Source organism: Methanocorpusculum vombati, assembly GCF_026891935.1.
Classification (GTDB): Archaea; Halobacteriota; Methanomicrobia; order Methanomicrobiales; family Methanocorpusculaceae; genus Methanocorpusculum; species Methanocorpusculum vombati.
Genome location: NZ_JAPTGC010000001.1, coordinates 113,105 through 170,775, shown reverse-complemented (window position 1 = coordinate 170,775; position 57,671 = coordinate 113,105). Strand labels below are relative to the sequence as shown.

Genomic DNA, 57,671 nt, shown 5'->3' with positions numbered 1-57,671 from the left:
CCGTATCCGCGGAACAAAAAATTAGTTCCGGGGCCGGACGCTGACCTCACCGGAGGTCAGCGTCCGGCGTCCGGTCGCAGTTTCTATTACAAGACCGCCGGAGTTGTCCACATCAACCGCAACGGCATCGCACCAGACATTGTTCTCCAGAAACCGGATCGGTTTTCCCAGAAGAACGGATCGCTTCCGGTACTCATCAAGGAAGGAACGATCGGGAAGTGCTGCGGAAAGTTCGAGCAGGTGATTTGCAACGAGTGCGGCAAGACGGTTGCGGGAAAAGTCACAATGCTGTCCGGAGAGCGAACCTGCAACCTGTTTGAGCTCATCGGGAAATCCCGGATCAATCACATTGATACCGATACCGACAACCACGCACTCAACCACGCCGGACTCAAAGCCGCTGACTGCCTCGGTGAGAATACCGCAGATCTTTTTTTCGTTCACAAATACATCGTTGACCCATTTGATCCCGGGCGTCTGATTCGACACCTCTTCAACGGCCCGAGAGACCGCAACGGAGGCTGCGGTCGTAATCAGCACGGCGTCCGTCATCGCAAGATTCGGCCGGAGTACGATACTCATATAGACGCCGGAACTTTTCGGCGAGTAAAAGGAACGGCCAAGGCGTCCGCGACCGCGGGTCTGCTCCTCGGCAAGAACCATTGTCCCGTGTACTGCGCCCGCAACCGCAAGAGCCTTTGCGTCCTCATTCGTGGAACCGGTTACTTTGTGAATCGTGATCGGAATGTCGCGATACTCCAATGAAAGATACAGCCGGATTCCTTCCGGTGACAGAATGTCTGTATCGGCGGCAAGGCAGTAACCCTTATTGGTCACCGCGGATACCGCATAGCCTTCCGCCTCAAGTGATTTCACTGCCTTCCATACCGCAGACCGGGAAACACCGAGCAGAGATGCAATCTCCTCACCGGAAAAAAACCTGCCGCGGTGTTCCTCTAAGATACGGAGTACGGACGCTTTGGTTGTCATAAAAAAAGAGGGTTATGCTGCCTGGGCAATAACATTCTTCGGCAGCATGAAGTTGACGACAAACTCCGGAATGGATTTGTCGCTCTGAATAAGCATCTTGAAGTATGCCTGGTTCTCTGCGGTGTTGCCCTGATACTCAAGAATAACTTTGTAGTTGATCGTCATGACCGGGACTTTGCCGAACAGGGTGGTCAGCGTCGCGGCCTGCTCACCGATCACAATCGGGTCGCTACGAACAAGTTTGGTCACACTGCCGTCTGCGGAGAACATCATCTCGTTTCCGTCAGAGAGTGCGATCAGCTTGTGACCGCTAATGTCAACCGGCTCGCCAATCGGGAACCAGACGCTGTAGGTGGTGATATAGGGATAGTTCGTAGTGGTGCCGGACTGAACCGTGACACTGGACGAGGCAACCAGCACAACCAGTACAAGAACGATCAGCAGAACAATGCCGCCGATAATTTTTCTTCTGCGGCTCTTGCTCTTTTCCTGTTTCTCCTTTCTCTTGCGCTCCGCATCCTCTGCTGCAAGCCGCTGGGCCTCAAGCTCCGCCTGCATCTTTGCATCAGCAGCCGCTTTCTGGGACTCCAGCTCCATCTTCATCTTTGACTCGGCGGCTGCCTTCTCTTCGGCAGCTGCGGCGGCAGCATGTGCTTTGGCCGCGGCCTGCGCTTCTGCTTCTGCCTTTTCGCGGTTGAGGCGCTCCACCTCCTTTTGCAGTTCCTCGATCTTTTTCGGGTCTGCACCCGGACTCGGGTCTTCACTCATAATAACAGTTCATTGGTGAAATAGAGATAAATAATTTTGCCGGTTGGAAATTCGGCAGGTAACCATACTCAAGAAAAAGCCTCATTATTAATCATGACAAATAAGTACCCATTTCATGACGGAAATTCCAAAAGAGGAAATGCTGTTAAAATGTCCGTCCACCTGTGCCGGGTGCGGATCTTTACTGGCACTCCGCTATATTCTGAAAGCGGCGGGAAAAGACACAGTTCTCGTGATCCCTGCCTGCTGCAACAGTGTAATTCAGGGCGTGTACCCGTACATGCTGCACACTGTCCCTGTGTACAACATTGCATTTGCGGCAGCTGCCGCATGCGCTTCGGGAATGAGTGAGGCATTCAGAGCAGTCGGGAAGAAAACGAACGTCATCGTCTATGCCGGTGACGGCGGAACCGCCGATATCGGTATTCAGGCACTGTCCGGCGCTCTGGAGCGGGGAGAGGACTTCCTCTACATCTGCTACGACAACGAGGCATACGGCAACACCGGCATGCAGCGATCAGGGGCCACACCTCTCGGTGCAATCACGACGACGACGCCGAACGGAAAGACCGTCAACAAAAAAGATCTCGACAGAATTATCGAGGCACACAACCTGCCGTATCAGGCAACCGCCTGCGCGTCATACCCTGCCGACATCTACAATAAAGTGAAGAAGGCACTCTCAATTCCTGGGCCGAAGTTCATGCACATCCTGGCTCCCTGTCCGCCGGGATGGAGAACGCCGTCGGAGAAGACGGTGGAGATAGGCAAGATGGCGGTGAAGTCCGGCATCTGGGTACTCTGGGAAAAAGAGTATGACAAATTCACGATCAGTGCCCCCTCGCGTGCGGCGATGAAGAAGCCCGCACCGGTTATCGATTACCTGAAAGCCCAGGGAAGATTCCGCAAGGTGGACGAGGCAACCGCTGCACGGATTCAGGCGCAGGTTGACAAGAACCTGAAGAAGGTTGCAGCTGAGGCTGCTTACTCGGAGGAGAACGCATGAGCGAAAAACTGGTGATGTCAACCGGCAACAAGGCGATGGCATCTGCGGTGAAGATGGCAAAGCCGACGGTGGTTGCGGCATATCCGATCACCCCGCAGACTGAGGTCATTGAGTCGATTGCAGATTATGTGGAGAGCGGCGCAATGGATGCCCGCTACATTCCGGTCGAGTCGGAACACTCGGCAATGACCGCCTGTATCGGCGCGTCGATTACCGGTGTCCGTGTGTTTACGGCAACGAGTTCCCACGGACTTCTCTATATGCATGAGATGCTTCACTGGGCGGCAGGCGCACGGCTTCCAATTGTGATGGGACAGGTCAACCGGACGCTCGCACCCGGATGGAACATCTGGGCGGAGCACTCGGACGCGCTGTCACAGCGCGATACCGGATGGTTACAGGTGTATGTCTCAACCGTACAGGAGGCGTACGATGCAACGCTGATGGCGTTCAGAATCGCCGAGGACAACCGGGTGCTTCTGCCAGTGATGATCAACATGGACGGGTTCCTGCTGTCCCACATTATGCAGCCGTTCGAGATGACGGAGCCGGGAGATTTCATTCCGCCGCTTAATCTGCCGCAAAAGATCGATGTGAATGATCCGAAGGGTTACGGTGCGATGTCGCCGTCTGATATTCACTTCACGTTCCGGTACGATATGGAGAAGGCAATGAAGAACTCCCGCACGGTGATTGCCGAGACGGAGGCAGAGTTTGCAAAACGGTTCGGCAGAAGCTATGCGCCGGTCGAGGAGTACCTCTGGGATGATGCGGATGTGGTGATCGTTGCAATGGGAACACTCGGCAAAGAGGCCGAGGTTGCCGCAGATCTCCTGCGCAAGGAAGGCATCAAGGCAGGAGTGATGCGTGTCCGCTGGCTTCGGCCGTTCCCGCTTGACATGAAGATCGCGGGTAAGGAACTGGTTGTGATCGACCGTGACTATTCGTTCGGGTTCGGCGGTGTTCTCGCCGGAGAGATTCAGGCAAGATACCCCGAAGCAAAGATTGCACGGGTCATTGCCGGTCTCGGCGGTCAGGAAGTGACGTATGAGGACATGGCAGAACTTGTTCGCACGAGAAAGATCGGTACGGAGTTCTGGTTCGGTATTCCTTCGGAGGAGCAGTAAATGTACGAGATTCGGATTCATTCACGCGGTGGTCAGGGCGGAGTAACCGCAGCCCGTATGATGGCCGCAGCAGCCGTCAAGGACGGGAAGTTTGCAACGGCATGTCCGTTCTATGGTGCAGAGCGCCGTGGCGCACCGATCGTTTCGTTCGTGCGCATTGATGATCACCCCGTGCGGATCTATTCGCAGATCAAAAAGCCGGATATGATCATTGTGCTTGACCCGACCGTGATGGACACGGTAAATGTGCTGGACGGTCTCAAAGAGGGCGGTGCTATCTTCATCAATACACATGAGGATGTGCAGTTCCCGAAACAGTTCACGGTACACAAGGCGGATCTGACGGGCATTGCGCTTTCGGAGAATCTGGTTGTTGCGGGAAGTCCGATCCTGAACACGCCGGTTATCGGGGCGCTTGCAAAGCTGGGTCTCTTTACGCCGGAGTCGGGCACGAAGGCAATTACGGAGACGTTTGCGGATCCGCGGAATGTGACGGTTGCAAAGAAAGCATACGACGAGGTGAACTAAATGGCTATGCCGAAGATGACAATCAGTGTCCCAAAAGAAGGGGCAATGGGACAGACCGGTTCCTGGCGGACGTTTCGTCCGGTGGTGAACCGAGAGATCTGTAACCACTGCGGCATCTGTGCGATGTACTGTCCTGATGCGGTGATCGATCCCGACAATGAGGAGATCGATCTGGTGTACTGCAAGGGCTGCGGGATTTGTGCAAACGAGTGCCCGAAGAAGTGCATCGAGATGGTGAGAGAGGAGCATTAAGGCTTCTCTCCGGTTCTCTTTTTCAGATAGTATTATTATCGTGCAGAACCCACTTTGTGGAAAAATGTGATCACACGCCATTTATTTCATGGAAAAATGTGATCAGGATCACAAAATGGAACGCACCACAATGCATGAGCTGGAAAAATGGAAAGCATCCCGGTACCGGAAACCGTTAATCGTGAACGGAATCCGGCAGGTAGGAAAAACCTGGCTACTGAAGGAATTCGGGAGACGCCACTATACCAGTACGGCGTACTTCAACTTTGAGGAGCAGCCGGAGTTCCGGGAGTTTTTTGCAACAACAAAAGACCCGTCCCGCATTTTGCAGAATCTGATGATGGCAAGCGGCCAGACGATTACGCCGGAAACAACACTGATTATTTTTGATGAGATTCAGGAGTGCCCGGATGCCCTGACCGCACTGAAGTACTTCGCAGAACAGGCGCCGGAGTATCACATCGCCTGTGCCGGTTCGCTTCTGGGTGTTGCCCTGGCAAAACCGTCTTCCTTTCCGGTAGGGAAAGTGGATTTTCTGGAGATGTATCCAATGAGTTTTTCAGAGTTTCTTCTTGCCTGCGGGGATGAGAATCTCGCCGCCTATCTGGAGAGTCTGGATGCTGTGGAACCTTTGCCGGCTGCATTTTTCAATCCGCTGTATGAGAAGCTGAAGATGTATTTCATCTGCGGCGGCCTGCCGGAGATCGTGTTGGCATGGGCGGAGGATCAGAATGTGGATGAGGTACAGAAGCGGCTTGCCAATATCATCACGGCATATGAACGGGACTTTGCAAAACATATGAGTCCGAAGGATTACCCGAAGGCAACGCTTATCTGGAACTCGGTTCCGTCCCAGCTCGCAAAGGAGAATAAAAAATTCATCTACCGCGTGGTAAAGGAAGGAGCACGGGCGCGGGAGTATGAGGATGCGTTACAGTGGCTGTGCGATGCGAAACTTCTCGTGAGGGTGTACCGCAACAGTACACCAAGACTGCCGACGGCAGCCTATGATGATATTTCCGCTTTCAAACTCTATCTCGCGGATGTGGGACTGTTGAGAAGACTGGCACAACTGGACCCTTCCGTATTCCGTGAGGGAAACAGACTTTTTTCGGAGTTCAAGGGATCACTCAGTGAAAATTATGTTCTCGAAGCCCTGACCCCGCAGTTTGACGCGGGCCTGCGGTACTGGGCAATGGATCATCCAGATTATGAGGTTGATTTTCTGCTTCAGCGGAAAAATGATGTTATTCCGATTGAGGTGAAGTCGGAGGGAAACGTTGAGGGACGCAGCCTGAAAAAATTTAAAGAAAAATATGGGGATGCGGTGAAGATACGGGTCAGGTTCTCTCTGGCGAATCTGAAGCTGGACGGGGATGTACTGAACATTCCGCTGTTCCTCGCGGATTCTACGGATAAACTGATTGGGATTGCATTGCAGGAACTGTATGGAGATGAACACTGAGGTTTGAAGTGCGGGTGTGCCTCGGCGGATTTTTTTCGTTTCCGGTGGAGACGAGGAGAAGTTCCCGGGAGAGATAACAACAAAAAAGAAGTGGTGATGGAGCGTTTCTACCGGATGAAAAAAATTTCCGCAGGTCCTGAAAAAATTATTTTTTCTCAGAGTGTTTTTCCGCCGTCGGATCGTTTTGCGGCAGGGTTGCAAGCAGACGCTTGATGGTGTGCTCGTTACCTTCGATGATTTTGAGGAGAAGCGTTCGCTCCTGTTCCATCTGCTGCATCATGGCGGCGACCTGATCTTTGAGATTCGTTATCTCCTCGGACAGTTCGGCTATGACTTTCTGCGTCGAAACATCTGTTCCAACAACACCGCCTATCTCCACCCAGTGGCGGCACGCCCCGTTGATCTCCGCGGTTCTGTCATGCGTATTCTGTTCAGCAAGCCGATCAATTTCTTTGAGGATGGGATTTGGCATGCGGAATGTGACAGAGGAAGAGGGATTGAGTTTGGATCGTGCCATTGGTAGTTATTCTATTTTTCAGAAGAGGTGTATTACAGTAATCAAGCTAACAAAAGCATTAATGTAAGTTAATAGCTTACAATATTGTAAGCTAACATGAGACATAACAGACAGAACAAGGCAGAGCCCAACGCTGAGAAGTACCGGATAGATTCACTAACCGATATAACGTGGAATAATCTGAAAAACGTGATCCGATACAATCACTATGCCCAGATGTTGCTCATTCTGCTGATCATGGGAGGAATCCTCCGGTTTTACAACTTGGGATATAATTCACTATGGCTTGATGAAGCATGCACCTACGACTTTGCCCAACTATCACTCGGCGGGATACTGGAACTAACAACAAAAACCGGAGATGTCAATCCACCTCTATTCTACGCAATAGAACATTTCATGCTCGGACTTGGGAACAATGAAATAATTCTCCGACTCATACCTGCACTGCTCGGTATGTTTTCCATTCCGGTGATGTATTTTCTGGGAAGAGAAATCTGCGGACGACTTGCCGGCATAATCGCTGCGGCACTTCTGACCTTCTCCACATTTCATGTATATTATTCTCAGGATGCAAGAGCTTACACTACAGTCCTGTTCTTCTTTTCCGTGGCAGTTCTTTTCTACCTTCTTGCACTGAAACGAAACTCAATACCGTACTGGTGCCTCTTCGGCATATTCTGTGCTCTGGCATTCTGGTCTCATTTTTACGTATTCATAGGAATTGGAATTATCTTCCTTCACGCCTTCATCATAAAAAGAAACGAGATTCTCAAAAACATTGCCTCAATAAAACCAATCATACTAGGACTTCTCTCATTTGTTCTCCTCACATCCCCTCTCCTGTATGGGACGATACAACTCTACTTCATGCGAACCGCATCAGCCCCCACATGGGGAATCTCCGGATTTGATGTGTTCACCCAAACAATCGTACTGTTCTCCGGAAGTGAACTCTATCTGACCATTCTGTTTCTGTTCACCGCAGCAGTTGGAATCCTGTACCTCACATTCAACAAAGATAAACAAGGTTTCGCACTTTTGCTTGCCATGTTGATCATTCTGCCGTTTATTGCCAGCGTGTTCTTCTCATCAGTCATGCCGATGAGCCCACGCTATCTCATCTTCGTCCTGCCGTTTTACTTCGTTGCAATCGGGGCTGCATTTAATCTGATACCAAAAGAGGTTGACGCCAAAAAAGTGGCTGTGATTGCAATTATTCTGATATGTTTGGTAAGCATCCCCTATTTCACCTCATACTATACCACATACTCCAAAAATGACTGGAGAGGATTTTCAGAGTATCTCACTGCTGAAACACAGAATGGGGACTATGTAGTAGTACTGCCCGGATACATGACGTTGCCGCTTGATTACTATTATGACAGTACAAAGGATGACACGCATGAAGTCCAGGCTAATTCTGCGAAAGAACTTGAAGAAATAGAACAAACACGAGGGGACACAACTGCATACTACGTAGTCACAGCAGATATTTATGCAGCAAACCCGGAGGGTGATGCCCTCAACTGGCTGAATGCCAACACCAAATATATTGGAAGAAATATGGGAATCAATCTGTTCCTCTCGCAATAACCCGGAACAAACAGAACGGATATTTCAACATGAAAAAACTCAGCATAATCATCCCGGTCTATAATGATCACACCGCACTTACCAAGGCACTACCGGCATCAATTATGGTATTGGATACGTTATCCCATCCATTTGAGATCATTATTGCTGAAGATGCAAGTTGTGACGGAAGTTATGAAATCTCCAAAAAATTTGCAGAAGCTGACAAACGTATCAGACTAAATTACAGCGAGACACGCAGAGGAAAAGGCGGAGCTATCAGCGATGCCGCAAAGATCGCTTCAGGAGACATCATCTGTTTCTACGATGTTGATCTTTCCACTGAGTTGTCCGCACTACGACCCCTGATCAATGCCATACATCGCGGGAATGATATTGCAATCGGGTCGCGGTATCTCCCGCAAAGTAGTATCACGAGAGCTCGCAATCGAAAATATGCAGGAAAATTATTTGTTCATCTCGCCCGCGTACTTCTTGGAGGAGGAGTTACGGATTATCAATGCGGATGCAAAGCATTCACACGTGAATCTCTTAATACTCTCATGTCATATGCTCATACACGCGGATGGACGTGGGATACAGAAATTCTTGCGCTTGCACAGAGGGCAGGTTACAAAATTGCAGAGGTCCCCGTCATCTGGAAAGAAAATGATCGGACCACCCTAGAATGGATGGACACGTTCAGAATGGGATGGGAAGTACTTACATTCGCATGGAAAATTCGAATTTGTGGGTGCCACCCTCAAAAGAACACTCATACCAAAAAATAGAGGAAACCACATCTGCCCGCCCCGCGGCAAACACTAATCTATCCAGACCGCAAATAATATAGAGATTTTATGCGCATCCCAATACAAAACGTCACCCCCGAATGCGAGCGTGCCGAAATTGCCGGATGGGTTCACGAAGAACGTGACCTCGGCGGCCTCACGTTCCTGCTGGTCCGTGACAGAACCGGAATCTTACAGGTAACCATCCCCAAGAAAAAGGTCAGCCCCGAAGTGCTCGCCGCAGTCAAGGAAGCAAGCCGCGAGTCCGTCATCTCCTGCGAAGGAGTGGTCAAGGCAACCGAAAAAGCTCCCGGAGGACGCGAACTGGTCCCGGACACCCTGAAAGTCATCTCCCGCGCCGCAACACCGCTGCCGCTGGATGTCTCCGAAAAAGTCCCGGCAGACCTGGATACCCGCCTTGACAACCGCTACCTTGACCTGCGCAAGCCGCGTGTCAACGCAATCTTCCTGATCCGCAACGCCGCACTTCGCGCCGTCAGCGAGTACCTCTGGGATCACCATTTCACTCAGGTGCAGACCCCGAAGATCGTCGCAGCCGCAACCGAAGGCGGAACCGAACTCTTCCCCCTCGCCTACTTCGACAAGGAAGCATTCCTCAACCAGAGCCCGCAGCTCTACAAGCAGATGCTCATGAGCGCAGGGTTTGATCGCGTCTTTGAGATAGGCCCCATCTTCCGTGCAGAAGAGCACAACACCGTCCGCCACTTAAACGAAGCAACCTCGATTGACATCGAAATGTCGTTTGCCGATGAACAGGACGCCATGAAAGTGCTTGAAGAGACCGTCTCCTACGCCTACGGCAAGGTCGCCGACACGTGCAGCAACGAACTTGCCGTCCTCGGCTTAAACGACTTCGAGGTCCCGAAGACCCCCTTCCCCAGGATCACCTATCAGGAAGCAGTCGACATCGCAACCGCCAAGGGCGAGGCGCTCGTCTTCGGTGACGACCTCTCCACCGCCGCAGAAAAGATCGTCGGCGACGAGATGGGCACGATGTACTTCATCACCGAGTGGCCGTCATCCACGAGACCGTTCTACACCATGCCGTTTGAGGACAGACCCGAAGTCTGCAGAGCGTTCGACATGATGCACCCGAGAATGGAACTCTCCTCCGGTGCCCAGCGCTGTCACATCTATGATCTGCTGGTAAGCCAGATCAAAGCAAAAGGCCTCAACCCCGATGCATTCGAGTTCTACCTCAACCCGTTCCGCTACGGCATGCCGCCGCACGCTGGGTGGGGACTGGGCGCAGAGCGGCTGGTCATGACCATGCTCGACCTCCAGAACATCCGCGAAGGCGTACTCTTCCCCCGCGACCGGCACAGAGTCAGCCCGTAAAAATATTTTTTTCTTTTTTGGATGTGGCTCAAAGAATATTGTAGCCCACGGAATACACTAAATACACGAAAACATCACGGAACAAACGTGAACATCACGGAAATGTTCCAGATATCATGAGTAAGAGTAGGGTACTTCCTCTTCTCCAACTGAAGATGCCACTCCATTACGGATACATCTCCTGATATCAACACCGGGGTAGTGGTTGAAGTTTATCAAAAAGCCCAAGTCAAAATTTGTTATTTTCAAATAATTTCTGATTTGTGCAAGATGTTCATTAGTAATATCCTCAACTGATTTGAGTTCAAGGATTATTTTCCCATAGCACACGATGTCTGCCCGAAACCTACCAACGGGAATATTTTTGTACTGGATCGGCAATTCTTTCTGCGACTCAAACGGAATTTCGCGGAGGTTCAACTCATGTTCGAGAGCGTTTTGATAGACTGACTCCAAAAATCCCGGCCCAAGAGATTTGTACACTTCGAATATTGCCCCACGAATACGATAGGTTTCATTTTCAAAAAGTATACTCATGTACTTATAAGAATAGAGGGGGTGAACAAAAATACTATTGGTGATGATTTCCGTGATGTTCACGTTTGCTCCGTGATGTTTTCGTGTATTCAGCGTTTTCTGTGGGATCCAACTGAGAGGCAGCTTCAAAAGAAATCCGAAAGATCCATCTGCTGCTTCTCTTCCTGCCCAAACGTTGACCAGATATTCATCTCCGTCACCGCAATACGCTGGTTCGTGTACTCCGACAGCTTATAATGCTCGGCCATGTACTTGGAAATCTCCAGATACTTCGTCACGTTTCCCTTGTGCATCGTCGCCTTCAGAACCGCACCGCACTTCGTACACTTCCCCGAGATCGGAATCCTGCGGAAACTCGTCTTGCACCGCGGACAGCGGAACGACTGCTTCGAAAACGAACGAAGATTACCGATCATATCCGGCATTAAATGACTATTGATGATCCTTTCCGCAAGATCATCCGTCTCCACTGCACGGATGCGGTCCGCAAGCGCAAGCTCCGCCTTGATCTTATCTGTCGTTCCTTTCAGAATCGGATTCGTGTACATCGTATCCAGCGGACCCTCCGAAATATCGCGGGTATCATGCGTAAAGGAAAAACCCTCGAACTGCCCCGGCGTCCCGACCCGGCTCTCCACATGATCCACCACCTTCTCCAGATTCTTCGGCGGCGTATACGTAAGACACGCCTCATACACCTCAAGCGGATAGTGATCCATCACATCCACGTTCAGCGTCTCCTTATCCACCTCCTTCGGGTTCAGCGTCGTCGTCAGAACAAGCGGCGCATCCATCGTACCGCCGCGGGTACTCGGCAGGAAGGAACGCGAAAAGTTCACCAGACCATCCATTAAAAGCATCACGCAGTCCTCATCCCCATCGCAGTTCCGCCGCTTCGCCGCATGATAGAACGGGTGGGCATATCCTGCCTTCGCCTTCGTAAACCCGATCAGCCGGGCAAGAACGCCCGCACTCGTATGCGGGGCAAGACCAAGAATCAGCTGGCCCACCAGATCCTCCGGCACCTCCGCATGATAAAACGCCGGAAGACCATACAGCCTCTCAAGAAGCTGATCCAGGTACTTTGCCACCCGCACCAGATACTCCCCGCAGTCCTCGGACACCAGAATATCCTGCGGATTCAGCTCCACCACCTGATCCGGAGACACAAGCTCCTCGCCGTGCATATCCTGCGTGTATCCGATCTCCCGGAGCTTCTCCACGGAAACCGCAATCTCCGCTGGTCGGAAATGCGTCAGCGGCAGATCGATCATATCATAGCGCACCGTTCCGTCACGAAACACATACACCTCGTTTGCCGCACGAAGAATTCCTTTCTCCAGCGGCTCGACCACCCGTTCCCGGGAGATAAGACCGCGGACGCCTTTCAGTTCGGGAATGGCGCTCGCCGGAATACCGGTAACCGCAAGCGCCGCATCATACTCCTGCCGGAGACTCAGCACACTATCCTTCTGGCAGACAACCGGAGCGCCGCACCGCGGACACAACTCCTCTCCCGGCTGGGCAAGAGTATTACACCGCGGACAGCGGTACACCGCCTCGGTATGGGCACCGCACTCCGGGCACCGGCTCTTGTAGGTCACCGCACCGCAGGACGGACATTTCCGCTCACCGGTCTCCACATGAATCATACCCTCCACCTGACCGGTTGTCACCGCAGTCCCCGAAAACACATCCCCCGACAGATTCGCATTGCAGACCTTCGCCGCATTGTCAATCGAACGCTTCATACCCCCGGACTCCCCGATGGGGAAGAGAACATGTACCGGCGGCTTCATTTTGCGGGGAGCCGATTTGCCGGGACGTCCCATCCTGCCGCCGACCCGGGTACCCGCCTTCGACCGCATCCGAATACCCGAAAGATGTTCGGCCATCACCAGACCGTTCGTGAATGGAGGCAGGGTATTCCAGGTTGCATTCTTCTGAAGATCATACGAAAGGCCGAGACCCGCAATCAGTGCGAGCGGTGTTTTGATCACATAGTTCCCGTCCTCTACCGTGTGCGGGACGAGCAGCTCCTCAAGAACCGCCTTCACCTCAGGATCAACCGGAATGTACAAAACACCGTCCCGGACGGAACCGGTCTCTGCAACTTTGTCGGAGAGAAGACGGATCTGATCCTCCGTGCAGTCATCCCAGAACCACGTGTAGTCGGGATGCAGATACGCACCCTCCGCCACAAAGGAGATGGCTTCCGCTTCACTCTCCGGATGACGGGGGCCGCCTTCCAGCCTCCACCATTCCTCGCAGTAGCTCGGCGGAGCAAGCACGTGATTATTTTCTAGGAACTCGCCGTATGAGATCAGAATCTCGCCGACATCAAGGATGTACTCGATCTCCTTTGCATCAACATACCTGTTCGCCTCCGCAAGCGTATCGATGCGCCTGACCTCGCCTGAGGTCAGGCGGACCGTCGGTCCCTCAATCGTATCACAGGGCACAACACCGCACGCTTTACCGGGGCGTTCCACCTTCATCTGCGTACCGACCGCGAGATAATCATCCAGCACGTGAAGCGTTGCCGGATTGAACCCGCAGGTCGCAAGACCCGTATTCCGCCCGCGGCCCAGCCGCAGGCGGAAACCCCCCTTTCGCATCGGATACGAAAACGGCGGGCGGCCTGCAAGCATATCCCGCATGTACTTGTCTTTCGGATGAATGCCCGGTTCTTCCTCTTCCGACGACGTCGATGCCGCTCCCGAGATCAGCGTCTCCAGCCACTCCCATCCATCGAGATGCATCTTCGCCACATTCTTCTGAATCTTCGGCGCCTTGAGGCCGATGCCTTCCGCAATCACAAGACACATACCGCCCCGGACAACATTTGTCTCCACCCGCTCAAGATTCCGGTATCCGGAGATCTCCTCCTTCTCCGTCGGCTCGCCGTCGATGCAGACCGGACAGTTGCGGATAATGAGCCGGATATCATCATCTTTGGGGAGATACTGCATACTCTGAATGCCGTTGTACTGCTTCAGCTCCTCCACATACCGCTCGATCTCCTCCTCGCGGGGTTTGTAGCGGTCAAGATTTAAGAGACGGCGGACATAATCGCCGACAAGAACAGACAGTGCCTGAGCCGTTCCGCCCGCGGAACGGATAGGCCCTGCATAGTAGATCACCAGATACTCTGATCCGTCATCATTTTTCTTGATGCCGACCTTGCCGATTCCCTCCGTCGGTGCGGCGACCACACCTTCGGTCAGAAGTGCCATCGACGCACGAATCGCGTGATCCAGAATCTCCTCGCGGGTTGTCTCTCCGAACTCGCGGGACACAAACGCGTCACCAATCTTAAGCGACGCCTCCTCACGGCTCATCCGCTCCTCAAGCTCACGGATACGATCGGCAACTCCTTTGTAGTTCAGCAGTGCCTCAACCCTTCCTGCAAGATCACTTGCAATCGGGATCTCCACTTCAGTTCGCGGATCAAAACCCTTTGCCTTTGCAGCCTGTGCAATCCCCATCGCCCGATCAAGCTCACTGATCAGATGATCCAGATACGCACGATACCGGGGAGAGGTTGCAAGTTCAGCCATTATTGGTAGTCAAAGATATTGAGCTTCGTCAGCGTCAGTTCAGCACAAAGCTTCACCTGCGGATCATCGCCCAGAGCCGCCTCAATCAGCGCCGGAACCGCCTTGGCCTCAAGCCGCTCCAGAGCGGCTGAGGCCATACCGCGGGCTGTCGGATTGGATGACGAAAAAAGCGAGATAAGCGGAGGAACCGAGATCTCGCCAAATGACGCAAGAACCGCACCGAAGTACTTCTGTACATCCATATTCTTTTCCATCTCCGCATACTCAAGGAGAAGCGGAGTGATCTCCGGACCCATCTTCACCAGCGACCTTCCAAGGTACCAGCGGGTATCAAGAGTCCCGGACCGGAGTTCCGCGATCACAACCGGCACAATCTGTCCGGGATTGGTCCGTCCTGCTGCGGCGATTTTTTCAACTGCGGCGTGACGAACGTCAAGATCTGCATCTGAAAGAGCAGTCAGCGCATCGGTAATATCTGTCATTTTCTTATCCTCTGTCCACCTGTTTTGCGGCATCATCACGGTTCATCTTCGGAGGGGTTGCAGTCTCAGGGTAGGCAAACTCATCCTCAGGCCCCTGATCCGCCGCACTGATCGTGTCCTTTCCCTCCCAGATAACCAGCTGGTCAAACGGAATATCAATATCCGCCGCACGAAGAGCTTTGAAAATCTTCCAGAGAAGATCTTTTCTGGCATCCCACCAGTACCCGGAAGGCGACCAGATACGGACAACCAGATTCACCCCGTGCGCACCAAGCTCGTCCACATACACATCAGGAGACGGTGACTTCAGTGCATACGGATGCTTATCAATAACTCCCCTGATGACCTCAATGGCTTTTGCTGCATCATCCGAGTACCGGATGGAGACCAGATACTCAAATCTCCGGGCAACATGAGCAACATAGTTGGTGATGTCGGAGGTGAACATAGTTTCGTTCGGCACACGGACATAGATTCCCTCATAGGTCCGAAGAGTAGTGGACATCAGACCGATGTCTTCCACATACCCCTGGGTTCCGTTGATTTTGATGTTGTCACTGATGCTCACCGGCCGCTCAAACATAATGAGAAGACCTGCCACAAAGTTTGAGAGCGTGTTCTGACTCGCAAAACCAACGGCAACCGCAACAATTCCTCCGGCAACCATAAGACCGCTGAAGTCGATGTGCAGCAGCGGACTCATCACCAAAAATCCGATGAAGTAGATCACCCAGCGAACGAGTTTCTGCATGAAGATGATGTTGTTCTTCTCGATCTTGCCGGTGAACATCCGGTTTATGATCCCGCTGAAGATTTTTGCAACGATCAGCGTACCGATCAGAATGATGACGGCACCAATAATGTCGCCATACGTGATACCATTGATGAGGACAGTATCGAAAAATCCGCTGCCGCCGTCATCGGAACCGCTCAGACTGCCGAAGATGCTGTCAGAGATCGCAGAAAGATTCACGTCCGCCATGTTCAGGTCAACCCCGCGTCCATGATAAAGGTGCTGTCAATAAGGGATCCCGAGGCATTGGAGAATGAGGTGGAACGCCGCGGCTCGTACATCCGCAGGGACCGGGTCATGCCTTCGTGAAGAGGGCGGGCAACGCCGGTAACCGCAGCAGTACCTCCGGAGGTGATCACCATCTCGGCCGCCATGGAAACAAAATGATCGTCAAAGTACACCTGCATTCCTTTTTCGTGAATAACCGTACGCGATACGTTTACCCAGTCATCGGTGGTGTTTTCGATCTGCAGACGGAGCACGCCTTCCAGATAGTTTCTGACACGCGGAGGGTACGAGGAGACACCGGATTTGTGCCACCGGGTAATAACCCCGCGGTTCGCACTGCCGTACAGGGAGTACTTCGGGGTTTTGAACGAGACAACGTCAAGAATACTGGTGACCCCGGAGGCCTGGATAAAGACGCCGATCTCGATTGGGAAGGTAAGGAAGAGGATGCTCGTGCCACGCGGTTCGATCATGACCTCGTCAAACCGGATCTCAAGATAATCGGTGACAGCTTCGGGAAGATACAGGGGTTCGACGGGATGCAGGAGCATACGTCCTTCCCTGACACTGACGTTGGCATCCCGTTTCCATTTGCCGAGTTCCCGGTGATAGTGGTACATGTCCAGCTTCTGTTCAATGGAGATGCTGAGACGGGAAAAATTGACCGCATAATCAAAGGAGAACGTCCCGTAGTTGAAAAACGGTATATCCTCCTCTGTTTCACCAGTGTTCTCGGGAACTGGAAGGGAAACAGGAATTTTGTCCCGGACGGTACGGGAACGGGGTATTCGTATGCGTGCTATGATTTGCCCTCCGGTTATTGGTGATCAGGTAGGCGGGAAAACTATAATGCAGTTTCGTATTGGACAAGAAAGAAAAAAGTGGGGAGATGATCAGGTTGATCCGCCGAGCGGAACATCATCAGCCGCAGAGGGATCGGCATCGGATGTCTCCGGCGGTTTGACGGACTCAACGGCTTTGGCAATCTCTGTGGGGTCGGGAAGATCACCTAAGATGCTTTCATCGAGATCGATCTGCGGGGTATCGTCGGTGTCAACCAGATCCTCGGCACCGAGGAATTTCGCACCCTGTTTGATGAGACTGGAGACCTCAAACGGAAAGATGATCTTGGTTGCCTGGCCGTCGGCCATCTTCTGCAGGGCGTTCAGCGACAGGACGGTGATTGCCCGTTTATCCAGCGGACGGGATCCGAGCGCCACAATCCGCAGGCCCTGGGCTTCTCCCTGTGCCTGAAGGATTTTGCTCTGACGTTCTCCTTCGGCACGGAGAATCTTACTCTGACGCTCACCTTCAGACTCAAGGATCATACTCTGACGCAGACCTTCGGCCTTGAGAATCGCGGCACGTTTTTCTCCGTCCGCACGAAGAATTGCCGCACGCCGTTCACGTTCGGCTGCGGTCTGTTCGGTCATGGCCTGCTTGACGGCGCCTATCGGATTGACCTCTTTGATCTCGACACGTTCAATTTTGACACCCCACTGATCGGTTTCCTTGTCGAGAATGTCACGCAGACGGCGGTTGATCATGTCGCGGTTGTAGAGAACTTCATCCAGTTCCATGTCGCCGATAATACCGCGAAGACTGGTCTGTGCGAGGGCCACGGTTGCCTGACGGTAGTTGGAAACTTCGAAGTAGGCGCGTTCGGGGTCCATGACCCGGACGTAGATGATGGCGTCCACATCGGTCGGCGAGTTGTCTTTGGTGATGACCTCCTGCGAAGGAACATCGATGACCTGGGTTCTGAGATCAAGTTTAATAACGGTTGTGATGAACGGTACGACCCATTTGAAACCGGGGTTCATCTGGCCGACGTAGGTTCCAAGGCGTATGGCGAGACCTTTCTGATACGGCTGGATGATCACCACGCCTTTTGCAAAGATGTAGAGAATGATAATTATCAGTACGATGGATATGAGAGTGAATGCGTCCATTTAGCGGACCTCCTCAACGGTCAGGTGAACGCCGGATGTGGCGGTCACCTGTATTTTTGTTCCGGGCACAAGTACTGTGCCCGTGCTTTTTGCGCTCCAGATAACACCGGAGATGTCAACCTTGCCGGAGATGGTATCGGGGACTACCGCAACCGTCACGACACCGGTTTTTCCGACAATGGTGTCCTGACCGGTGGTCACCGGCGTCTGGTCGGGAGATATTCTCCGGTAGATGAGAACGCTCACCACAGCCGCAGCGATTGCGGCGAGGACAGCGATACCAACGCCGACGGGAGAGGCAAAAATGTCAACACCGGCAAGAACCATGAGTCCGAGAACGATCATGGCAGTTCCGGGAACGGCCATGAAAAATCCCGGTGTTGTTGCTTCGATAACAAGGAAAGCCGCTCCGGCGACGATGAGAATCCACGGGAACACCGCAGGATCCAAGAGTGTTTCAAGCATGATATAATGTAGTAATAGCGGGGGATAGGCAATAAAGAATAGGTTCGGGAGATGTGATTAACCTGAAAGAAGGTACAACAACCACTCGGCAGAGAAAGATGATTATTTCCAGCATCCAATATCTTTCACCCAATACATCTCTCAGGAACCCCTTATGAATCACGGACACGTTCTACAGTACTTTGCAGAGATCACCACAATTCCCCATCCCTCCGGGCACGAGGAAAAGATGCGGGAATATCTTCTTTCCTTTGCAGAGAGTCACGGCCTTTTCGCAAAAGAGGATGCCGCGGGAAACGTCTGCATCCGAAAGCCGGCCGCAGCAGGCTTTGAACGTTCAGCCGCAGTTGTCCTGCAGGCACACATGGACATGGTCTGCGAAAAGGATCCAGCCAAGGCGATCAACTTTCAGACCGATCCGATCGAGACCGTAACCGAAGGGGACTGGATGCATGCATGCGGAACAACGCTTGGTGCAGACAACGGCATCGGCATCGCCCTTGCACTTGATGTGCTTGCCGCAGATATTCCTGCAGGACCAATCGAGTGCGTGTTCACCGTGGAAGAGGAGACCGGACTTACCGGTGCAGAAGCCATTGCCTCTGATTTCTTCACGGGAACGATGCTGATCAATCTTGACAGTGAAGAAGAGGGAAGCATCTGTACCGGATGCGCGGGGGGCGTGGAAACGTTTGCCGCGATCGTTCGGGAACCTCGTGCAGCACCGATGAACAATGTGTACTACCGGTTCGACGTCGACGGACTGACCGGCGGACACTCCGGGACAGACATTCACCGGGGACGGGCAAACGCGATAAAAATTCTTGCTTCGTTTCTGCACCGGCTGCCGGACGCCGCCGTTTGTGAACTCTCCGGCGGCAATCTGATAAATGCGATCCCCCGCCATGCAGCCGCGGTGTTTGGTGTGCCTCCGGAACGGACCGCAGAGGTTGAGAGAATGTTTGCACAGTTTGAGGAGGAGATGACGGATGCATGGAACAGTACCGATCCGGGCATCTCGCTTGCCCTCCTGCCGGAGTCGCCGCGGGAAGAGATGATCCCTTCCGCCGCAGAGATCATCGGTGCTCTTGAGGCATGTCCGAACGGTGTTCTTGCCATAAGCAGAACCATTCCGGGTCTGGTACAGACCTCAACAAATCTCTCCTCGATCAGAATGCAGGGCCGTTCCCTGATCATCGCAACCTTTCAGCGGAGTGTGGTGGAGGCAGAGAAACACGAGGCATCAAAGATGGTTGCAGAGGTGTTTCAGAAATGCGGTGCGGAAATTACCACCAAAAGCGAGTACCCCGGCTGGACACCCAACCCTTCGTCCCCGCTGCTGCAAACTGCCGTCGCCGTCTATGAAAATCTCTTCGGCAAAGAGCCTGCGATCACGGCAACACACGGGGGACTGGAGTGCGGACTGTTCCGCAGGAATTACCCCGCGCTTGACATCATCTCTATCGGGCCGAACATTCTCGGCGCCCACTCACCCAGAGAACGGCTGCAGATCTCCTCGGTTGAGAACGTCCGGCTGTTCCTCGCAGAGCTGCTCAGAGAGATAGGGACGGCGGCATGAAGGATACTGCCGCCTCCCCACTCGATATTTTTCAGCTGCATCTGGGAGATTTGGATCATGCATTTCTTCTCTCCGTTTCAGTGAAGCTGTCCGGAATCATTGATGAGAAACGCCTCCGGCAGGCGGCAGACCGGGCGGCTGCCGAGATGCCTATCCTTGTCAGCCGTTACGCAGGAGCTCTGCGAAACGGACGATTCGTACACGGGGAAGAATCAATTCCGATCACGATCACCACGGAACATCCCGACCGCGTAATGACTGCGCTCTCGTCGTATGCCGGGCCGCTGTTCCGGATAACGATCTGCCGGAACACGACTGACACGATTGTGTTTTCTGCGGCGCATCTCTTAACCGATGCACGCGGGGTTCTGTCGGTTGCCGCACGCATCGCAGAACTGTTCCGGGACCCGGCACCGAAAATGTTCAAGGAACATGACCGGACGCTGTCGCCGGCGTTCAGAAATTTTTCCGCGGAAAAACTTCAGGAACTTTTTTCACGGGAACACGATCGGTTTCCGGCAGCACTTGCCGACAAAAAATATTTTACAACGGGATCGGATCCAGAGGCGGAGCTGACGATCGTACGGGAACAGCTTTCCCCGGAAACACTTGCAGAGATGAAAACATTTGCAAAATCCCATGGGGCAACGATTCATGATCTCCTGACCGCCGCATACGGAACAGCCCTCCGGGACTGGCTGGCGGCACAGGGAGTTTTGCTTGACGTTGTTCCGCTCTGTTCGACCGCCGATCTCCGCCGGTACTTTCCAGAGGAAGAGCGAGGTTCTCCGATGAACTATACCGTCGCCTACTGGTCGCCTGTCCACTGCGGCAGAACGACTGCGGAGACACTGACAGCCGCGGCAAAAATGTCGCAGGATATCAAGCAGCATGCAATAGGGATCGGTGCAGCCCGGCCGTTTGCCGAATCGGCTCTGCGTGATGACGATATCGGAACGTTTGCCGGAGTACCGTTCCTCACAAATCCGGGGGTCATTCCTTCGGATACGATACAGTTCGGTGACGACATCTCTGTTGAGGAGTTGGAGTTTCAGGGCGTGATCGCCGGAGGCAGTGCTTTCACCGCGGGCGCGTGGACGTACAACAACGTGCTGCATCTGAGTAGTTGTGCGGGAGCTGATGCGGATACCGCAGCGTATATTCTCAGACGTACCGCAGAAATTCTTTTCAGGCTGTAAAAAAGAAAAAATATTGCCGGTGGATTACTCCACCAGTTTTTCCTCGTCAGGCTTCCAGGTCGGAACTCTTTTTCCGAGAACGAACAGAACGCCGACAAGAATTGCCATCGTAATCAGGAGCGTGAGCCACACATTCATGCCGAAACCGACAATGATGTAGCCGATGACAACAACCGCTGCAATCGTTAAGGCATACCACAACTGCGTGTCCACGTGGTCTATCAGACTGCACCCTGCTCCCATAGATGAGAGAATGGTGGTATCCGAGATAGGGGAACAGTGGTCTCCGAAGATTGCACCGGTTAACACACCGGACGAGCAGACGACAATGTAGGAGTAGATGGAGGCATCCGGCGTACCGGTCGAGAAACCTGCAATTGCTGCGGCGAGCGGAATAACGAGCGGCAGAAGAATTGCCATTGTTCCGTATGCGGTTCCCGTTGCAAACGAGATGATACCGGCAATGATAAAGATGAGAGCCGGAACAATCCACATCGGCAGGGACTCGGACAGGGCACCGACGAGGTAGTGTGCAGTTCCCAGATCGCCGATGATCGAACCAATCGACCAGGCAAGAATCAGAATGATACACACATACAGCATCGATTTCATACCGTGCGCCCAGGTCTCAATACCGGTCTTTAAGGTAAAGATCTTCTGGGCAAAGCCCATCACGATGGAAACAATACAGGCGAGAAGTGCTGCCTGGAACAGTACAATACTTGCATCCGAGGAGCTGTAAGCCTCACGCACCGAGTCAAAGAATCCGAGCTGGGTGAACTCCTCCGCAGAAATTAAACCGTTGCCGGCCATGATTGCTTCTGCACCGTTGGTGAAGAACAAAATCAGTGCAGAGACGATCAGAACACCAACCGGAATGATAGCATTCCAGATGTTTGCCGGAGCTTTTTTGGAAGTTGCGACAACTGCGTGATCCTCTTTGCAGATGTCCTGATCCTCGGCAGGAACTGCATCGTCGTCCTTTTCCACCTCGGAACCCGGACGGACTGTCGCGCCCGTTCTGCGTGCACGCAGTTCCGCGGTAAGCATCGGGCCGTACTCGCGGAGGAGCATTGCAGAAGCAAACACGAAGAAGAGCGCAAGGATGTTGTAGAAACGGTAAGGAATCGTGTCGATGAAGATACTGTATGCGGAAACGCCGGTGATGCCGGCAATTGCAAGACCTTCATTGATGTTCACCAGTTCGGTTCCAATCCAGGTCGAGATAACAAAAATACCTGCGATCGGTGCTGCAGTTGAGTCTACAATGTAGGCGAGACGCTCGCGGGAAATGCGGAACTTGTCACAGACAGGCCGCATAATGGGACCGACGATCAGTGCGTTTGCATAGTCATCGAAGAAGATGACAAAACCCATGATCCATGTTGCAAGCTGTGCGGTACGCGGACCTTTTGCATGCCGTGCCACCGTTTCCGCGACGGCACGCATGCCTCCCATGCGGGTGATGAGCGCAATCAGTGCACCAATCACGAGCACCTGCATAATGATACCTGCGTTCCAGCGGTCCGCAAGGGTGCCGATGAAGTACTCGGTGGAGCCGAAGAATGCTCCGCCAATGGCACCCAGAATGTCGCCGCCAAGAAGGGCAAGCATCCATGCACCGGAGAGTACGCCAAGGAACAGCGAGAGAATGACATTTCTTGTGAGGAATGCCAGAAGCAGTGCGAGAATCGGAGGTATCAGCGTCCAGATTCCAAGAATCTGAGCATACTCTGCTGCAGACCCTCCCTCGGGAGCGGCGCCGATAAGACCGGTTGCAAGCGGTATTGCAAAGGCGACGATCACCACAATCAGGGCGATGATATCAACCATCTTTGATTTTTCCATAAGAACACACCTCAGGGTAAAAGTACCTGAATGAGAAAGATATTAAACGGCACTATATTTATGGGCTTTGACTCAGTGATATCCACCGGACAAAGTTCCGGTACTATTCCAACGGAGGAAAAACAGATAAAAATTAGCAATTCTACGGTTTTTGCCAATAACACAAAGCCATGGGCGGTTCGCTTTCCGGTGTTCCGTTACTTCAGCAAATCCGGCAGAATGCTGAAACGGCAGCATGACCCCCTGTTCATGATACGAACCATAACTTTTCCGCAAAAACCATCCGGTTTGCGGGTATTTTGGGAAAATATTTGAGACTGCACAGTAAATCCGAATCTGTTCAATGCAGTCTCTAATGACAGAAATTCTCTGGTGGTATGTCTCTCCTGCTGCCGAAAAGAAACAACGCACGTAACAGTAGCTTCATGCAATACGACAATACAGCACCCGTGCTGATGAAGTCCGCAGTTTGCTGATGCTATGTTTGTGGAAACAGCAGTGTTTTCTTTGGGGGGCAAACATCGTACTGTTCCAATATATCATTTGGATGTTAGGTAGTGAAAAACACCGGCCGAAGATCGGTCGGAAACTGAACAAAAACCAAAAAAATGACCGGGCGGATATTTGAGATGGGACAGAAGAGGAACACGCCTGTTTTGGAGGAGTCGAACGCAGATCTTCTCTGACCCTTTGTGTTTGAATGGTTGTTCCGCCTGGTGAGAGAGAATGTTGTGGACACGCGGCAGGCGGGTGGCACCGCCTTATTACCGGACAAGATGGTTCATTCCATGAAATTGTATGTCTGCGGGGTTGGGTTACCTCATTTTTGTATCAGACCTCCTTTCTGCATTACCTGCGGATGTGTTCACAGATCATACATGGGGACGGAACACCCGGGTGTTCCTACACTATTCATAAGATGTTAGGCGGATAAATGCCCTGTCCGAAAAATGTTTGGGAAAACTGCACAATACCCGGGTTTGGAGATGCAAAACATATTCGGAACGGCCGCAGTTCCGAAGATTGTTCGGAGACACTATTTGTTCACCTAACAGGAAAGATAGTAGGTATGGTGCAGATTCAAGACATCATGAAAGATCAGAGAACTTGGCTTTTTCTTGGCGGCGTGGCCGTCGGAGCAGCAGCAGTAACCATTCTCGGCAGTAAAGCTGCACGTGATCTGGCGGTTGCCGGGCTTGCTCAGGGAATGAAGATGAGAGATGACGCGGAGGCAGCCCTCAGCAGTATCAAAGAGGATGCAGAAGATGTCTACGTCCAAAAGTTCCGGGTCCCGGATGATGATGACGATGCGGAGTGTCCATCGGCTGAGGTAAAAAAGATCGAGATGTAAGACCCTCATGCAGTACACTATAGTTCATGACCTCCCCGGACGCATGAGGCTCCGGGGCGGCATGTATGCATTTGGTATAGAGGAAAGTGTCTCGCTTGAGGAGCGTCTGGGAATGGTCCCCTGCGTGCGTGAGGTTGCGGCAAATCACAAAAACGGAAGTATTCTGATTCTTTATCAGAAAAACTGCAGGAGTGATCTTCTTTCTGTGCTGAACAGCATCCGGATCAACAATCTGCCTGCGCCGTCAGTGTACGGACTGGAGAGTAAAAGAACCGATGAGGCATTCGTCCGTGACCTTTCGCTCCTGCTGTTCCGGCGGTTTGTGGTTCGCCCCCTGCTTCCTCTGCCGGTCCGCCGTGTCCGGACAATTCTTCGTGCGTGCGGTTACTTCCGATACGGCGGTTCAAGTATTCTGCACGGAAGGCTCGATACTCCGGTTCTGGATGCTTCAGCCATCGGGGCCGCAATGCTGCAGGGGGATACCGGGACGGCAAGTTCAATTATGTTTCTTCTGCGGTTATCCGGTCTGTTAGAGGATTACACGAAGAAACGTACCCGTAATGCTCTCGTTCACAGTCTTGCAATCAATGTTGATCGTGTCTGGATCAAAACAGAGAACGGTGAGATGTCTATCCCCATCTCCCGTGTTTCCCCGGGCGATCAGGTGATCGTGCGGGCCGGATCTATGATTCCGGTTGATGGTACGATATCCTGCGGCGATGCGATGGTAAATGAGTCTTCCATGACCGGTGAACCCCTCCCGGTCCACAAGGCGTTCGGTGCAGGTGTGTATGCGGGAACTGTTGTGGAGGAAGGAGAGATCGCGGTTGCGGTCAGATCTTTGGGCGATGATACACGTATCAACAAAATTGTGGATCTGATTGATCAGTCCGAGGCGCTGAAGGCGGATGTACAGAATAAAGCAGAACAGCTTGCGGATTCGATTGTTCCTTATAGTTTTCTTGGAGCAGCGGGTATCTTCCTTTTCACTGGTAATCTGAGGCGGGCGTTGTCGGTTCTGATGGTTGACTATTCCTGCGCTCTCAAACTCTCTACACCAATCTCTGTCATCTCTGCTATGCGGGAGGCGTCTACGATGAATGTCATGGTAAAAGGAGGAAGGTATCTGGAAGAGTTTGCACTTGCTGATACGATTGTCTTCGACAAGACCGGAACGCTCACCGTCGCAAGTCCGGAGGTTACCGGCGTAATTCCCTTCGCCGGTTATACGGAGCGGGATGTTCTGCGGACGGGGGCGTGTCTTGAGGAACATTTTCCGCATAGTGTTGCACGGGCAATTGTCCGCAAAGCCGCAGAGGAGGGACTCAAGCACGGGGAAGAGCATGCGGCTGTTGAGTATGTGGTTGCACACGGTATTGCAAGTCAGCTGCACGGAAAACGCGCCCTGATAGGCAGTGCCCATTTTGTTTTTGATGATGAGGGCGTTCTCCTCGGAGATGAGGAGAGATCGGTAATTGAGAGGGAAAGTGAGTCCGGAAGATCCCTCATCTATCTGGCAATCGGGAATCGGCTTGCCGGGATCATTTGTATTGAGGATGCCGTACGTCCGATGGCCGGAGAGGTGATCACAGCCCTGAAAGGTCTTGGTGTCACAAATGTGGTGATGATCACCGGCGATGGTGAGGCAACTGCACGGGCGGTTGCGTCTGCAACCGGTATTGATACCTACTATTCGCAGGTGCTTCCTGAGGATAAGGCTGTAATCATCAGGGATCTGAAGGCTTCCGGCCGGAGAGTCATTATGGTTGGTGACGGCGTGAACGATACGCCCGGACTTGCGGAAGCGAATGTGTCGGTTGCGATGAAGGATGCATCAGATATTGCCCGGGAGGTTGCAGACATTACGCTTCTCTCCGCAGATCTGCGGGAACTTCTTCTTCTCCGATGCCTGAGCCAAAGATTGCTGGGTCGCATCAACAGGAACTATCGGTTTATTCTCGGATTCAATACCGGTCTTCTGGTGCTCGGTCAGTTTGGTGTTCTTTCCCCGGCGGCAGGTGCACTTCTGCACAATGTGTCTACGATGGGTATTAGTGCAGTAAGTATGCGACCGCTTTTATGCGATGCAGAAATATTCCTGTGCTGTTAAGGCAGTACCCCCTTCAATCATTTTTGGTGTTGCGGTTTACGTGTGTTCTGTGATGTTTTTTCTGTCAGTGTGTTCAGGGTTTTCTGAACAAGGCTTTTCCGGTGCGAGATATTATTTTTCTGCGATACAGAGTTTCATAACCGCATTTCCCCGGAGACAGAGTTTTTTTGCGGCGATCAGGTCCTGTACGGCTCCCATGACCTCAGAACGTTCATGTTCTTTTGCGGCACCGTAGAACGGATGCGACGTCAGGCCGGAGCTTTTTGTATGGGCACGGTCCAGACCGAGAAGGAAGGATACGAAGGATGATACGGTCATCTGCCCCGAAAGACTGCATGCCGCATCGTACACAACCCGGGAGAGATCGCCTGAGGGGACAGCAATCTTTTTGGGTTTCGGTTTCGATCGATCGCAGCGGTCACAGTTGCCGCACGGGGAGATTTCCTCGCCGAAGTAGGAGAGCAGAACTTTTCTCCGGCAGCCCGGCGTTACGCAGTAGGAGTACATGTCCGCGAGTTTCTGTTTTGCGATGCGCAGTTTTTCAGAACTGGAAAACTCGCGTTCCAGCATGGAAGAGATCTTTGCCCGGTCGCCTGCGGAGTAGTAGAGAATACAGTCCGCACGGCCACCGGCACGGCCGGCACGACCGGTTTCCTGATAGTAGGATTCAAGATCCTTCGGAAGATGGGCATGGATGACGTAGCCGACGTCCGGTTTGTCAATTCCCATGCCGAACGCGATCGTTGCACAGATAACCCGGATGGTGTTGTTCAGAAACCCTTCCTGAATGCGGCTGCGTTCGGGGGTCGGCATGCCCGCATGGTAGGGACTCGCCAGAATGCGGGAACGCCTGAGACGTTCGGCAACTTCCTCGCAGCTTTTACGGGAAAAACAGTAGATGATACCCGAGGTGTCCGGATGCGCAACAACGTAACTGACAATCCGCTGGACGCGTACCGAACCGGACGGTTCTTCATACACCTCATACCGGAGATTTTTCCGGTTGAAGCTGCCGACATACTCACGAGGATTTTTCATGCCGAGCTCGCGGACGATGTCTTCCCGGACCCGTTCAGTTGCAGTCGCGGTCAGGGCGATAACCGGTACAGCCGGAAACTTTTCCCGGAGCGTTTTGATCTCCCGGTACTCGGGCCGGAACTGGTGCCCCCACATGGAAATACAGTGGGCTTCATCCACCGCAAAAAGTGCAACACGGCAGCGGGAAAGTGTTGCGGCAAATACGGGGGTTACCGCACGTTCGGGTGAGACGTAGAGGATGCGAACGGTTCCTGCGGCGATCTCTTTTTCGACGCGGAGCCGTTCGTCGTACGTCTGCGTACTGTTGAGTGTTTCCACCCGGACACCCTGTCCTGAAAGGGCGTCCACCTGATCTTTCATGAGTGCAATTAGGGGGGAGATGACAACCGTCATGCCGTCCAGCATCATGGCCGGGAGCTGGTAGCAGAGGGATTTCCCGCCGCCGGTTGCCATGACAGCCAGTACGTCACGACCGGAGACTACGTCGCGGATGATCTCTTCCTGATTGGGCCGGAATGTCTGATGGTGGAAGAATGCTTCCAGGGTTTTTTGGATATCCTGCGTCATGCGGTTGATTGCTGGTTAAGTTATCCGGCAGAGTTCATAATAAACTAGTGGGGTTCGAGGATATGGGTAGATATGATGTCCGCGCCAACAGATTCTCATGAAATTTTCGATGCTGCACAACAATATCAACGTCTTTGATCTGGAACGATCAATGAAATTTTATGCAGATGCGCTCGGTCTTTTCGAGGTAGGCCGCATTGCACCAGAGTCCGGAGCGTTTATTATTGTGTATCTGGGCGACGGGTCGTCCGGCCACAAGCTGGAACTGACCTGGCTGCGGGACCGGACCGAACCGTATGATCTCGGCGACAACGAGTTTCATCTGGCGTTTTCCACGGACGATTATGAGGGTGCTCTTGCAAAACACAAAGCAATGGGCTGTGTTGCATTCATCAATGAGGATCTGGGGATCTACTTCATCACCGATCCGGACGGCTACTGGCTGGAAGTTCTTCCACCGGGACGGGGCTGAATGGATCTCCGGAAATTTCTTGGGGATATCCCGTACATCAACTACCTGCATCCTGCAATTCAGAAATGTGCCGCGGAGCTTTTTTCCGGGGCAAAAAATGATACGGACAAAGTCCGGGCAGTGTATCTGTTCAACAGTACACAACCGCAAAAAAGTAAAAAGCCCAAGAAGGACTTTTTCACATCAATGAAGAGTATTTTGCAGTCCGAAATCCCCGAAGGCATATCCTGTTATTGTCTTTTTGTGATACGGCGATGCTTGTGCATCTGACTCCAGTTGCATTTGCGGAGGACGGAATTGGTAACCAGATCGTGTTTATTGACACGGTATTTCAAGCTGCGCAACTCGGTGAAGTTCGATATATACTCTCTTTTCTGTTGTGTTCCAATCATAATTTCACTCGTGCTATATGACTGTCTCAAATCTCAGTCATGGTAAATACTATTCGACACCTGTACCTGTGGGAAATACGATAAAACAGGGAAAACATGAATCCACATGAAGTCAGACGATGGTATTTCCCTCAAACCATGAAGACCATTCGGTCAACCCATATACCTGCACGAGATACGGTCTGGCCAAAGAGTAAACATCGCAGAATCTATACCATTTTGATCAAACTGTATCTTTGTGGATACTCTTTGATAAATTTTATGCACGTTCTGCGAAACATTGCCAGATAAAAAATTATTTTCCGTCGGAAATAATTCTCCGGACCGCAGTTCCTACCCGCTCCAGCTCCGACTCCTTCTCTTGCCGCACCAGCGCCGTATACTGCGGACGGTTCACCTGGTTTTCCAAGAGCCACTCGCGGGCGAACGCGCCAGACTGAATCTCGGCAAGGATTTCCTGCATCGCAGCACGGGTCTTTGGGCCGACCACCCGCGGACCGCGGGTCAGGCCGCCGTATCCGGCGGTCTTCGACACCGAGTCGTGCATCTTCGTAAATCCCCCTTCGTAGAGAAGGTCAACGACCAGTTTCAGCTCATGCATACACTCGTAGTATGCCATCTCCGGTTCGTATCCTGCTGCGACCAAAGTATCGTATGCCGCTTTCATCAGATTCACCACACCGCCGCAGATCACTGTCTGCTCGCCGAACAGATCCGTCTCGGTCTCATCCGCAAAGGTTGATTCCATGATAACGGAGCGGGCGGAACCGATACCTTTCGCAAAGGCAAGAGCCGTCTGCTTTGCAGAACCGGTCACATCCTGATGCACGGCAACAAGCGAGGCAACACCGGAGTCTTCGAGGTAGAGTCGTCTGACCTGCGGACCGACACCTTTCGGCGCCACCATCACCACATCCACATTCGGCGGGGGAACGATCTGTCCGTAATGAATATTGAAACCGTGGGCAAACACAAGTGTCTGACCGTCATGCAGCCAGGGCAGCATATCGCGGCGGAAGATCTCCGCAGCCGATTCGTCCGGTACCAGCATTGCAAGAATGTCCGCTTTGCGAACGGCATCCGCAACCGGCATCGTGGAAAATCCGTCACAGCTTGCCGCCTCAAAACTTCGTCCGGGCCGCACACCCACGATCACCGCAAGGCCGCTGTCCCGCAGATTTGCCGCCTGGGCGCGTCCCTGCGAACCGTAGCCGATCACTGCCACCGTTTTTCCGGCAATATGCGACCAGTCAACGTCAGCATCATAATATTTTTTCAGCATACGTGTCAGTGATAGATAGGCACGGGGGGATATAAAATTATATACTGTTGGGGTAATACACATAGATGCACGTTACCCTGCCGGTTCCTCCTGGGAAATATTGAGCAGAATAACGAAGGATACAGTATAATGTCATTACCAGATGTGCAGTCCACTGCTCCTGACGTACGAATCAGCCTGACCCGTGTCGGCGTAAAAAATGTCAAGAAGCTCGTTGAAGTCGGAAGACCCGGCAAAACACGCCCGGCAATATTCATCTCTGACTTTGATGTCTTTGTCGATCTCCCCAGCAGTCTGAAAGGCGCAAACCTTTCCCGCAACTTTGAGGTCATCGACGAGGTGCTGCAGCAGGCAACCTCCGGCGACGTCCGTGGTATTGAAGATGTGTGTGGAATCGTCTCCCGAAAACTGCTCGATCATCATGAATATGCCGACCGGACCGAAGTGTTCATGCGCAGCTTCTATATGATCAACCGCGACACCCCGGTCTCAAAAACTTCCTGTCAGGAAGTGGTCAACGTCTATGCCCACGCAATCGCCCAGAGAACCGAAGGCGAACCAATCGTCCGCAAAAGTGTAGGAGCTGAAGTCACCGGCATCACCGCATGCCCGTGTGCCCAGAACATCATGAAGGATCATGCAATGCATGTGATGCAGGAACTCGAAATTCCCGAAGACAAAATTGACGCATTCTTCAAAGAAGTACCGATGGCAAGCCACAACCAGCGCGGCCGCGGATTCCTCTGCGTAGAAACCGACGACGACATCGTTGTCCCGCTCGAACAGATCGTCAACGTCCTCAAAGAATCCATGAGTGCGAAGATCTACGAACTTCTCAAACGCGGTGACGAGAGCTATGTCGTTATGGCAGCCCACAAAAATGCACGGTTCGTAGAAGACTGTGTCCGTGAAATGGCGCGTCAGGTCGTAAACACCTTTACCTACCTCCCGGGCGACACCCACATCACCATTCGCCAGACAAACGAAGAAAGCATTCATCAGCATGATGCCTATGCAGAACGGAAAGCAACACTCGCCGAACTGCGCGAAGAACTGAATGTATAATACATCCTATACACTTTTTTCCCGGGTTTAATGAAGATTATCCGAATAATTTTCGGAATTTCCCGGAGCGCATAAATAATTCCCGATTGTGCCAAAAAAATACAACGTGTTCTTCAAAAAACGAAGGCAAAATTAACGTTTATTCCGTGCAAGTATTACAATAATATAAACAAGTAGCACATCCGATCATTTCATCAGATCTTAGTAAGACCTAGGGGAAACACACCAAAACCATCCGGATGATTCTCCGGCAGAAAGAGAGGAAATCTTTAATAAATCCTAGGCAAGAAAGTTAAGATAGCGTACTTCGGTACGTGTCATTAACCCAAAAGGACAATGGTAATTTTCCTGTATAGCTAATCGAACAACCTAAATATTTAGGATGAGGCGATAACATTGTCGAAAGTAGTAGAAATTTCCCCGACCACCAGACATGAGGGTCACTCCAAGCTCGTTTTAAAAGTAAACGATGAAGGAATCATTGAGCGCGGAGACTGGCTTTCCATCACGCCGGTTCGTGGAGTAGAGAAGCTTGCCATCGGTAAGACCTATGAGCAGGTTCCCAAGATCGCTTCCCGTGTGTGTGGTATCTGTCCGATTGCCCACACGCTTGCCGCAACAGAGGCAATGGAAGCATCGATGGGTGTAGAGATCCCAGACGACGCATATCTTCTGCGTATAATTCTCCAGTGTGCAAACAGACTGCACTCCCACGCACTGCATGACATTCTTGCACTGCCGGATATGTATCTGCCGGGCACTGACTCGAAGATCAACCCGTTCTCCCCCGAGGAGCCGGTCAGATCCGTTGCAAAACGTATCCAGACTCTCCGTATGATCGGTCAGACCATTGGCGAGATCGCAGGCGGAGAAGCAGTACACCCGTCCAACCCGCGTGTTGGTGGTATGTACAAGAATATCACTCCGCGTGCAAGAACCAAGATCTATGACCTTGCAAAGCAGGCACTCCCGCTCGCACGCGAGCAGATGGAGTTCATGATTGCAGTCTTCGAGAACTATGCAAAACGTGACTGGGCAGAGATGTGCGGCCGCGAAGTTGCAATCCCGAAGGACCTTGGTTTCCACCAGCAGGGATACATGGCAACCGACCCGTGCTACGGAAGCTCTTCTCTTGATGAGCACCCGACCTGGGACCCGGCACGCTGGCTTGAAGTCAGACCCTGGGACTGGTACATGGGCGAAGAAGAGATCACCATGGACGACCCCAACTACCCGGTTGGCGGAACCACCAAAGCAGGCGGAAAAGCCTGGCCGCAGATGCAGGCATGCACCGGTGTCCCACTTTACGACGGACAGCCCGTCGAGGTCGGACCGCGTGCCCGTCTTGCAATGTACAGAAACTACGACCGCAAGGGAGCCATTGGTCTCAACATTGCACGTGAAATGGAATACATGGACTCCGTCTACAAGATGATTGAGGCAGCAGATGCACTCAACACCTCCGGAAGCGTCGTTGCAGACGTCATTCCGCAGGGTGACGGAACCATCGGATGGGCAGCAAACGAAGCACCGCGCGGCGCAGACGTTCACCTCGCAAAGGTCCGCAACGGCAAAGTCGAGTGGTTCTCTATGCTCGTTCCGACTACCTGGAACTTCCCGACCTGCAGCCGTGCACTTACCGGCGCACCGTGGGAACTCGCAGAAGTCATTGTCCGTGCATATGACCCCTGTGTATCCTGTGCAACCCACATGATTGTACTGGATGAAGACAACCGGCTTGTGGCACAGAAGCTCCTTGAGTGAGTATATCAATGGAAGGACTGTTTCCAGAAGTAATAATCGCCGGTGTCGGTAACGAACTGTTTGGCGACGACGGATTTGGTCCCGCAGTAATCAGAGCACTTTCCGAGTACGAACTTCCCGACAATGTAAAAGCTATGGATGTGGGTCTTGGTGGCCCGCATCTGGTTTTTTCAATGCTCGATCCGGAAGAAACAAAGAAACTGATCATTGTGGACTGTATGGACTTCGGGGGAAAACCCGGTGACCTCACAAAAATCCCCGCCGACCTTCTGCCGGAAGGCAGACAGGAACGTTACATGGATGCCCATTCCGGAAATCTGCTGGATCCTATCGGCAGACTGAAGGGAAAGATGGATATTATTATCCTCGGTTGCCAGCCCGCCTATATACCCGCACCGGACAGCGAAGACTTCGCTCTTGAACTGAGTCCGGAAGTACAAGGGGCCATTCCCAAAACTGTAAACATCATCTTAAAAGAGATAGGAAGCTAAAATGGGATTATTCGATAAATTCAAAAGCTTACTGTTCGGAAAAGGCGATGTCAGCGAGGGAACGCAGGACGAAAAGCCTGTTGCCAGTAAACAGGAGCCTGTTGCCAGTAAACAGGAAGAACCTGTGTCAGCAAAGCATGAAGCGCCTGTTACTAAGGCAAAGCCGGCTGACATGAAGGTCGAACAAAAGCCAATTATTCAAAAACCAAAGGAGGAGAAGCCAGTGGCTGACAAGATTACTGTAGGACATGTACACATGAGCGGATGTACCGGATGTCTCGTGTCCCTTGCAGATAACTACGAAGGATTACTTACGATCCTTGACAAATACGCTGACCTCGTCTACTGCCTGACGCTCGCCGACGTGCGCCACATCCCGGAAATGGATGTCGCACTGGTCGAGGGTTCCGTCTGTTTAAACGACGAGTGCTCAATGGAAGAGATTCTGGAAACCCGTGAGAGAGCAAAGATTGTTGTTGCTCTCGGCGGCTGTGCATGTTACGGCAACACCACGCGCTTCTGCCGCGGTGGCCAGCAGAACCAGCCCCAGCACGAGGCATTCCTGCCGATCGGCGACCTGATCAAGGTCGATGTCTACATCCCCGCATGTGCACCGACCCCGCAGCAGATCCGCAACGTGTGCCTGATGGCATACCTGCTTCTGAAAGGCAACGACGAGCAGAAAGCACTCGCAACTGCATACCTTACCCCGCTGATGAACCTTGCAGCAGCAGGAACCGAAGCATGCGGATGCGACCTGATGACCGAAGTCATCAACCAGGGCCTCTGCTGCGGATGCGGCAGCTGTGCTGCGGCCTGTACGGTTCGTGCAATCACGATGCAGTACGGCAGACCACAGGTCGAGCGTGATCTGTGTATCAAATGCGGCGCCTGCTACGCCCAGTGTCCGAGAAGCTTCTTCAGCTTCGATGTCTGCGGACAGTATGAATCGATTACGAACCTCATTGGAGAGGTTATGAAACCATAAAGGCTGGAGGCGAAAAAAATGGAATATCTTGGACAATACAAGGCAGTCTACAAAGCCAAAGCCGGCTGTGAAGACATTCTCGCAAAGTCCCAGGACGGAGGAATCGTCACCGCAATGTTTGCCTACGCACTGGAGACAGGCATTATTGACGGAGCAATCGTCGCAGGACCCGGAGAAGAGGCATACAAGCCCGAGCCGATGATCGCCACCACCGTTGACGAGCTTCTCGCAGCACGTGGTACGAAATACTCGATCTCTCCGAACATGTCTCTGATCAAGGAGGCAACCCGCAGCTACGGTCTTGACAAGATCGGTATTGTGGGAACCCCCTGTCAGATTCAGGCAGTCAGAAAAGCACAGCTGTACCCGATTGGTCTCCGTGACGTTCCGGACAAGATCGCTCTTGCTCTCGGTATCTTCTGTATGGAGAACTTCCCGTACCAGGGTCTTTACCAGATGGTTGAGGACCACTGTGCAACCAAGATCGACAATGTCACCAAGATGGACATTGGAAAAGGCAAATTCTCTGTGTACACCGAGCGCGGTGTGAACGCACAGATCCCGCTGAAGGTTACCCACAAGTACGAGCAGCCGGGATGCCACGTCTGTCTTGACTACGTTGCAAACATGGCAGATATCTCAACAGGATCTGTCGGTACTCCGGATGGATGGTCCACGGTCTTTGTCCGCTCCGCAGCAGGAGAGGCAGCATTCAACAAGGCTGTTGAGGCAGGATGGATCATTGCAGAGTCGATGGACGGCGTCAAGCCGGGTCTGGAACTCGTGACAAAGCTCGCAACCGAGAAGATCACGAAGAACCAGAAGTACATCGAGCACCGCGCCCACGCGGAGCACGAGGCACTCAAACCCCTGCGCAACCCCTACATCTAACCGTGTCCTAAGGGTTGTAGCATGTACCCACCCCTCTCGGGTACAACCTTTTTTTGCAAATTGTCACATGAATGATGGTACGAAATGAGTTCGTCGGTCTTTCCGGAATTTTTTTGAAAAATACCACATGTAAAAGAAAAAAAGTGATGTATGTCCCAATGGACACACTCAGATAATTCTGCGGACGGCCAGAAGCGCTGCACCTGCAAGACCAAGAAGACACGTCAGCGGTACCGGGGATTTGGTCGGACTTGGATTGGGCGTTAATGCCGCATACACCGTTGCAGTCTGATCTGCGGTAACAAAGACGGAATCCGACCAGCCGGAATAGCCGGACGATTCAATCCGCACCGTGTGGTATCCTCCGTCAGCAGTGACCGTAATCGGGGTAAATCCTTTGTAGGCATTATCCACATAGACTTCCGCAAGACTGGGGTTGGAGGTGATGTAGAGATCACCGGAACCGGAAACCGGATTTGGTACATAGGTAGGCACATTGGTTGGAGCAGGCGGATTTGGAACAAGGTTTAAACTGCCGTACACCGAAGTGGTCCGGGAATCATAGGCGTAGGCAGTATCCAACCAGGAATAATAGCCGACATACTCCAGCCGCACGGAGTGGGAACCCGGAGCTACCGAAACGGTCAGAGGCGTACTTCCCTCATACGAACCGTCAACGTACGCAAGTGCACCGGACGGGTTTGAGGAGATGGACAGATATGCTGCGGACGGTGCGGGAACCGGAATCAGATCGGCATACACGTAAGAAATCTCACCGGGACCCGAAAAAACATACGTCAGGTACCCCTCGTACCCGACATAGGTGACCTCCACTGAATGGCTGATATCTCCATCGACAGAGATGGTAAGCGGCGTCGATCCCTCGTAGGTACCATCAATATACACCAGGGCACCGGACGGGCTGGAGGATACATCAATGTACCCCGGTGAATTCACATCATAAGCAGCGGAGACTGCCGGCAGGAAAATCAGAACTGCGGCAATCACCACCAATACACACACGCATTTGTTATGCATGAGATGTAGATGGCGTAGGAAAAGATAAAACCATCGCAGAGTTCCTGAAGATGTTCCGATGCTATTTTGCCTGCCGGACACCCATATCTCTAGCAAATGACTGAGGATGCGCCACTCATATCAGAGACTGAGACTGCGGAACGAGAGGGTCAGGAACCGCAACCGACGGTCACCGCACCAAAAAAACGGACAAGAAAACCAAAAACAGCAGCAAAAACCGAAGAGACAACAGCAAAACCGGAAGTTCAGGAGCAGAACGAGCCTGACCGTCCGCACAAGGCCGTCCCCGAACAGTTTCTGAAGGACCTGGCACAACTCGCCGACATTCTCGAAAAGACTCCGGCGCTGCTGGATCCGATCCGCGAGGTGTTTGAGTATCATCTGGTGGACCCGATCGACCGCAAGACATTCCCCCGCATGGTGAACGCAATGTCGATGCTTCTCGGGCCCGCAGCAACCATGGTCGTGATGACGGCATGTCATGTGAACTCCGCGGCATTCTTTGAGGATCTGCTGTATGCAATACAGGAGGAGAAGAGCCGGAGTGCAGTCTGGATCATTCAGCATCTGACCGCCCTTTACGGCAACCGCGTCCAGCAGGCATACACACTGTCGTCGGGAACCATGGATGAGGACTGGCACACGGTGGATGTCAACACCTACAAACGTGAAGGCGAGAACGCATACTGGATCGTTGACATGAAGATGATGCTTTACTCAGGAAAGGAGAGCCAGATCAAAATGACACCGGACTCGATCTTCCAGCTCGTGGAAATTCTTGCAGCAGAACTTGGCAGAAACATTCCGCTGGAAAATGTGGACCCGGGCCTCGTGAAAAAGTGCGAAGAGAACTTTACGCTATTTTATGAAAAGTTCTACGGCGCAAAAAAACGTGAAGAGACGGAAAAATCCGACAGGGAAGACGAGCATCCCCCCGGCTATGCGTGAGCCGGACCGCACACGGATTTTTTGATACTCTCCCATAAAACATTTTCAACTCTTCCCCGAAAGGATACTTGAAACACTTTACACCAAAAAACGGGATACAGATATAGGTGAAGCAGATGTTTCGCATCGGCGACTTTTCCAGACTCAGCAAAACAACGATCAAGACGCTTCGCTATTATGATGAAGAGGGACTCCTCAAACCACAAAGAGTTGACTTCGTCACCAACTACCGCTACTACACCACCGAACAGCTCGTGCAGCTCCACGACATTCAGTCGTTCCGGCAGGCCGGGCTGTCGGTTGCGGAGATCAAAGCGATCCGATCCGGCAGGGATGCCGCAGAGATTTTGCTGAGACGAAAGGCCGAACTCGAAACTGATCTTGCACACACACAACACCAGCTCTCCTGCATTGAGTTTATTCTTTCAGGAAGAGGCACGGAGTCTGCTATGACCTATTCGGCAATCATCAAAGAAATTCCGGAATACATCGTTTTCTCAAAGAAAGCCTGCATTCCGACCTACGAAACCTGTATGGAACTGTTTCCCGCAATTGGAAAAGCGGTGGCCGAGGCAAACCCGCATCTGAAGTGCGTGACACCTGACTACTGTTTCCGGGTCGACCTTGACCGGGAGTACCGGGACCACGACATCAACATTGAGTACTGTCAGGCTGTCGAAGAGAAGGGCGTTGATGTGGGTGACATCATCTTCAAAACCATTCCCGCAGTAACGGTCGTCTCGGTGATGCACAAGGGAGCATACGAACATCTCGGACAGGCGTATGCGTATGTGTTCAAGTGGATCGAGGAGAACGGATTTGAGACGACGGATGAACCGCCCCGCGAAAGCTACATCGACGGCATCTGGAACAAAGAGGACGTGGCGGACTGGCTTACGGAGATTCAGGTACCTATTCTGAAAAAATAATCCGGAACAGGTATCCCGAACCGCAGGAGGATGACCTCCTGACACAAAATTTCTGCGAAAAAAAGGCGAAGATGACGTTACGCCAGAGAAGTTCGGGCATAATCGGCAATGGCTGCGTACTTCATGCCGTCCTCCGCATATATTCTCGCTGCATGGATTACATCCTCTTCCACCCATCCGCGGCAGAGGTGTACATCGTTCCCGATGCGGGTACCGAAAACGACGCTGCCGCTCACATCAACTTTTCCACCGATACCGGAACCGGAAAACAGTTCTCCGGAGATCCGGTTCAGTTCAAGGGTCAGGGGACCGGACTTTTCAGTCTGGAGACCGGCCGCAGAGATTGTGTCTTCCTTTGATGCAGACCAGAACCCCGAAATATCCGGAAGACTGTCGGAGTCTGAGCTGTTGCCGTAGGTACGTATGGCTGAGACGATCTCAGTACCGGCAGCAGACTCCGAAACGCCGACCGTCCAGAAAGAGATGAGATCTCCGGCTATCTCGACATCCCAGAACTCTCCGTCCTCCATTACGACGAACGCTGATGCGGTCGGGCCGGAGACGGCATAGATGCCGCCGACAAAAGCATGCGGTACAATTGCACCCGCAATATCGATGTCCAGTACACCGGAGAACAGCGGGCCGGTCTGACGGGAAATATGCAGAGCCGGGCCCCGCAGAGGTTCTTCGCCGTCCGGTCCAATCTGCCGGGCGGACGCAACACTCCGCATACCGGTAATATCTGGATAGATTTTTGGAACAGCACCTGCTGTTGTAAGCTGGATGGCAGAAATGTAGTGATCGGCTACGTGATACGAGAGATCGATCACCGTACTTTCATTTCCGGCAAAGGATCCCATCAGAACCCGGCGGGAACTGTCGGAGGAGAGATCCATCTGGAATAATGAGCCGTTTTTATCAAAAACCATACCGACGATCTGCCGGCCCCCGGCTTTTCCGGCAAGAAGGCGTGACGTCTCCAAAACGTCAATGACAAGGGAGGACTTCAGTACTGCGGCGGAGGGAGAGTCGTCCTGCGGGAGACTGATGCAGGATATCTCACTCAGATTCCAGAGATATGCTGATGAATCCGGCAGTTCGTCCGGCTGTGTCACACATCCCGCACCGAACAGAACTGTCAGAATCACAAGACCGGTACCAACACAAAAAAGTAGATGAGACCTCATATGAGTATATTCCCCAGTTCCTCTATATAAAGTGTAGGTGACAGGAAAAATCGGAAAAAAACACCGGCAAAAAATGTTGGAAACAAAAAATACCATCGCCCTTATCAGCCGCACACACCGCAGCCGTGCCCCCTCAGAGGGGAGGCACGGGCGAGTGCATCGGAAATCAGAAATTTCGATTACCGTATCTCGTGAATAACCATACCCGACAGAAGTTTCGGCTCAAACCAGGTGGACTTCGGCGGCATAATCATCGCATTGTCCGCAACATCGATGACACCCTGGGCGGTCACCGGCTGCATGATGAATGCCGCCGAGTACTCGCCTGCATCAACCTCCTTCACAACATCTGCGAGCGGAACAATACCGCCGACGAAGGAAATTCGGGGATCGCCGCGGGGATCGATGATGCCGAGCATATCGTCCAGCACCGACTCCTGTAACACCGAGACGTCGAGTCTCGCAATCGCATCCGCCTTCGGGTCCACCGGGCGGGTCAGCTCATACCACTGGCTCTCCAGATACAGATGGATGATGTGGGTCGAACCATCCGTCTCCGCAAGGGGCGGGACGGTGTTCTTCGTTGTGTCCACTTTTTTGACCGGCGTCACCGTGAACCGCAGCGCGAGATCGCCGAGGAACTGATCGGCGTTCATACCGGCAAGGTCGCGGACCAGACGGTGGTAGCCGTAGATCCGTACCTTGTCGTGGGCAAACAGGACACTCATAAACCGCTCGGCATCCGGCGTACATCTGCCCTCCGCCTTCCGGCGGTCGTACACATTGGCCGAGGACTTGGCGCGGTGATGACCGTCGGCGATGTAGAGATTTTGGATCTCCGCAAACATCGTCTCCAGCTTTGCAATCTCTGCCGGATCGCTCACACGGTAAATCTGATGCAGATTACCGCCCGCGCTCCGGTACTCACCGAACGGCTGCATGGCATCCGCAAGGGCGGAGATGTGGGCATGAATGCTTCCCGGATCCTTGTAAAGCAGGAACACCTGACCGGTATGTGCCGAGACCGCATCGATGTGGCGGGTACGGTCCTCTTCCTTGTCGTAGCGGGTCAGTTCGTGCTTCTTGATCGTGTCGTCCTTGTACTCCGCAACACTCACGCAGGAGATGAGACCGGTAAACGTCTCACCGCCAAGGGTGATACGGTAGATGTAAAACGCCGGCTTATCATCGGAAACGAGAAGGCCGTCCGCCTTCATCTGCGCAAACATCTCGCGGGCACGTTCATAGATGCGATCATCATGCGGATCAATGTCCGGTAGTTCTGCATCGGTTCTGATGACGCGAAGAAGGGTTTTATCGTTCTTCGCAATCTCGGCGGCGGCATCCTCCGCACTGATAACGTCATACGGGACGGACGGAACAAACGAAAATGCCGCGTCCGACGGGTGAAGACCGGTAAACGGATATATAGTGACCATGAGATGAGGCTCCTCTATAATATAGTTCGATGACAATACTAAAATAACAATGGTAGTGGTGAACGGCGTCGGCGGGACAGCCGCCGGCTGTACTATCCGCAAGGCGACACTTGAGGACATTCCGGAGATTTACCGGATTGAACTGATGTGCTTTTCCGACCCCTGGGACTATAAGGGCATGATCGAGATGATGGGCGTGTTTCTGACCTCGTTCTATGTCGCAGAAGCGGACGGACGGATCGTCGGGTTTTCCGCAGGAGCCATTGAAGAGACGGACGAGGAGAAGTACGGGCATGTCTGCAACCTCGCGGTGGTTCCGGAACTGCGGGGATTTGGAATCGGCAGGCTTTTGCTCCGCAAACTGGAACGGGACTTTTTTCTGGACGGGTGCTGTGCGTGCAGTCTGGAGGTGCGGGTAAGCAACACGGCGGCGCACGGATTTTATGAGAGGATCGGTTACGAGGATGTTATTGTGTTCGGCGGGTACTATGAGGACGGTGAGGATGCAATTGTGATGATGCGGTGGTTCTGAGGCGCCGGGTTTTTTTTCTGGAAAAGATCACCGGATACCTTCCATACAACCTACGCAAACATCCTTTTGACCGGGAAACAGAGGTTTATCTCTTCCCGCATCAATAACTCGGTATGAAGTATGATCCGAAATCCCTAATCGGAACACCGGTCGATCTCGCCTCGCTCACGGAGTACCAGCCGGGATCGGTTGTTTCCCGGATGGTTATCAACAAGAAGGCAGGAACGGTCACGGCGTTTGCGTTTGAAGCAGGTGAAGGACTCTCCGAACACACCGCGCCGTACGATGCACTGGTGATCGTCCTTGAAGGCGAGGCGGACATTCCGGTCGGCGGCGTCCCCCATCACCTGAAAGCCGGACAGATGATCATCATGCCCGCAAACGTACCGCACGCGGTGCATCCGACGACCCGGTTCAAGATGATGCTGGTAATGATTCACGAATAAAGAATCAGCCATCTTCTCTTCGATCATCCGAAGGAGAACATCCGGACGGATATTGTTCCAGGACCGGGATAAACAACATTCGGTTAATTTTCCGGAAGAGTAATCTCACATTTTTATGGGAAGAGGCTGAATATATACCTCTAAGGAAAAATTTTCCATGCGACTGATAACCGTAGCAGGCCCGCCCTCATCAGGAAAAACATCGGTTATCCTGCGGCTTGCGGACGTCCTGCGTGAAAAAAACCAGAAGATAGGCGTCGTCAAGTTCGACTGTCTCACTTCCTTTGACCGCGAACGCTACACCGAGTACGGCATTCCGGTACAGGTTGGGTTTGCCGGAAAGTTCTGCCCTGACCACTTCTTCATCAGCAACATCGAAGACGCCGTCAGATGGGGCGTACGGGAAGGGTTTGACATCCTCATCACCGAAAGCGCCGGACTCTGCAACCGCTGTTCCCCGCACATCCGCGGAGTACTCGCAGTCTGCGTCATTGACAATCTCTCCGGCGTGCACACACCCCGGAAAATCGGGCCGATGCTGAAGTTCGCCGACATCGTGGTCGTCACCAAAGGCGACATCGTCTCCCAGGCGGAACGCGAGGTGTTCATGTTCAACATCCGGCAGGTCAACAGCAGCGCAAAAATCGTCTTCATCAACGGCATTACCGGACAGGGAGCGTTCATGCTCGGAAAACATGCAGAGTCCGCAGCAAATGTCACAAGTCTCCGCGGCTACAAACTCCGGTTCACCACCCCCTCCTCGGTCTGTTCCTACTGTACCGGAGAGACGCGGATCGGGGAAGAGTATCAGAACGGCATGCTGCGAAAGATGGAGTTCCCATGACCGATGATCTCTACGACCGTGTCGCAGGCCGGACACTGCGGGAACTGCTCGCCGAACATCCGGTTGCAGCAGACTTCTTCGTCAACTACAACCTGCAGAACCTCAGGGACGATCTGCCGCTCGCGGAAGCACTGGACTATGCCGATGAGAACACCCTCATCGATTTCGGGCTGGACAAGACCACGGTTCTTGATCAGCTTGTCCTGTTTCTCCGGACGGTCGCCGAGGAAAAACAGACCGCAGCGGTACAGGAGATCACTATCCTCGGAGGCCGGACAAAGTCCGGCGAGGCCGAGGAGTTCACACTCACCATTCAGCCGGGCGAGATTGTGAGCATTGTCGGACCGACCGGCTCCGGCAAGAGCAGGTTGCTCGCCGACATCGAGTGTCTCGCCCAGCGAGACACCCCGACAAAACGGCAGGTTCTCGTCAACGGCAGAGAACTTGCGGATGAGAAGCGGTTTGCCATGGACGGCAGACTCGTTGCCCAGCTGTCGCAGAACATGAACTTCGTGATGGATCTCAGTGTGGGCGAGTTTCTGGAGATGCACGCAAAAAGCCGTATGCATCCCGACCCGGCGAAGGTTGCGGCCGAATGTTTCGCCGCGGCAAATGATCTTGCCGGCGAGAAGTTCACGCCTCAGACCAAAGTCACCCAGCTCTCCGGCGGTCAGTCGCGGGCGCTGATGATCGCCGACACCGCCTGTATGAGTGCATCGCCGATTGTTTTGATCGATGAGATCGAGAACGCCGGCGTGGATCGCCGGCAGGCTGTCCGGATGCTTGCAAAGAATGAAAAAATTGTTCTCATCTCCACGCACGATCCGCTTCTTGCCTTAATGGCCGGGAAGCGGCTGGTGATCAAAAACGGCGGGGTGCACAAAATCATCGAGACAACACCGGAAGAACGGGAGAGCCTTGCACAGATTGAGCGGCTTGACACCACCATTCAGTCCATCCGCAACCGGCTGCGCAGCGGAGAAAAAATCACCCCCGATACCATCTGAGGAAAAAACCATGTGGGAAATTTATGATGCAGTTATTTCCGGGATCCCGGAAGAGTACACGGTTGACGATCTGATCCTCGGCGGCTACACGACGTATGTCAGAAGCGGCACGGGATCAGGGATTGCCGGAACAATTCCGGGCGACAGCCGCCCGGAGATGTTCCGGCGGGAACTCGGCATGCCGCTGCGCGAGCTTGCCGAAGCGGTGAAGTCCTGGAACTATGTGGAGTCCTCCATTGGTCTTGCGGCAATCAATGCCTACTACAACTGTCCGGAGGTTGCGGCAGCAAACGGCGTGGAGCTTGCCGGATCCCGCATTACCGAGGATCGAAAAAATGATCCGTTTATTATGTCCCAGAACCGGATCAAAAACAAAAAGGTCTGTGTGATCGGCCATTTCCCCCACCTGGAACAGTTGTTTGCCCCGGTCTGTGATCTTTCGATCATCGAGATGCCGCCGGGCGCAGACGACTATCCGGAACCTGCGAGCGATTATCTTGTGCCGGAAGCGGATTTTGTGTTCATCACCTGCGCAAGTATTGTGTACAAGACTCTGCCGCGCTACCTGACCCTCGCGGAAAATGCGGAGAATGTGGTCATTGTGGGTCCGTCAACACCACTCGCCCCGGCACTCTTCGACTTCGGTGTCGATGACCTCTCCTCGTTTGTGATCCGCGACGGCGATCATGCGAAGCGGATCGCCCAGGGACTGGACATGGACCGGATTTATGCAACCGGCCAGAAGGTCAGCTGGAAAAAACCGGCTGTGGAAAAATAATTTTTATTAACTATTTTTTCTGAGGATCAGAAGTGCCAAAGCCCCACCGGCCAGCGTAAGAACACTGCCGAACCCGGGAGCTTGCGGGGTTGCGGCCGCCGGACTTTCGGCAGACTCCGGATACAGGACTGCAACGAGTTCATCAAAGGCATCAACAATGCGGGGACCGCCGCGATCAAAGGTATCGGAATCCATGACATAGATGCGGTTGTTCTTCACGGCAGTCAGGGATGACAGACGCGGGTCGGTCATGAACGACTGCTTGAGAAGGTTTTCTCCTTTCTCCCCCATGCCGGCACCCGAATCAACAAGAATCACGTCCGGATCGGTGGTCAGCAGGTGTTCAAGGTTGATGATGCCCCAGCCGTCCACCTCGGGGAAGGCATTCGTTCCTCCGGCGAGCGTGATAAGTTCATCCTGAAACGTGTGGATGCCGGAGACCCAGTACGGATCGGTACTCATGAGATGCGTAACGGTCAGCGTTTCTGTTCCGGCAGTTTTCACTTTTTCCGCTGCGGCACGAAATCGCTGCTGCATGGAGGCAATGAGTTCCCCGGCAGCGGCAGACGTTCCGGTTGCCTCGCCCACGCGGCGGATGGAACTGAACGTTCCGTCAACACTATCCGGATTTAAGCAGAGAACGGTGTACCCGAGTTTCCGGAGATGGGCAATGTTGTCCTCGCCGTTCATGGCGTTTGCAAGGATGAGATCCGGATTTAGGGCAACGATCTTTTCGACGTTCGGGGAGGATACACCGCCGATGAGGGATTTGGTCTGCGCCGCAGCGGGATAGTTGCAGTACTCGGTGACGCCGGCAACTTTGTCGCCAAGACCGAGAGCAAACAGAATTTCCGTGTTGGACGGACCAAGGGATACGATGGTCTGCGGAGCGGCTGAGATCTCCGCGGTGTAACCGTAGTCGTCGGTGATGGTGACAGGCGTCCACTCGGCAGCTGCGGCGGTACCGCAGAGGAGAGCAAGGAGGAGGAGGATAGGGAGAAGATGTTTCATTACAATACATTCATTTCATTTGCATTATATTCAATTATTCTGTTCATGGAATGGCGATCTCTCCCGAGGAGATCGGGCTGCCGGTCCGGAGATCGTAGAACCGGTAGGTCAGATGACTGCCGGAGGAGACGTTGAAGGAGTCCCACGTGAGCGGTGAATCCTTTTCCGATTCAATATAGAACCGGTCTCCAAGTGAAATGGTTGCAAGACCCGAATAACTTTTCAGATGTGACGAGCCGCGAAGGGTGATGTACTGCGACGGGTACTCACGGATGCCGAGACGGAGTTCAACCTGATCCAGAACAAAGGCATCGCCTGCAATGTTTTCAAACGTGACGTTTTTGCCGCTGATACCGGACGCAATAATCGTGGCGCTCACCGGTTTTTCCGTGGTGCTGACGGCGCTGTTCATGGCAACCGCCACAAGACTGACCAGAATAAGGGTGATCGTCAGCAGCAGCAGAACGCCGACGACCTCGGAGACGGCGGAGTCGGATTTTGTCATGGTTTTTCCTCCAGAAGAATAGTGTCCTGATAGAGAATCGAGCTGGTCGGGAGATGATAGATGCGAAGCTCGGCCGGTGTGGATCGCTTGCAGTACTGCGCAAGATCCTCCGCGGAAATGTTCAGAAGGGAAGCGGTGGCTGTCCGGTTATCCGTGGTGAGGATCATACCCGCACGCCAGCTGCTGCCGTTGGTAAGAGCCGCAGCCGGGAAGGATGCTTCATGCGCATCAACGAACGTGGTAATTTTACAGTCGACGGCGGAAAGTACATCGCCGCCGCGGTGTTCAAAGACCAGCGAAAAGTTTTCGCCGCTGCCGGAACTGTATGCGGCAATCTCCACCGACGGGGAGTACTTCGGCGTCTGGGCAAGACCGCCGGCATAGGCGGCGAGAACCGCGGTAAAGATGATGACGAGCGTCAGAAGCAGCATGACGCCGACAACCGGAGACACAGCGGAGTCGCGGGTCATTCAACACTCACCTCAACCGAAAGCGTACTCAGGGTGAGGTTTGCCGGAGAAGGAAAATCCTTCAGAGTCTGAGAGTCGAGGGTCACCGTCATAACGTTTTCATAGAAGTGTCTGGTTTCAGCAGCGTTCAGCAGGATTTTTACCGTACCGGAGCCACTCATAAAATTTTTTTCCGCAACCGGCGTCATCGTCACAATCCGCATGGTGTAGTTCCCGTTCCCCTCCGGAATAACTGTCCCCATCTGCTTCAGCCACTGATTCTGCGTACTGTTTTCCCGATCAAGACCGAGCCGCACCGTGTACAGCGACAGAGCCGCGGGCGTCCGCTTCGCACCCTTCGTGATCCAGACAACACCGTTCCGATACGTGTAGCCCTGCAGCTCCCACGATGAGTACGACGGCGTGTAGGTGATGTTTGTCGTGTTGATCGGGATCTCATGTGAAATGCCGCCGGAAAGCGTAATATTCAGTGTCCCAATCCGGTTTTCCGCAAGCTCAATCGTGCCGCTTGACTTCACCGGACTTAAGAGAATGTCCCCGCCGCCGAGCGGCACCGGCTCGGAAAACTGTGCGGGCTTTCTCAGGCTGTAGAGATTGTCAACATCAGAGGACAGCCGCTGAAATGCATACTGCACCTCCTCACTGTGCAGAATTTCGGACTGCTGCTTGAGTCCCGGAACGTAGGTCGCCGAGTAGATCGCAATGCAGGTTGCAAGAATGGCTAAGACCAGCATCAGGGCAACCACTGTGGACACGGCTTCGTCGCAATCAGATTTCATTTCCGAAACTCCTTGGGAAAAATCACATTACGCGGAGTTGCAACCCGTATCTCATACGTTATTCCGGCAGTGAGATTCTCTGTTTTCACCGTAACATTTCCGCCGAGATCAAACACCTCAACAGGTTTTCCGGCATAATCAAACACCCCGTCAATGGTGAGAGGTATTCGGCTGCCGCCTTCTTTTGGAGTTGCCGTAATCGTCAGATCGTTTTTGTCCACCCAGTCACCGCCCTTGTGCCAGAAAATCAGATGCGTCGTATTGTTTTCCAGAGAAACAGTCGTCACCGTCTCCCGATCGCCCGGCAGGAGGTTGAACGCCGACGTTGCAAACAGCGACACCAAAATGATCACCAGCACCAGAATCAGCATCTCCCCCACAACCGAGGTGACGGCACTATCAGATGTATCGTAGTTCATGATTTTTTCCTCAGATGATAAAGATAAACATCGCAACTGTTGCAGCAAGAAGAATGATCGAGTGCTTCAGTCCGCAGAGAATACTGTTCGCCGACAGCTGGCCGGCCATAATACCGGAGAAGAAGGCGAGGATAATCCCGATATGGAACATATCGGTCTTGTTCGACGTCAGATCAAAACTGATATCATACGCCGAAAAACTGGAGATGAACGCCACGTTCATCTGGTAGGCAGAGTAGAGATAGATGCCGAACGACAGATAGATCACCGCCAGATACACGAAGGAAACATTCAGCCGCTTCGACTTCATCTTCAGATAATGCTCCAGATCCGCGATTGCAATCGTTAAGATCTCGCGAATGTAGTCGGTCACCTCGCTCGCCTTCACCAGAAGCGAAATGGCACGCTTCACCGACACAAGACCGATGCGTTCCTCCATCCGGACAAGCGCCCCGGAAAGGGACGAACCGTAACGGAGCTCCTCGGAGACCACTTTGACCTCGGAGGAGAGAACGCCCGTCTTGTTGCCGGAGATCATGAAGATTGCACCCTGCAGCGTCATGCCGATATCCCGCATATCCGCAATCTCCCGGAGAAACTCCGGCAGCTGGGTCTCCACCCGGTTCACATACCGGCGGCGAATCTCATATGCCGTCATCAGCGGGAACATCGCAGCAATTGCCATCACGCAGATGAGCGCCTGAAACGTAAACGTCGGAAAGACCGTCGCAAACGATCCGAGCAGATACGTGAGAAACACGAAACCCGCAAGAATACAGCCGATCACAAGGCCTATACTGTAATCGGAGATGAAAAATTTGATCGGATGTTTCACGATCTCAAGCAGCCGGAGAACCTGCTTGCGGCTGTTGAGCTGCTTGAGGAACGCGGCGTCCGGCTCGGTCTTCGTACCGGATGCAAGAATCTCGGATCCGTACTCGCTGTCGCGGACTTCCCGGCGGGCAATGTCGAGGTTGTCCGGCGGGAGAAGAATGTAGAGAATGAAGATGAGAACAACTGCCCCGAGCGGCAGACCGATGTACATCAGCGGCATGATGCCTTCCATCTGGCTCTGACCGGAAAGATTCTGGGCAACCAGCATGATGATAATCGCGATCGGTCCCGCAACAAACGCGGTGACGTAAATTTCTGCGATCATCTCCAGAAACTGGAGAAGAGCCTCCAGTTCCTGCCGGGCGAGCTCGCGGTACGACTCGGACTTTGCATTGAAGAAGTTGGTGAGGTTGCCGCCCGACCGGTAGACGAGCATGAGATCGTTTAAGAGTTCGCGGAAGTTCTCCGACGGCGTGACCGCAATGGTATTCTCCATTGCGGTCAGCAGATCCTCGCCGAACAGCTCAACGTCCCGGACGATTAAACCGCACTCCTTTGAGACCTCGCCGTAGAGATCCGCCGCGTCATAGACGCTGCGGAAGATGTCATACAGCGTAATCGTGGAGGACAGCGCCTGCATGTAGGTTATCGCATACGGCAGGTCCATCTCTATCTTGGTTTTTCTGCCCTGTGCCTCCAGCTGCGGATAGTAATACAAACAGACGAAGACGCCTGCCGGAATCAGGACGACGGCAAGAAGCATCGTCAGCCACTGCGGCAGAAACGGAATGAGGTCAAGACTGATGTCAAAGACGTAGAGAAGAACGCCGACCATCATCATGAGGAGAGCGGACAGTACCGTCAGAAGAATGGCCAGCATCATGTACTGATCGACCGGTACCGTGATGTGGGCCGAACGCAGGTATCCGGCCATCTGTCTGTTAAAGAGAAGCCGGTCGATGAAGCTGGTGTTTTCGGTCATCTGCCTTTCTGCTCCGCAATGATCGTTGCAAGAACTGCGGTCTCAACATCCGCGGGCGTGGTTCTGCCGGATGCAACCATCTCCTCCAGTGCGCGTCTGCGGACGGCGATCCTTTCCTCCAGCTGTTCCGCTGACCAGTTGTTCTGGTATGCGATGTTGTCAAAGACCGCAGAGGTTTCATAGGTTTTTACAAACTGGTCGGTCTTGTGATCCCAGGAGAACAGCGGCTGCCACCCGATATGATCGTCGCCGACCGAGATCTCATTGAGGGAGAGACAGCGGCGGAATCCTTTGCCCTCGCCGTACAGCAGGCTCTGCACAAGGATGAGGTTTAATGCGCCGAACATGGCTATTGGAACGTTGATCGGATTATGCGTCAGCCGGTTGATGGCTTCCTTGACGTTTCCGGCGTGCAGTGTTGAGTAGGTGGTGTGGCCGGTGTTCATCGCCTGAAAGAGGGTCTGGGCTTCTTCGCCGCGGACTTCACCGACGATGATGTACTCCGGCCGCTGCCGGAGTGCGGCTTTCAGGAGTGAGAACATGCTGATGTTGCCCATGCCGGAGGCATTGGCAACGCTTTCGCGGGTACGCATCGGCAGCCAGTTGGTATGCGGCAGCTGAATCTCACGGGTGTCTTCGATGGAGACGATCTTGGCGACCGAGGGAATGAAAAAGGACGCGGCGTTCATCGTCGAGGTCTTGCCGCTCGCCGTTCCGCCGGCGATGATCATGCTTTTGCGGTTCTCAACCGCAAGCCAGATGTGCGCCATGAGATCTGCACTGTAGGTGTTGGACGCAATCAGGTCAGCGGGTGTCATCGGGTCGGCTTTGAACTTGCGGATGGTGAAGGAACTTCCTTTGGAGGAGATGATGTCCGAGTAGGTCAGCTGTGCACGACTGCCGTCCGGCAGGGCGGCGTCGATTAAGGGCGTGGTCAGCGAAAGCTGTTTGTCGGCCTTCTGGGCAAGTTTCAGGACATACTTGTTCAGCTCAACCGCGTCAAAGGAGCAGTTGGTCTCAACATTGGCGAACCTGCGGTGATACAAAAAGATCGGAATGTCGGCGCCGTTACAGGTGATATCTTCGATCTTTTCGTCGTGCATCAGGGGGTCGAGCCGGCTGTAGCCGAGAAAGTTGCGGTTGAGGTAGTAGATGAGAACGCCGATGCGGTCTTCCGGGATCTCAGGATCGAAGGTGGTGATGGTCTCGCGGAGCATGGCAGGGTCAAGGCCGAACTCGCCGCGTTTGCGTACCGTGTCGTAGACGAGCATGGAACGCAGGTGCTCAAAGGTTTCTTCAAGCACGATGAACTCTTTTTCGCTGATCTTCGGCTCGATTACCTGATAGTGAATGTGGGAGACGTCGTCGCGGTAGATGTTGGTGTAGGCATACGGCGGCGTGAGCCAGTAACGGTCAAGTACTTCGTAGTTGGTTTCAAACGGCGGGAGTTCAAGAATCTGTGGCGGTTCGGCAAAGACAATCTTTTTTTCTGCGGATTTTTTTTCAAAAAGATTTCCCAGAGAAAATTTTTTTGCAATCTGTTCCTCCTGTTCTTCACGGGACAACTCTTCTTTTCCGAACGAGAAGAGTCCGCGAAGATTCTGTGCGGTGAATTTTTTTTCCGCCGGAGAATTTTTTTCAGCAGGGCCGGATGCTTTTCCGGCGGAAAAGATGTTGCGGAGACTGCGGCCGGACGTGTGTTTTTCCGCCGCAGGATCAGTGCCGGACTCTTTTTTGTTTGAAGCCCCCGGGATCTTCAGGTTCATCAGATGCCTCCGGTATAGACAGGAGCATGCTCTTTTCCGTGATACTGCAGCGTTATGTCAACTCCGGCATTCCTGACAAAGACGGCAATGACATAGCTTCCGGGTGAGAAGGGACCAACCGTCCGGTATTTGTCGGCGCCGTAGAGTCCCTGCCAGCCGAAGACTTTGATCAGATCCGCAGTGCCGGTTTGTTCGCTGTATGAGTAGACGGCAATTCGTACATCGCTGTACGGGGTCATGTCCTTTTTCGCGTCGTCGTCCATTTCGGTTATCTGATAGACAAGTCGCCACGGGACGGTGGCGTTGTGAACGGCAGTTCCCCACGGGGTGTAGAGTGTTGCAGGAACGTCTTCGACGGTGACGAACTGCTGATAGAGCTGCCATTTGTCCTGCATCTTCCATGCGGTGCCGCTCGGATACCAGCTGTCTGCGTAATAGGCGGAAACATTCTGCTGCCAGTCGCGGGGGGAGAAGGTGAGGTTGCCAGATTCTTTGAGAAGGAGTGTATCCGTGAGGTTGAGTGCCGGATATTTTCCATCGGACGGGGTGTAGTGTTTGCCGGTCCAGAAGGATGCGTCGGGAAAAATTTCCGGCGTGATGCCGTTGTAGGCCGCAACCGGAATGCCTTTGGTGCTGGTGTCCACTGTCCAGAAGGGAGCGACCGGCAGGGTTGTACTGGTGTTTGCAAGAGCTGCGGTATAGACCGGACGAAGTCTGTCGTCATCACTGATGAGGCCGAGAGCTACGGCGTCAGGGATAATAGAGAGACGGTCTTCGGTTGGCGGATACGAGAGAAGAGCACAGCCGTACCCGAGTTCTTTGAGGAGAGCGGCGGCAAGAATGGCATGGTCGGCGGAGTCACCGGTCTGTTCGGCAAGCATGACGGCAGGCGTCCGCGGGTAGGCGGAGGAGTGGCCGGTTTCTGCGTCGGTCTGATAGGGCACGGCCTGCGCGAAGGAGAGGACGAGACCGACAATGTCGGCGTCACCAGTGAAGCCCTGCAGGGTGGCGATGCGTTTTATCTGATCTGCAGCGTCCGCGATAACCCCTCCGTCACCGGCGGTGACAATGTAGTCGGTGAGATTTTCCGGGAGAAGCGTCCCGCTGATGCCGTACTGATACTTCTTGTAGATGTCTTTGGCAATGTAGACGTTTAGTGTATGGTCTGCGCCGTTGTACTGCCAGGTGTAGGATTTGTCACCCCATGGTCCGGTTTCCTCTTCGGTTGTTCCTCCGGGCAACGGAGTCGGGGCCGGTTCCGGCAGGAAGATCGCAGGTCCGCCGAAATATTTGAACGCGACCAGTGCCCCCATGACTGCAATGAGAACGATCATGGCGATGATGATCCAGGTGAAGAGTTTTTTGTCGAGCTTAAAGGTCATGGTCTACCGCCTCCGGATGCGGACTGCAAGCGTGCTGAGGGCAAGTCCGAGGATGACGAGGCCGAATCCGAATCCAGGAGCGGCGGCCAGAGTCGGAACCGGTGTCCATGCGGTTGCAGCCTGTGTCGGGGTTTTGAGCGGGGTTGCCTCTGTGGCTGGATAGGGATGTTCCGAGAACGCAGGATCGCGGGTCGGGACGGCGGTGGTTGCTGCGGCTTTTGCGTCTGCGGAAAGAATTTCAAAGCTGTAGCTTTGTTTGAAGTTGACGTCTTTGCAGGTGATCGTGGCTTCATACGTTCCGGGATACCAGCTGCTGGTATCAATCTCGTCGTAGCTGAAGGTACGGTAGCCGCGGAACGGGGTCGGCGAAGACGGGGTGGTGGTGTCCACCGGAATTTTCATCGCGGTGCTGGTGTCTGCGACGGTGTCCAGATCAAGGCGGCTGATGGTCAGCCAGAGGGTGTCTTTGGTCTCGGTTTTGTCCGCGGTTTTGTCGGAGGTCGCGAGATTGGTTTTTCCGGAGATTTTGAGTTTGTCACCGACCGCAACAGTTCCCAGCGTGTCAAAGGTGATCCAGGGGTCTTCAACGATGAACTGGGTCATGACGTAGAGATCGTCGGATTTGGGATCTTCAAACATTTTGGTGAGGGCATCGGCGGCGGCTTTCCCCTGCATGTAGGTGAAGTCGGACGAGGAACCGTAGGTTGTGGAGACCGTGGTAAGTGTGCCGCCGTTCAGCGCAGAACCGTCAGCATAGATGTCGAAGACGTTGTTGGGCCCCGGATGCTGATAGACGAGGTAGTAGGTTCCGGGAGAGAGGCCGTAGGTGAAGGTGCGGTTGTAGGTCATGCCGTATTCGCCCCACGGAGCTTCTTTTCCGATGCGGGAGTTGTCGGACGAACTGGATGAGGATGAACCTGAGGAGTCGGTGGTTCCTCCACCGTAGAGCGGGAAGTCTACCTCGCGGTCTGCATACCGGAAGTTTGTGCCGAAGATATACCAGCGGACTTCGCCGCCGGGATGGCCGGCACCGACGCCCGGACTGCCGCGGGCAATCCACCATGAGTACAGGATATCTCCTTTGGCAAAGTATCCGCCGGTTTTATCGGAGGATTTTACCTGGATACTTTGTTCGCTGATGGTGTAGTCATGGGACAAGGCGACATCGCCGTCGATGCCGGTTCCAGCACCGCCCGGTTTTCCGCTTTCCTTCTGACCGATGGGGTTGAGGTTTGCGTGGATGGTGTAGGAGCCGGGTTCAAATCCCCGTGTCTGCCAGTAGTACGCCCAGTATCCGAGATTGGAGCTGTAGGTGGTTACCGTGAAGGTGGAGGGATCGCCGTCAACTACTTCCTGACTAGGATATTCCAGAGAGGCGCCGTTCGCCGGAAGGTTCGGGCCGGTAATGTAGAGGTAGACGGGACAGATGTCAAGACCGCTGACCCGTCCGGTAAGGTAGATCTGATCACCGACGGCAAACTTTCCGGCCAGAACATCTGCGGGCGGTTCGTCAAAGTACAGGGTTACGACCGGCGGCTTTGCAACGGTGAAGGTTGCCGATACGCTGTAGATGGTGCTGACGGTGTACTCGCCGGTGATGACGTTGTCGGGGATTTTGATGAGAACGGTATATTTTCCGGTGTTGTCGGTTGTGACCGTGATGGACTGGTTGTTGATCACGGTGATCTTTCCGTCGTCCACGAAGTACGGGCGGTTGTCGCCGGCGGGGGCTATGACAAGCGGATATTCGGTTGCGGCGGTACCCGACAAAGTTACGGTGACCTGCCTGTCACTCTCCAGCCGGGAGGTATCGAGCGTGAGGGTTGGCCGAACTGATGTGAGGGTGATTGAACGCAGAACCTGCTGACCGGTCAGACCATTCAGATTTTTAATTTTGAATGCTATGGAGACTCCGGGGAGAGTTTGTCCCGGATCAATGGTTGGTACAAACACCTGATCCGAAAAATGAAAGGCGAAATCCTGATACTTCTGTGAAGGATCGTTGTGCTGCGTACTGCTGCTGAGACTGACCTGTGCACCGTTCTGGTTTCTGACCGTAGTACTTTTCAAACCACTCGGCATGGTGATCTCGTACTCAAACCAGTCGGTAAGCTGATTTGACTGGATATTCTGACCGGTCATATAAAAAATGACGCCGAGGTCTTTCGAGATATCTGAGCCGGTGATGGGAGAGCCGTTGGGATCATCTGCTGCAACCACGGCAATGGATCCGAGACTGAGCTGACGAACCCAGCATCCTTTCGTAGAAGAAATCGTTCCATCAGAGTACTTCGCGGAGTAGAATCCGTAATTTGTGACCTGAATTTGGGAGGCAATATTATTTGAAATCGGGATTACATCTTTTTGTGCGGAACTTTCAAGATACACCAGACCGATAAGCGTTTTTCCCGGCTCAGTAAGATCAGAAAAATTTAGCTGGGTCTCGCCAACATAGATGAAGTCCCCGTTGGTAATTCCTGCGTTCATTCCTTCCGGGGTAGTGTATCGCGCGGCTGCTCCTCCGGTAAGGAGGCTACAAAGCAGGATGGCAAGCAGGCTGATGATAAGGATCTTTTTTGGGTTCATGTACCGGGTCTCCGGATATGTACTGACGGATATTGAGGCAAAATACTGGTAATTTTATGCGAAAGAGAGAGCAGGATGCCCGATTCCGCATATCCCAATATTTTGTGATTATTACTAACTTTTACTTTAGTTACATATACATGTTTTGCTATTATCACGGAAAACAGGATGAGCCCGGCATCAGCAAAAGATGCAGTGAACCCCCGGATTCCAGCGGTAAATCGCAGTCCGGCGTGCAATAGAAATTTTTTACCGGATGGGAAGAAATTCTGCGGAACGGCATCAATGATCCTGTGAGAGGACAACATGATGTACGGGATGCTGAACGGCGATGTGCTGTTGGAATGTCGGGAGTTGGGTATCATGATCAGACCGGTTTCAGGAAAAAAAGATTTTTGTTTTCCCTCACGCGGTGATGGTGACTTTTGCCCGTGCAATGATACTGCCAGCGGGATCGACCATGTCCAGATAGAAGTACTTGCCGACATTTTCCGGATTGCAGAATGCATATGCTCCGAAATACTCAGACTTTCCACTTCCATCCCAGAGAATCTGTGCGTTGGCATTGACTCCCGGACTTGGACCCTGCCAGCCGGCAGTTGTACTGTAGTCCACACAGTTTTCATGGGCAACATGCAGAGAGTCTCCGGATACAAGAGCTGCGGTTGTGTAGAATCCGCTTGTTGCATTCAGAATCGGTTTGCCATTCGGGTTGAGAATGATTGATTTGTCAATTGTCCACGCAAATTTGTTGGCATCCGCCCCAAACAGCTCGGACGGGGTGGTTATGAAGGCAATATCAGCAAGAGCTACCGGATCTCCGCCTGCATGGGTGATGGTAAGACCACCAGACTGGCTGTAGATTCCCTTCAGTGCCAGTTGAGGCGGGGTTGACTGGGAGTCCGCAAGTCCCGAAGCGAAGCTGCTCACCAGTGCGGCAATGATGATCGTAACCACGAGCATCAGCATGACACCGACGACCGGTGATACGGCATCACTGGATTTTTTTTCTGTTTTCATGTTAGCTCACCACCACATTCTTTTCATAAATTGTCTGACCGCTTGGCATGTGGATCAGTTTCACGTTTACCGTATCACCAGTACGCAGATACTCCCAGTTTTTACCGAGAACAGCCTGCATGCCGTCAACCTTGCTGTTCTCAGCGTAGGTCCATGCACCAGAGTAGTAATACTGCTTTGTAGTTCCGTAACCGTCACCACCGGTAGTAGTAATGAATCCGCCGCTTTGTCCGGCCGGCCATGCCGTCATGACAGTACCGCCGAGGAGAGTATAGTTACCAAACTGCTGCTGTTTGTTGTTCGGTTTTCCCGAGTTCGGTGCCTGTATACCATTGCCGTACCCCCAAGGGGCTGTCATTCCTTCAAATCCACCGCCGGACGTCCATCCAAAAACGTTGCCTGCGGAAGTAACAGCTGTACCGCCGACAGTGAGATTGCCGTCAATGATGTCAGCATCACTTTTTGGATGAGTACCGACAACCGTTTTGTTGGTTACGGTCCAGCTGGTAACAAGTTTCAGATCTTTGGTTGCGATCGGTTCGCTGACCGACAGGACTTTGGCTTCAAAAACGCTGGAAGCATAATATCCGGTGTTTTTAATGGTAACATCCATTGTCAGTGTCGGAGCTTTTTCAGTACTGTTGATAAGACCCCCGGCATACATGCTGACAACAGCTGCAATGATGATAGTGATGACAAGCATCAGCATCACCCCCACGACCGGCGATACTGCATCATTTTTTCGTGTTGTGTTTGTTCTGCGCTGCATAATTTCACACTTCGTGTACTCCATCGGTAAGAAAGGGAGTAACAGAAGAATATGGATCAACACGACATTTAAATTAATATTATAATGTTTACTGTTTGTAAAAGTAAACATATTTACATTGATGATCGAGTTCAGTTAGTCAAATTACTAATTTTCCCGGTACGCGCGAAATATTTGCAATGTTTTCAGAAAAATGCAAGTAAATTGAATATAACAGATTAAATTTACAAAAATATCACATGTAGAAAAATACCTGGTACAGAGGAACGAAGGAGGTCAGGATTTTCCGGCAGATGGCCGGAAACGATCGGCATCAATGAGGAATGCGGGCTTCGATTGTAAATACACGCAATATTTCCGAGAAATGTAGGAGCTTTTCAACGACCCGAGCCTTTCCTCCCGGAGAACGAGCTTCTAATGCCGTCTATCGGGCTTTGTTAAACCCGTTCCATGTAACTATTGACTGTCTTGAGTTTTTTGAGGTCGCGGCTGAGAAGTGAGGAAAACACCCGCAGTAATTCCGGGACATACGCATTCCGGCACCGGGATCCTTTATTGCAATGCAGAT

53 protein-coding genes are annotated in these 57,671 nt (G+C 52.9%); 26 read left to right on the top strand and 27 right to left on the bottom strand.

The genetic code is table 11. The annotated features are described in order from the left end of the window. Window positions 1-21 precede the first annotated feature (21 nt). Window positions 22-990 carry a biotin--[acetyl-CoA-carboxylase] ligase gene (locus O0S09_RS00845; protein ID WP_268921988.1) on the bottom strand — a complete coding sequence of 323 codons (969 nt, stop codon included), beginning with the start codon at window positions 988-990 and terminating at the stop codon, window positions 22-24. Between the two features lie 12 nt (window positions 991-1,002). Then, window positions 1,003-1,758 (bottom strand): hypothetical protein, encoded by a 756-nt coding sequence (locus O0S09_RS00840; RefSeq protein WP_268921987.1) that lies wholly within the window; start codon window positions 1,756-1,758, stop codon window positions 1,003-1,005. A gap of 115 nt (window positions 1,759-1,873) precedes the next feature. Between O0S09_RS00840 and O0S09_RS00835 the strand changes: the two genes are divergently transcribed. The 5 genes from O0S09_RS00835 to O0S09_RS00815 all read left to right on the top strand — a co-directional run bounded on the left by O0S09_RS00835 (window position 1,874) and on the right by O0S09_RS00815 (window position 6,136). Beyond that, window positions 1,874-2,764 (top strand): thiamine pyrophosphate-dependent enzyme, encoded by an 891-nt coding sequence (locus O0S09_RS00835; RefSeq protein ID WP_268921986.1) that lies wholly within the window; start codon window positions 1,874-1,876, stop codon window positions 2,762-2,764. Continuing rightward, on the top strand, window positions 2,761-3,891 hold the full coding sequence (locus O0S09_RS00830; RefSeq protein ID WP_268921985.1) for a transketolase C-terminal domain-containing protein: 1,131 nt from the start codon (window positions 2,761-2,763) through the stop codon (window positions 3,889-3,891). The genes O0S09_RS00835 and O0S09_RS00830 overlap by 4 nt, the downstream gene beginning before the upstream one ends. Further along, entirely contained in the window at window positions 3,892-4,419 is a 528-nt protein-coding gene (locus O0S09_RS00825; RefSeq protein ID WP_268921984.1) for a 2-oxoacid:acceptor oxidoreductase family protein, read from the top strand. Beyond that, the gene (locus tag O0S09_RS00820; RefSeq protein WP_268921983.1) at window positions 4,420-4,671 is read left to right on the top strand and encodes a 4Fe-4S binding protein; all 252 of its coding nucleotides are present in this window, start codon (window positions 4,420-4,422) and stop codon (window positions 4,669-4,671) included. A 115-nt stretch (window positions 4,672-4,786) separates the two neighbouring features. Beyond that, window positions 4,787-6,136: an ATP-binding protein gene (locus tag O0S09_RS00815; RefSeq protein WP_268921982.1), complete on the top strand. Its 1,350-nt coding sequence runs from the start codon at window positions 4,787-4,789 to the stop codon at window positions 6,134-6,136. A gap of 145 nt (window positions 6,137-6,281) precedes the next feature. On the opposite strand, the gene O0S09_RS00810 is transcribed toward O0S09_RS00815, so the two are convergent. After that, a complete protein-coding gene (locus O0S09_RS00810) occupies window positions 6,282-6,608 on the bottom strand; it encodes a hypothetical protein (protein ID WP_268921981.1) in 327 nt (108 codons plus the stop codon). Between the two features lie 141 nt (window positions 6,609-6,749). Between O0S09_RS00810 and O0S09_RS00805 the strand changes: the two genes are divergently transcribed. From O0S09_RS00805 to aspS, 3 genes are all read left to right on the top strand, one after another. After that, entirely contained in the window at window positions 6,750-8,249 is a 1,500-nt protein-coding gene (locus O0S09_RS00805) for a glycosyltransferase family 39 protein (protein ID WP_268921980.1), read from the top strand. A gap of 29 nt (window positions 8,250-8,278) precedes the next feature. Next, window positions 8,279-9,019 (top strand): glycosyltransferase, encoded by a 741-nt coding sequence (locus tag O0S09_RS00800; RefSeq protein ID WP_268921979.1) that lies wholly within the window; start codon window positions 8,279-8,281, stop codon window positions 9,017-9,019. A gap of 69 nt (window positions 9,020-9,088) precedes the next feature. Continuing rightward, window positions 9,089-10,378, top strand: coding sequence for an aspartate--tRNA(Asn) ligase (aspS, locus tag O0S09_RS00795; protein ID WP_268921978.1), 1,290 nt, complete (start codon window positions 9,089-9,091; stop codon window positions 10,376-10,378). A gap of 114 nt (window positions 10,379-10,492) precedes the next feature. On the opposite strand, the gene O0S09_RS00790 is transcribed toward aspS, so the two are convergent. From O0S09_RS00790 to O0S09_RS00760, 7 genes are all read right to left on the bottom strand, one after another. Next, window positions 10,493-10,978: a GxxExxY protein gene (locus tag O0S09_RS00790; RefSeq protein ID WP_268921977.1), complete on the bottom strand. Its 486-nt coding sequence runs from the start codon at window positions 10,976-10,978 to the stop codon at window positions 10,493-10,495. A 62-nt stretch (window positions 10,979-11,040) separates the two neighbouring features. Further along, the gene (locus tag O0S09_RS00785; protein ID WP_268921976.1) at window positions 11,041-14,475 is read right to left on the bottom strand and encodes a DNA polymerase II large subunit; all 3,435 of its coding nucleotides are present in this window, start codon (window positions 14,473-14,475) and stop codon (window positions 11,041-11,043) included. Continuing rightward, on the bottom strand, window positions 14,475-14,957 hold the full coding sequence (locus O0S09_RS00780; protein WP_268921975.1) for a HEAT repeat domain-containing protein: 483 nt from the start codon (window positions 14,955-14,957) through the stop codon (window positions 14,475-14,477). Before O0S09_RS00780 ends, O0S09_RS00785 begins: the two co-directional genes overlap by 1 nt. Window positions 14,958-14,961: 4 nt before the next feature. Further along, window positions 14,962-15,939 carry a mechanosensitive ion channel family protein gene (locus O0S09_RS00775; RefSeq protein WP_268921974.1) on the bottom strand — a complete coding sequence of 326 codons (978 nt, stop codon included), beginning with the start codon at window positions 15,937-15,939 and terminating at the stop codon, window positions 14,962-14,964. Window positions 15,940-15,941: 2 nt separating this feature from the next. Next, complete coding sequence (locus O0S09_RS00770; protein WP_268921972.1) at window positions 15,942-16,598, bottom strand: DUF432 domain-containing protein; 657 nt, start codon at window positions 16,596-16,598, stop codon at window positions 15,942-15,944. Window positions 16,599-16,871: 273 nt separating this feature from the next. Then, on the bottom strand, window positions 16,872-17,930 hold the full coding sequence (locus O0S09_RS00765) for an SPFH domain-containing protein (RefSeq protein ID WP_268921971.1): 1,059 nt from the start codon (window positions 17,928-17,930) through the stop codon (window positions 16,872-16,874). Then, the gene (locus O0S09_RS00760) at window positions 17,931-18,395 is read right to left on the bottom strand and encodes an NfeD family protein (RefSeq protein ID WP_268921970.1); all 465 of its coding nucleotides are present in this window, start codon (window positions 18,393-18,395) and stop codon (window positions 17,931-17,933) included. A gap of 154 nt (window positions 18,396-18,549) precedes the next feature. Here O0S09_RS00760 and pepD point away from each other — a divergent pair, with 154 nt between their 5' ends. Further along, entirely contained in the window at window positions 18,550-19,974 is a 1,425-nt protein-coding gene (pepD, locus tag O0S09_RS00755) for a beta-Ala-His dipeptidase (RefSeq protein ID WP_268921969.1), read from the top strand. Beyond that, a complete protein-coding gene (locus O0S09_RS00750; protein WP_268921968.1) occupies window positions 19,971-21,173 on the top strand; it encodes a hypothetical protein in 1,203 nt (400 codons plus the stop codon). The genes pepD and O0S09_RS00750 overlap by 4 nt, the downstream gene beginning before the upstream one ends. A 24-nt stretch (window positions 21,174-21,197) precedes the next feature. On the opposite strand, the gene O0S09_RS00745 is transcribed toward O0S09_RS00750, so the two are convergent. Continuing rightward, window positions 21,198-23,021, bottom strand: coding sequence for a Na+/H+ antiporter NhaC family protein (locus O0S09_RS00745; protein ID WP_268921967.1), 1,824 nt, complete (start codon window positions 23,019-23,021; stop codon window positions 21,198-21,200). 60 nt (window positions 23,022-23,081) lie between these two features. Here O0S09_RS00745 and O0S09_RS00740 point away from each other — a divergent pair, with 60 nt between their 5' ends. The 3 genes from O0S09_RS00740 to O0S09_RS00730 all read left to right on the top strand — a co-directional run bounded on the left by O0S09_RS00740 (window position 23,082) and on the right by O0S09_RS00730 (window position 26,482). Then, complete coding sequence (locus tag O0S09_RS00740) at window positions 23,082-23,336, top strand: hypothetical protein (protein ID WP_268921966.1); 255 nt, start codon at window positions 23,082-23,084, stop codon at window positions 23,334-23,336. A 754-nt stretch (window positions 23,337-24,090) separates the two neighbouring features. Then, window positions 24,091-24,372, top strand: a complete 282-nt coding sequence (locus O0S09_RS00735) for a DUF6110 family protein (RefSeq protein WP_268921964.1) — start codon at window positions 24,091-24,093, stop codon at window positions 24,370-24,372. A 7-nt stretch (window positions 24,373-24,379) separates the two neighbouring features. Then, window positions 24,380-26,482, top strand: coding sequence for a heavy metal translocating P-type ATPase (locus tag O0S09_RS00730; protein WP_268921963.1), 2,103 nt, complete (start codon window positions 24,380-24,382; stop codon window positions 26,480-26,482). Window positions 26,483-26,593: 111 nt separating this feature from the next. On the opposite strand, the gene O0S09_RS00725 is transcribed toward O0S09_RS00730, so the two are convergent. Next, window positions 26,594-28,087 carry a RecQ family ATP-dependent DNA helicase gene (locus tag O0S09_RS00725; protein ID WP_268921962.1) on the bottom strand — a complete coding sequence of 498 codons (1,494 nt, stop codon included), beginning with the start codon at window positions 28,085-28,087 and terminating at the stop codon, window positions 26,594-26,596. A 97-nt stretch (window positions 28,088-28,184) separates the two neighbouring features. Here O0S09_RS00725 and O0S09_RS00720 point away from each other — a divergent pair, with 97 nt between their 5' ends. Next, on the top strand, window positions 28,185-28,559 hold the full coding sequence (locus tag O0S09_RS00720) for a VOC family protein (RefSeq protein ID WP_268921961.1): 375 nt from the start codon (window positions 28,185-28,187) through the stop codon (window positions 28,557-28,559). Window positions 28,560-29,246: 687 nt separating this feature from the next. Here O0S09_RS00720 and ilvC read toward each other — a convergent pair. Next, a complete protein-coding gene (gene ilvC / locus O0S09_RS00715; protein WP_277612878.1) occupies window positions 29,247-30,233 on the bottom strand; it encodes a ketol-acid reductoisomerase in 987 nt (328 codons plus the stop codon). 129 nt (window positions 30,234-30,362) lie between these two features. On the opposite strand from ilvC, the gene mptA reads away from it, so the two are divergent. The 5 genes from mptA to frhB all read left to right on the top strand — a co-directional run bounded on the left by mptA (window position 30,363) and on the right by frhB (window position 35,432). After that, on the top strand, window positions 30,363-31,298 hold the full coding sequence (mptA, locus tag O0S09_RS00710) for a GTP cyclohydrolase MptA (protein ID WP_268921959.1): 936 nt from the start codon (window positions 30,363-30,365) through the stop codon (window positions 31,296-31,298). Window positions 31,299-31,694: 396 nt separating this feature from the next. Beyond that, window positions 31,695-33,062 carry a coenzyme F420 hydrogenase subunit alpha gene (frhA, locus tag O0S09_RS00705; RefSeq protein WP_268921958.1) on the top strand — a complete coding sequence of 456 codons (1,368 nt, stop codon included), beginning with the start codon at window positions 31,695-31,697 and terminating at the stop codon, window positions 33,060-33,062. An 8-nt stretch (window positions 33,063-33,070) separates the two neighbouring features. Next, window positions 33,071-33,553, top strand: coding sequence for a coenzyme F420-reducing hydrogenase, FrhD protein (frhD, locus tag O0S09_RS00700; RefSeq protein WP_268921957.1), 483 nt, complete (start codon window positions 33,071-33,073; stop codon window positions 33,551-33,553). A gap of 1 nt (window position 33,554) precedes the next feature. Beyond that, window positions 33,555-34,541: a coenzyme F420 hydrogenase subunit gamma gene (gene frhG, locus O0S09_RS00695; protein WP_268921956.1), complete on the top strand. Its 987-nt coding sequence runs from the start codon at window positions 33,555-33,557 to the stop codon at window positions 34,539-34,541. 18 nt (window positions 34,542-34,559) lie between these two features. Next, entirely contained in the window at window positions 34,560-35,432 is an 873-nt protein-coding gene (gene frhB, locus O0S09_RS00690; RefSeq protein ID WP_268921955.1) for a coenzyme F420 hydrogenase subunit beta, read from the top strand. A 168-nt stretch (window positions 35,433-35,600) separates the two neighbouring features. Here the strand turns inward: frhB and O0S09_RS00685 are convergent, their stop codons facing one another. Then, complete coding sequence (locus tag O0S09_RS00685; protein ID WP_268921954.1) at window positions 35,601-36,470, bottom strand: PEGA domain-containing protein; 870 nt, start codon at window positions 36,468-36,470, stop codon at window positions 35,601-35,603. Between the two features lie 96 nt (window positions 36,471-36,566). Between O0S09_RS00685 and O0S09_RS00680 the strand changes: the two genes are divergently transcribed. Both O0S09_RS00680 and O0S09_RS00675 read left to right on the top strand, forming a co-directional pair. Then, complete coding sequence (locus O0S09_RS00680; RefSeq protein WP_268921952.1) at window positions 36,567-37,418, top strand: hypothetical protein; 852 nt, start codon at window positions 36,567-36,569, stop codon at window positions 37,416-37,418. 116 nt (window positions 37,419-37,534) lie between these two features. Further along, window positions 37,535-38,347 carry a MerR family transcriptional regulator gene (locus O0S09_RS00675; RefSeq protein WP_268921951.1) on the top strand — a complete coding sequence of 271 codons (813 nt, stop codon included), beginning with the start codon at window positions 37,535-37,537 and terminating at the stop codon, window positions 38,345-38,347. A gap of 77 nt (window positions 38,348-38,424) precedes the next feature. Here O0S09_RS00675 and O0S09_RS00670 read toward each other — a convergent pair whose 3' ends face one another. Continuing rightward, on the bottom strand, window positions 38,425-39,534 hold the full coding sequence (locus tag O0S09_RS00670; protein WP_268921949.1) for a hypothetical protein: 1,110 nt from the start codon (window positions 39,532-39,534) through the stop codon (window positions 38,425-38,427). Window positions 39,535-39,713: 179 nt separating this feature from the next. Next, window positions 39,714-40,973, bottom strand: a complete 1,260-nt coding sequence (locus O0S09_RS00665) for a DUF1015 domain-containing protein (RefSeq protein WP_268921948.1) — start codon at window positions 40,971-40,973, stop codon at window positions 39,714-39,716. A 49-nt stretch (window positions 40,974-41,022) separates the two neighbouring features. Here O0S09_RS00665 and rimI point away from each other — a divergent pair, with 49 nt between their 5' ends. From rimI to O0S09_RS00640, 5 genes are all read left to right on the top strand, one after another. Further along, the gene (gene rimI / locus O0S09_RS00660) at window positions 41,023-41,505 is read left to right on the top strand and encodes a ribosomal protein S18-alanine N-acetyltransferase (protein ID WP_268921947.1); all 483 of its coding nucleotides are present in this window, start codon (window positions 41,023-41,025) and stop codon (window positions 41,503-41,505) included. 113 nt (window positions 41,506-41,618) lie between these two features. After that, complete coding sequence (locus tag O0S09_RS00655) at window positions 41,619-41,951, top strand: cupin domain-containing protein (RefSeq protein ID WP_268921946.1); 333 nt, start codon at window positions 41,619-41,621, stop codon at window positions 41,949-41,951. A gap of 157 nt (window positions 41,952-42,108) precedes the next feature. Continuing rightward, window positions 42,109-42,795 (top strand): GTP-binding protein, encoded by a 687-nt coding sequence (locus tag O0S09_RS00650; protein WP_268921944.1) that lies wholly within the window; start codon window positions 42,109-42,111, stop codon window positions 42,793-42,795. Beyond that, window positions 42,792-43,802, top strand: a complete 1,011-nt coding sequence (locus O0S09_RS00645) for an ATP-binding cassette domain-containing protein (protein ID WP_268921943.1) — start codon at window positions 42,792-42,794, stop codon at window positions 43,800-43,802. The genes O0S09_RS00650 and O0S09_RS00645 overlap by 4 nt, the downstream gene beginning before the upstream one ends. A gap of 10 nt (window positions 43,803-43,812) precedes the next feature. Then, window positions 43,813-44,580, top strand: a complete 768-nt coding sequence (locus O0S09_RS00640; RefSeq protein ID WP_268921942.1) for a DUF364 domain-containing protein — start codon at window positions 43,813-43,815, stop codon at window positions 44,578-44,580. Window positions 44,581-44,586: 6 nt separating this feature from the next. Here the strand turns inward: O0S09_RS00640 and O0S09_RS00635 are convergent, their stop codons facing one another. From O0S09_RS00635 to O0S09_RS00585, 11 genes are all read right to left on the bottom strand, one after another. Then, a complete protein-coding gene (locus O0S09_RS00635) occupies window positions 44,587-45,591 on the bottom strand; it encodes an ABC transporter substrate-binding protein (RefSeq protein WP_268921941.1) in 1,005 nt (334 codons plus the stop codon). Between the two features lie 43 nt (window positions 45,592-45,634). After that, complete coding sequence (locus tag O0S09_RS00630; RefSeq protein WP_268921940.1) at window positions 45,635-46,096, bottom strand: type IV pilin domain-containing protein; 462 nt, start codon at window positions 46,094-46,096, stop codon at window positions 45,635-45,637. Next, window positions 46,093-46,566: a type IV pilin N-terminal domain-containing protein gene (locus tag O0S09_RS00625; protein WP_268921939.1), complete on the bottom strand. Its 474-nt coding sequence runs from the start codon at window positions 46,564-46,566 to the stop codon at window positions 46,093-46,095. Before O0S09_RS00625 ends, O0S09_RS00630 begins: the two co-directional genes overlap by 4 nt. After that, a complete protein-coding gene (locus O0S09_RS00620) occupies window positions 46,563-47,345 on the bottom strand; it encodes a hypothetical protein (protein ID WP_268921938.1) in 783 nt (260 codons plus the stop codon). The genes O0S09_RS00625 and O0S09_RS00620 overlap by 4 nt, the downstream gene beginning before the upstream one ends. Next, complete coding sequence (locus tag O0S09_RS00615; protein ID WP_268921937.1) at window positions 47,342-47,764, bottom strand: type IV pilin N-terminal domain-containing protein; 423 nt, start codon at window positions 47,762-47,764, stop codon at window positions 47,342-47,344. Before O0S09_RS00615 ends, O0S09_RS00620 begins: the two co-directional genes overlap by 4 nt. A 10-nt stretch (window positions 47,765-47,774) precedes the next feature. Next, window positions 47,775-49,580, bottom strand: a complete 1,806-nt coding sequence (locus O0S09_RS00610; protein WP_268921936.1) for a type II secretion system F family protein — start codon at window positions 49,578-49,580, stop codon at window positions 47,775-47,777. Then, a complete protein-coding gene (locus tag O0S09_RS00605) occupies window positions 49,577-51,346 on the bottom strand; it encodes a type II/IV secretion system ATPase subunit (protein WP_268921935.1) in 1,770 nt (589 codons plus the stop codon). The genes O0S09_RS00610 and O0S09_RS00605 overlap by 4 nt, the downstream gene beginning before the upstream one ends. Continuing rightward, window positions 51,346-52,728, bottom strand: coding sequence for a hypothetical protein (locus tag O0S09_RS00600; protein ID WP_268921934.1), 1,383 nt, complete (start codon window positions 52,726-52,728; stop codon window positions 51,346-51,348). Before O0S09_RS00600 ends, O0S09_RS00605 begins: the two co-directional genes overlap by 1 nt. Before the next feature lie 3 nt (window positions 52,729-52,731). Beyond that, a complete protein-coding gene (locus O0S09_RS00595) occupies window positions 52,732-55,314 on the bottom strand; it encodes a hypothetical protein (RefSeq protein WP_268921933.1) in 2,583 nt (860 codons plus the stop codon). A gap of 405 nt (window positions 55,315-55,719) precedes the next feature. Beyond that, on the bottom strand, window positions 55,720-56,334 hold the full coding sequence (locus tag O0S09_RS00590; RefSeq protein WP_268921932.1) for a type IV pilin N-terminal domain-containing protein: 615 nt from the start codon (window positions 56,332-56,334) through the stop codon (window positions 55,720-55,722). A 1-nt stretch (window position 56,335) separates the two neighbouring features. Further along, window positions 56,336-57,103, bottom strand: a complete 768-nt coding sequence (locus tag O0S09_RS00585; RefSeq protein ID WP_268921931.1) for a type IV pilin N-terminal domain-containing protein — start codon at window positions 57,101-57,103, stop codon at window positions 56,336-56,338. Window positions 57,104-57,671: the final 568 nt, after the last annotated feature.

Coding starts and splice junctions, on each gene's coding strand:
- O0S09_RS00845 (WP_268921988.1), bottom strand. CDS start 990: ATGACAACCAAAGCGTCCGTACTCCGTATCTTAGAGGAACACCGCGGC.
- O0S09_RS00840 (WP_268921987.1), bottom strand. CDS start 1,758: ATGAGTGAAGACCCGAGTCCGGGTGCAGACCCGAAAAAGATCGAGGAA.
- O0S09_RS00835 (WP_268921986.1), top strand. CDS start 1,874: ATGACGGAAATTCCAAAAGAGGAAATGCTGTTAAAATGTCCGTCCACC.
- O0S09_RS00830 (WP_268921985.1), top strand. CDS start 2,761: ATGAGCGAAAAACTGGTGATGTCAACCGGCAACAAGGCGATGGCATCT.
- O0S09_RS00825 (WP_268921984.1), top strand. CDS start 3,892: ATGTACGAGATTCGGATTCATTCACGCGGTGGTCAGGGCGGAGTAACC.
- O0S09_RS00820 (WP_268921983.1), top strand. CDS start 4,420: ATGGCTATGCCGAAGATGACAATCAGTGTCCCAAAAGAAGGGGCAATG.
- O0S09_RS00815 (WP_268921982.1), top strand. CDS start 4,787: ATGGAACGCACCACAATGCATGAGCTGGAAAAATGGAAAGCATCCCGG.
- O0S09_RS00810 (WP_268921981.1), bottom strand. CDS start 6,608: ATGCCAAATCCCATCCTCAAAGAAATTGATCGGCTTGCTGAACAGAAT.
- O0S09_RS00805 (WP_268921980.1), top strand. CDS start 6,750: ATGAGACATAACAGACAGAACAAGGCAGAGCCCAACGCTGAGAAGTAC.
- O0S09_RS00800 (WP_268921979.1), top strand. CDS start 8,279: ATGAAAAAACTCAGCATAATCATCCCGGTCTATAATGATCACACCGCA.
- aspS (WP_268921978.1), top strand. CDS start 9,089: ATGCGCATCCCAATACAAAACGTCACCCCCGAATGCGAGCGTGCCGAA.
- O0S09_RS00785 (WP_268921976.1), bottom strand. CDS start 14,475: ATGGCTGAACTTGCAACCTCTCCCCGGTATCGTGCGTATCTGGATCAT.
- O0S09_RS00780 (WP_268921975.1), bottom strand. CDS start 14,957: ATGACAGATATTACCGATGCGCTGACTGCTCTTTCAGATGCAGATCTT.
- O0S09_RS00775 (WP_268921974.1), bottom strand. CDS start 15,939: ATGGCGGACGTGAATCTTTCTGCGATCTCTGACAGCATCTTCGGCAGT.
- O0S09_RS00770 (WP_268921972.1), bottom strand. CDS start 16,598: ATGTACCACTATCACCGGGAACTCGGCAAATGGAAACGGGATGCCAAC.
- O0S09_RS00765 (WP_268921971.1), bottom strand. CDS start 17,930: ATGGACGCATTCACTCTCATATCCATCGTACTGATAATTATCATTCTC.
- O0S09_RS00760 (WP_268921970.1), bottom strand. CDS start 18,395: ATGCTTGAAACACTCTTGGATCCTGCGGTGTTCCCGTGGATTCTCATC.
- pepD (WP_268921969.1), top strand. CDS start 18,550: ATGAATCACGGACACGTTCTACAGTACTTTGCAGAGATCACCACAATT.
- O0S09_RS00750 (WP_268921968.1), top strand. CDS start 19,971: ATGAAGGATACTGCCGCCTCCCCACTCGATATTTTTCAGCTGCATCTG.
- O0S09_RS00745 (WP_268921967.1), bottom strand. CDS start 23,021: ATGGAAAAATCAAAGATGGTTGATATCATCGCCCTGATTGTGGTGATC.
- O0S09_RS00740 (WP_268921966.1), top strand. CDS start 23,082: ATGGGCTTTGACTCAGTGATATCCACCGGACAAAGTTCCGGTACTATT.
- O0S09_RS00735 (WP_268921964.1), top strand. CDS start 24,091: ATGGTGCAGATTCAAGACATCATGAAAGATCAGAGAACTTGGCTTTTT.
- O0S09_RS00730 (WP_268921963.1), top strand. CDS start 24,380: ATGCAGTACACTATAGTTCATGACCTCCCCGGACGCATGAGGCTCCGG.
- O0S09_RS00725 (WP_268921962.1), bottom strand. CDS start 28,087: ATGACGCAGGATATCCAAAAAACCCTGGAAGCATTCTTCCACCATCAG.
- O0S09_RS00720 (WP_268921961.1), top strand. CDS start 28,185: ATGAAATTTTCGATGCTGCACAACAATATCAACGTCTTTGATCTGGAA.
- ilvC (WP_277612878.1), bottom strand. CDS start 30,233: ATGCTGAAAAAATATTATGATGCTGACGTTGACTGGTCGCATATTGCC.
- mptA (WP_268921959.1), top strand. CDS start 30,363: ATGTCATTACCAGATGTGCAGTCCACTGCTCCTGACGTACGAATCAGC.
- frhD (WP_268921957.1), top strand. CDS start 33,071: ATGGAAGGACTGTTTCCAGAAGTAATAATCGCCGGTGTCGGTAACGAA.
- frhG (WP_268921956.1), top strand. CDS start 33,555: ATGGGATTATTCGATAAATTCAAAAGCTTACTGTTCGGAAAAGGCGAT.
- frhB (WP_268921955.1), top strand. CDS start 34,560: ATGGAATATCTTGGACAATACAAGGCAGTCTACAAAGCCAAAGCCGGC.
- O0S09_RS00685 (WP_268921954.1), bottom strand. CDS start 36,470: ATGCATAACAAATGCGTGTGTGTATTGGTGGTGATTGCCGCAGTTCTG.
- O0S09_RS00680 (WP_268921952.1), top strand. CDS start 36,567: ATGACTGAGGATGCGCCACTCATATCAGAGACTGAGACTGCGGAACGA.
- O0S09_RS00675 (WP_268921951.1), top strand. CDS start 37,535: ATGTTTCGCATCGGCGACTTTTCCAGACTCAGCAAAACAACGATCAAG.
- O0S09_RS00670 (WP_268921949.1), bottom strand. CDS start 39,534: ATGAGGTCTCATCTACTTTTTTGTGTTGGTACCGGTCTTGTGATTCTG.
- O0S09_RS00665 (WP_268921948.1), bottom strand. CDS start 40,973: ATGGTCACTATATATCCGTTTACCGGTCTTCACCCGTCGGACGCGGCA.
- rimI (WP_268921947.1), top strand. CDS start 41,023: ATGGTAGTGGTGAACGGCGTCGGCGGGACAGCCGCCGGCTGTACTATC.
- O0S09_RS00655 (WP_268921946.1), top strand. CDS start 41,619: ATGAAGTATGATCCGAAATCCCTAATCGGAACACCGGTCGATCTCGCC.
- O0S09_RS00650 (WP_268921944.1), top strand. CDS start 42,109: ATGCGACTGATAACCGTAGCAGGCCCGCCCTCATCAGGAAAAACATCG.
- O0S09_RS00645 (WP_268921943.1), top strand. CDS start 42,792: ATGACCGATGATCTCTACGACCGTGTCGCAGGCCGGACACTGCGGGAA.
- O0S09_RS00640 (WP_268921942.1), top strand. CDS start 43,813: ATGTGGGAAATTTATGATGCAGTTATTTCCGGGATCCCGGAAGAGTAC.
- O0S09_RS00635 (WP_268921941.1), bottom strand. CDS start 45,591: ATGAAACATCTTCTCCCTATCCTCCTCCTCCTTGCTCTCCTCTGCGGT.
- O0S09_RS00630 (WP_268921940.1), bottom strand. CDS start 46,096: ATGACAAAATCCGACTCCGCCGTCTCCGAGGTCGTCGGCGTTCTGCTG.
- O0S09_RS00625 (WP_268921939.1), bottom strand. CDS start 46,566: ATGACCCGCGACTCCGCTGTGTCTCCGGTTGTCGGCGTCATGCTGCTT.
- O0S09_RS00620 (WP_268921938.1), bottom strand. CDS start 47,345: ATGAAATCTGATTGCGACGAAGCCGTGTCCACAGTGGTTGCCCTGATG.
- O0S09_RS00615 (WP_268921937.1), bottom strand. CDS start 47,764: ATGAACTACGATACATCTGATAGTGCCGTCACCTCGGTTGTGGGGGAG.
- O0S09_RS00610 (WP_268921936.1), bottom strand. CDS start 49,580: ATGACCGAAAACACCAGCTTCATCGACCGGCTTCTCTTTAACAGACAG.
- O0S09_RS00605 (WP_268921935.1), bottom strand. CDS start 51,346: ATGAACCTGAAGATCCCGGGGGCTTCAAACAAAAAAGAGTCCGGCACT.
- O0S09_RS00600 (WP_268921934.1), bottom strand. CDS start 52,728: ATGACCTTTAAGCTCGACAAAAAACTCTTCACCTGGATCATCATCGCC.
- O0S09_RS00595 (WP_268921933.1), bottom strand. CDS start 55,314: ATGAACCCAAAAAAGATCCTTATCATCAGCCTGCTTGCCATCCTGCTT.
- O0S09_RS00590 (WP_268921932.1), bottom strand. CDS start 56,334: ATGAAAACAGAAAAAAAATCCAGTGATGCCGTATCACCGGTCGTCGGT.
- O0S09_RS00585 (WP_268921931.1), bottom strand. CDS start 57,103: ATGCAGCGCAGAACAAACACAACACGAAAAAATGATGCAGTATCGCCG.